The sequence below is a fragment of the Streptomyces sp. NPDC059582 genome (assembly GCF_042735715.1).
GTDB lineage: Bacteria > Actinomycetota > Actinomycetes > Streptomycetales > Streptomycetaceae > Streptomyces.
The window spans coordinates 112,089-167,441 of the sequence record NZ_JBHWCC010000003.1; the positions used below are offsets into that span (position 1 = coordinate 112,089).

Genomic DNA, 55,353 nt, shown 5'->3' on the forward strand with positions numbered 1-55,353 from the left:
CCTGGAGTTCCGGCTGTCGCCCGACACCGGGAAGACCTCCGCCAGGGGGTCCGCGGCCGCGGCCTGCACCGCCGGGGGGCGTACAGCCTGAACCGGCCGGGGGGACCGGAGGGCGCGGCAAAACTGTCGCCCATGCCAATTGACAGTCCTGCCAGTTTCGGGTTGTGTCAGCCCTGCCACTTCCGCGGTGGCGGCCCTGTCGCGCCCTACTGGAGGCCCGGTGTCCTCTCCTTCCTCCTCTCCCCCCGCACCTCCGTCTCCCGCTCCTCCCGCATCTCCTTCTCCCACCCCCCGCACCCTGCGCCCGTCCGCGCCGCACCGCACCGGCGCCTTCTGCGCCCGGCACCCGCTGTGGGTGATCGCCGCCTGGCTCCTGGTGCTGGCCGCCGCGCTCCTGGGCCAGCACACGGTCGGGGCGACGTACAGCGACGAGGTGAATCTGCCCGGCAGCCGGACCCAGACCGGCGCCGACCTGCTGAAGGCGTCCGACCCGGCGCTCGCCGACCCCAACGGGAAGGTCGTCTTCCATGTCGGCTCCGGCAAGCTGTCCGCCGGCACGGACGGGCTCGCCACCTCACTCGAGCGGCTGCGGGACCTGCCGCACGTCACCGCCGTCTCGACGCCGGTGACCAGCACGGACGGCGCCACCGCCTACGCGACGGTCTCCTTCGACCAGGACCTCAAGGCGCTCGGCCTCGAGTACACCGACCAGCTCGACGAGGCGACGGCACCCGCCAGGGCCGCGGGCATCGACGTCGGCTACGGCGGCGACCTGCACACCATCGCGCGTACCCCCGCCAACGACCTCGCCGCCGAGCTCACGGGCCTCGCCGCCGCACTGCTCGTCCTGCTGCTCGCGTTCGGCAGCATCGCCGCCGCCGTCATGCCGCTGGTGACCGCGATCATCAGCGTCGGCGTCGGACTGGGTGTCGTCGGCATCGTCGCCGGCGCCCTCACCTTCGCCACCTCGGCGCCGACGCTGGCCACGATGCTCGGGCTCGGCGTCGGCATCGACTACGCCCTCTTCCTGATCACCCGGTTCCGCCAGGACCTGATCGACGGGTACGACACCGAGACGGCCGTCGGCCGCACCACCGCCGGCAGCGGCAAGGCCGTCCTCGTCGCGGCCCTCACCGTCTCGGTGGCCCTGCTCAGCCTGTACGCCAGTGGCCTGAGCCTGATCGGCCGGCTGGGGATCGCCGCCACCACTGCCGTCCTCGTCACCGCCCTCGCGGCGCTCACCCTGGTACCCGCCGCCATGGGGCTGGTGGGACACCGGGTCGACAGGCTGCGTGTGCGGCGCCCGGTCGCCGAGACCTCGGGCGACCACGACGGCTGGCACCGCTACGCGCGCCTGGTCGCCCGTCACCCCGGGAAGTTCCTCACCGCCGGGCTCGTCGTCGTGGGACTCTGCGCGATCCCGCTGTTCTCCATGCGCCTGGGACACATCGACGCCGGCGCCGACCCGGCCGGCAGCACCACCCGCACCGCCTACGACTGGATCGCCCAGGCCGACGGACCCGGCTACGGCCCGGGTGCCGACGGCCCGTTCACCGTCGTGGTCGACCTCCGGCACGCGACCCAACCCGCCGAACGGACAGCCCGTGCGCTGACCGACGGCCTGGAGAAGACGTACGGCGTCGCCCGCGTCACCCCGCCGCACCTCACCGAGGACGGCAGGATCCTCGTCACCACGCTCACTCCCACCACCGGCCCCCGGTCCGCGAAGACCGGCACCCTGTTCGACACCCTGACCGACCGCACGCTGCCCGGGACACTGAAGGGCACCGGCGCGACGGCCTACCTGACCGGCAGCACCGCCGGTACGTTCGAGTTCCGTGACACCGTCACCGAACGCCTGCCCCTGATCATCGGTATCGTCCTGGTCTGCGCGTTCCTGCTGCTGATGGTGGCCTTCCGCAGCCTGGTGATCCCGCTCAAGGCGGTCGTCCTCAACCTCCTGACCACCGGCGCCTCGTACGGCGTCCTCGTCGCGGTCTTCCAGTGGGGGTGGGGCGACCGCCTGCTCGGCCTGAGCGAACCCGTGCCGATCGAGTCCTACGTGCCCATGATGATGTTCGCCATCGTCTTCGGCCTGTCCATGGACTACGAGGTCTTCCTGCTCTCCCGTATCGCCGAGGAGTGGCACGCCACGCACGACAACGAACGGTCCGTCGGCACGGGCCTGTCGGTGACCGGACGGGTGATCAGCTGCGCCGCGATGATCATGACGGTCGTGTTCCTGTCCTTCACCGGGTCGCCGACCGTCGTGGTGAAGATGCTGGCACTCGGCCTCGCCATCAGCGTCATCCTCGACGCCACCGTCGTCCGTCTCGTGCTGGTGCCGTCCCTGATGTTCCTGCTGGGGCGCGGCAACTGGTGGCTCCCCGGGTGGCTGGACCGACGGCTGCCGCACCTCGCCGTCTGACCCCTCGGGACTCCGCCCCAAGGTGGTGGAATATTGAACTACCTTGCTCCGTTGTCGCCCCCGAAGGAGGTCACGAGTGGACACGACGTACTACGACCACGGAACGACGGCGGAGCGCTGGGAGCGAGCCGGGATGTTCTTCGACGCCAAGGAATACGCCGCCGCCGCGCGCGTACTGGGCGGGCTGGTCGAGGAGGTGCCGGAGCAGACCGCCCCGCGGCTGCTGCTGGCCCGCGCCTACTACCACTCGGCCCAACTGCGCCGCGCGGAGACCGAGTTGCGCGTCATCGTGGAGCGCGACCCGGTCGAGCACTACGCCCGGCTGATGCTGGGCCGCACCCTGGAGCGCCAGGGCCGCCACGAGGAGGCCGCCTCGCACCTGCGGATCGCCTCGGCGCTCGCGGGCGACTTCGAGCAGGTCTGAGAACGGACCCGCCACAGCTCCTGGTCCTGCACGCCGCGACAACGGCGTCGCCACGTGCAGGACCAGGAAACACCGGGCGCGCCGACCCGCCCCCGGCCACCTCACCTCACTCGGCCGCCGCCCCGCTCGCGGAGGTCCGCCGCGCCCGCCGGTGCGCGATCTCGCCGAGGACCACGTCGGCGACGACGAAACAGGCCAGCGGAATGCCGAGCAGCGGCACGAGGTAGCCGAGGACGGCGACCGCCGCCAGCCCCGGGACCAGGACGTACGGCGGCACCTGCTGCCAGGCGCCACGCGGGACGGGCCGACCGAAGGCCGAGCCGCGGCCGCGCTGCCACCACATGCGGTAGCCCCACACGATCAGCAGCACCAGCGACAGCGCGAGCAGCATCAGCACGATCTGGTTGGCCAGTCCGAACAGGCTGCCGGAGTGCAGGTCGATGCCCCAGCGGGTCAGCTTGGCGAGCACCGGGTAGTCCGCGAACCGCAGGATGTCCGTGACCTCGCCGGTGGCCGGGTCGACCGCGACCGCGTCCTGCTTCGTGGGCCAGCCGCGCTGTATCTGCTTGACCACGTACGCGGAAGAGGCGTCCGCGGGCGGGACGATCTCCACCGGGTCGCTCAGCCCTTCGGCGCGCGCGGCGGCGAGGATCCGGTCGAGGCCGACGCCGTGCCCGGCGTCCCCGCCGGAGGCGGCGGCCGCGTCGTGCCCGGCGTGCTCGCCGCCGCCGGCCGCCGCGGACACCGACGGGGTGGCCTGGCCGAGCGAGGTGCGCAGTTCGTCGATGTTCGCCCCGGCGTACGTCGACCAGGTCAGGCCGGTCGCCGAGAGGAACACGAAACCGGCCGCGGCCCACACGCCGACGCTGCCGTGCAGGCTCAGCGTGCGGCGCCGCCCGCTGGTGCCGCGCACCTTGCGCAGGGCGCGGCGGCGCGAGAACCACAGCACCAGGCCGCCCAGCGCGACGACCCACAGCCAGCTCGCGGCGAGCTCGCTGTAGAGGCGGCCGCTCTCGCCGAGGTGCAGGTTGCGGTGGAGTTCGCTGATCCAGGTGCGCAGCGGCAACGCGCCGGACGAGCCGTACTGTTCGAGGGCGCCGCGCACCTTGCCGGTGTACGGGTCGACGAACACCGCGTAGGAGTGGCCGGCGTCGACACCCTCGACGCCGGAGAGCAGCACCCTGGTGGTCGCGTCCGGCTCCGGGGAGGGCCGTACGGCCGTGACGGTGCCCTCGGGGTGCGCCGTGCGGGCGGCGGCCACCTGCTCGGAGATGGGGAGCTCGGTGTCACCGACGGGCACGGTCAACTCGTGGGCGTAGACGAGCTTCTCGGCCTGATAGGAGCCGGCGTACAGCAGGCCGGTGACCGCGGCGACGAGCAGGAAGGGCGCGACCAGCACGCCCGCGTAGAAGTGCAGACGCAGGATCAGCGGGCGCAGGGGGGCTGCCCAGCCGCGCGGGGACGGGGCGGGCGCGGCGGGTTTCGGGACCTCGTCCGTGGTGGTCGAGGGAGCGGTGGTCATCGGCGGCTTCTCCGGCGGTCGGGGACGTGGGCTGCCATGACGGTGATCGTGGCGGTCCAGTAGTCGGAGCGGAACGCGGCCGAGTTCCCGGCATATCGAGTGGTGTGCGTCACACAGCGGTGCCGGTGGACGCGGAGCGCCGTGGCATGCTGGCTCGATGGCATCTCCGAGCGCGCGCACACCCCTTGTCGAACTGGTCGAGGAACTCCTCGTCACCGACGGCCCGTTGCCCATCGTCGCGGCGGGCGACCCGGTGCTGCGGCGCGGCACCGAGCGCTACGACGGCGAGCTGGACCCCGCGCTGCTGGCCCGTTTCGTCGAGGCGCTGCGCGTCACCATGCGCGCGGCGCCGGGGGTCGGCCTCGCGGCACCGCAGGTGGGCGTGCCGCTGCGGATCGCGGTCGTCGAGGACCCGGCGCCGGTGCCCGAGGAGGTGCGGCTGGCCCGTGGCCGCGTGCCGCAGCCGTTCCGGGTGCTGGTCAATCCGTCGTACGAGCCGGTCGGCACCGCCCGCGCCGCGTTCTTCGAGGGCTGCCTGAGCGTGCCCGGCTGGCAAGCTGTGGTGGCGCGGCCGGCCGAGGTGCGGCTGACCGGCGAGGACGAGCACGGCCGGGCACTGGACGAGGTGTTCACCGGCTGGCCCGCCCGGATCGTGCAGCACGAGACGGACCACCTGGACGGCATGCTCTACCTCGACCGGGCGGAGCCGCGTTCACTGTCCTCGAACCAGGCGATGCTGGAGCGCTGGGCGGCTGCGACGCCCGAGGAGGCCGCGAAGGCCCTGGGGTTCGAGCTGCCGGGCTGACCGGGTCCGCGGGCGCCCGGGGCGACTCCGCGGGCGACCGACCGTGGTCGACGCCCGCGAGACCCCTGCTCCCCATTCTCCGGCCGGATCAGCCCCGGTACGCCTCCAACAGCCGCAGCCACACCTCGCTGATCGTCGGATACGACGGAACCGCGTGCCAGAGCCTGCCGATCGGCACCTCTCCGGCGACGGCGACGGTCGCCGAGTGGATCAGCTCGCCGACGCCGGGGCCGACGAAGGTGACACCGAGAAGCACCTCACGGTCGAGGTCGACGACCATCCGGGCGCGACCGCGGTAACCGTGGCCGAAGAGCCCGGCGCCCGCCACGGAGGACATGTCCACGTCTACGGCGCGCACCCGGTGGCCGGCCTGTTCGGCTTCCACCAGGGACAGGCCTACCGCCGCCGCCTCCGGGTCGGTGAAGACCACCTGGGGGACGGCGCCGTGGTCGGCCGTCGCGGAGTGCGCGCCCCAGGGGTCCGTCTCCAGGACGGGCACCCCGGCCGCGCGGGCGGCGATCGCGGCGCCCGCGATGCGGGCCTGGTACTTGCCCTGGTGGGTGAGCAGGGCGCGGTGGTTGACGTCGCCGACCGCGTACAGCCACTCGCTGCCGGACACCCGCAGGCTGTCGTCGACCGGGAGCCAGGAGCCGGGCTCCAGGCCGATCGTGTCGAGGCCGATGTCGTCGGTGTGCGGGACGCGGCCGGTGGCGAACAGGATCTCGTCGGCCTCGATACGGTCGCCGGTGCCGGTGACGACCACGACCGTGCCGTTCTCCCGGGTCACCGACTCCACGGACGTGCCGGTACGGACGTCGACGCCCGCCTCGGTGAGTCCCTCGGCGACCAGTTCGCCGGCGAACGGCTCCATGCGGGGCAGCAGGCCCTTGCCGCGGACGAGGACGGTGACCTGCGAGCCGAGGGCCCGCCAGGCGGTGGCCATCTCGGTGGCGACCACACCGCCGCCCACCACCACGAGCCGTCCGGGCACCGCCTGCGCGCTGGTGGCCTCCCGGCTGGTCCAGGGCCGCACGTCGGCGAGGCCCGGCAGCGGGGGCAGCTGGGCGCGGGTGCCGGTGCACACGGCGACGGCGTGCCGGGCGGTGAGGACGTGCCGCTCGCCGTCGGGGCCGGTCACGGTCACCGTGCGGGGTCCCGCGAGGCGCCCGTGACCGCGGTGGAGGACGGCGCCGATGCCGTCCAGCCACCGCACCTGGCCGTCGTCCTTCCAGTGGGAGGTGTAGTAGTCGCGGTGGGCGAGGACCGCGGCCGCGTCGAGGGGGCCCTGCACCGCCTGGCGCAGGCCCGGCACACGGCGGGCGTCGGCGCGGGCGATGACCGGGCGCAGCAGGGCCTTGCTGGGCATGCAGGCCCAGTAGGAACATTCGCCGCCGACCAGTTCGCTCTCCACGACCGCGGTGGACAGGCCGGCCGCGCGGGTGCGGTCGGCCACGTTCTCCCCCACGGGCCCGGCCCCGAGCACCACGACGTCGTACGCGATGGATTCCGTTTCCGTCATGGGCACAGTCTGCTGGGTGGTGTGCCCGGAGGCCACACGGGTACGTGCGCCGCATACCCAGCGGAATACCTCCCCGTCCGGCCGTGTTGTGCGGACGGTTTCGCCCCCACACCAGAAAGAGGGATGTACGCATGAGCAGCACCGTGGAGCTGACCAAGGAGAACTTCGACCAGACGGTGACGGAGAACGAGTTCGTCCTCATCGACTTCTGGGCTGCCTGGTGCGGGCCGTGCCGTCAGTTCGCGCCGGTCTACGAGAAGGCCGCCGAGGCGAACCCGGACCTGGTCTTCGGCAAGATCGACACCGAGGCGCAGCCGGAGCTGGCCGCGGCCTTCGGTATCCAGTCCATTCCGACGCTGATGATCGTCCGCGACCAGGTGGCCGTGTTCGCCCAGCCCGGAGCGCTGCCCGAGCCCGCTCTCACGGACGTCATCGGCCAGGCCCGGAAGCTGGACATGGACGAGGTCCGCAAGAGCATCGCCGAACAGCAGGAGCAGGCGCAGGCGCAGGGCGAGTAGGGGCGAGCAGTTCCCGGCGGGGTCCCTGGGAAGAATCCCCGGGCGGGGAGGGGACGAGTCCCTAGAAGGGGTAGGGCGCCACGTCCGGGCGCACCGTCGTCCAGCGCACGTCGGTGAAGGCCTCCAGATTGGCCTCGCCGCCGAAGCGGGCGCCGGTGCCGGACGCGGCGACGCCCCCGAAGGGCGCCACGGCCTCGTCGTTCACCGTCTGGTCGTTGATGTGGACGATGCCGGTCGGGATCCGCTCGGCGAGGTCGAGGCCGCGGGCGGTGTCGCGGGTGACGATGCCCAGGGAGAGGCCGTAGGGTCCCTCGGCGGCCAGTGCCGCGGCCTCCTGCGGGGTGGCGAAGGAGCGCACGGGCGCGACCGGGCCGAAGACCTCCTGCGCGTAGGCGGGGGTGCGGTCGTCGGCGTCCGCGAGGACGGTCGGCCGGTAGAACAGTTCCTCGTGGGTGCCGCCCGCGGCGAGCTTGGCTCCCTGGGCGATGCTGGCCTCGACCAGGCCGTGCACCTTGGCGAGCTGGGTGGCGTCGATCAGCGGGCCGAGGTCGACCCGCGCGCGGTGCGGGTCGCCGACCGCGAGGGCGTCGGCCTTGGCGGCGAGCCGCGCGACGTACTCCGCGTACAGGGACCGGTGCACCAGGTGGCGGCCGGTCGTCATGCAGATCTGGCCCTGGTGGAAGAACGAGCCCCAGGCGGCCGTGGAGATCACCGCGTCGAGATCGGCGTCCTCCAGCACGATCAGGGCGGAATTGCCGCCCAGCTCCAGATGTGCCCGCTTCAGGTGCCGTCCGGCCGCCTCCCCGACGGCGCGTCCCGCCGCGGTGGAGCCGGTGAAGGACACGACGGGCACCTGCGGGTCGGCGACCAGCGCCTGCCCGGCCTCGGGCCCGCCGGGCAGCACGTGGAGCAGGCCCTCGGGCAGGCCCGCCGCCGCGAACACCGCGGCCAGGGCGAGGCCGCCGCAGACCGCCGTGCGCGGGTCGGGCTTCAGGACGACCGCGTTGCCGAGGGCGAGGGCCGGGGCGACCGAGCGGATGGACAGGATCAGCGGGGCGTTGAACGGGGCGATCACACCCACCACACCGACCGGGACGCGCCGGGTGTACGACAGCCGGGGCGCCTCGCTGGGCAGGACCTGTCCGGCCGGGCGGGAGGCCAGGGCGGCGGCCTCATAGCACTCCTGGGCCGCGACGTGCAGTTCGAAGTCGGCCTTGCCGGGGACGGACCCCGCCTCACGGACGATCCACTCGCGCAGTTCGTCGGCGTGCGCCGCGAACAGGTCGCCGGCCCTGCGCAGCACCCCGGCACGGACGAAGTGCGGCAGGCGCGCCCACTCCCCTTGGGCGGCGTGGGCGTCGGCCGCGGCCGTACGGACGTCCTCGGCTGCGGCCAGGGTGACCGTGCCCAGGGTGTCGCCGGTGGCGGGCTCGGTGACGGCGTACTCCGGCCCGGTGGTTGTCCGGGACTGCCAGGTCTTGGGGTCGAGCAACGGCATGGCGGCTCTCCGTTCGTGACCGGCGGGACTCGGTGCGGGAGTCCCGTGTGGTGCGCGGCCGGTTCGGCGGCCGCGCGGCGGGACACGGTGATCCGGCGCAGCCGTGCGAGCCGCATCCGGTGGTCGAACGCATCCCGATCTGGTTGAGCGCGCAACATCCTAGTCAGGGTCGTACGAAAAGAGTGCCGCCTGTCACACACGGACGAGAAGCGGCCGGCCTGTCCCACACGGGCCGGGACACGACCCGGAGCCGGCACCGGGCAGCCGCCGGGAGTCGGTGCGGCGCCACTCGGCGAGCGCGGCGTCCGGGCCAGGACGCGTACGTCGGAGACTGCCAGGTCGAGCCCCTTGGCGCCGGTCGGCGGCACGTGTGGGCGGCCTCCCCGGGCTCGATGCGGGGAGGGCGGACCGGGGAACGAACGGGGGGGCGAGCCCAGGGACGAACAGGCGGCGGACCCAGGGACGAACAGGCGGCGGACCCAGGGACGAACAGGCGGCGGGCCCGGGAATGACGTGGCCGGCGTCCCCGGTGAGCGACAGCGGCCGACGGCGGCGAGCCGGGGGCGCACCAAGTCCGCGCGCCATCGGTCGCGTCAGCTGGAGTCGCGGTGCACCACCGAGGCTCCCAGGACGCGGTGTGTCTCGGGCTCGGCGCCGGGGTCGCGCACCGCGCGGTCGACCAGTTCGGCGAGGTCGCGGCCGGACGGCAGCTCGATGTGGACCGTGCTCAGCCGGGGCCGCAGCAGCCGGCCGAGCATGAGGTCGTCGGCGCCGATGACGGCCGTCTCGCCGGGGATCCGGACGCCCTCGTCCTGCAGGGCGCGCATCAGCAGCATCGCGTACTCGTCGTTGTACGCGAACACCGCGTCGAGGCCGAGCTCACGCCAGCGGGCGGCGAGCCGGGCGGCGGACTCCTCCTCGTAGTCGAGGGGCAGCTCGACGACCGTGGCGTCGGTGCCGGCCAGCGCGTCGCGCACCCCGGCGAGGCGGGGCCGGGAGAAACCCTCCAAGCCGGTTTCGGTGGGGACGACGACACCCACCCGGCGGCGGCCGCGGGCGTACAGGTGGGCGGCGGCGGCTCGGCCGACGCCCTCGTGGTCCATGAGCAGGGCGTGCGCGCCCTCGACGGACTCGGGGCCGAGGGTGACCACCGCGCGGGCGCCGGAGCGCTTGAGCACGGCCACGCCCTGCGGGCCGAGACCGGCACCGGGGACGAGGACGGCGACCGGGCGGAGTTCGGCCCAGGCGCGGGCGGCCTCGTCACCGTGCACCCCGACGGTGCCGTACTGCACGACCGTGTAGTCGAACCGGCCGAGCGCCCACTGGAGTTCGTTGAGGAACTGGCTGTAGAGCGGACCGGCCTGGACGGCCGGCGCGGGCATGAGCACCATGCGGCTGTGCCCGGCGCGCAGACTGCGGGCCGCCGCGTGCGGGACGTAGCCCAGTTCCTTCGCGGCCTGATGGACGCGGCGGCGGGTGGGCTCGCTGATCCGTACGGCGCTGGTGTTGTTGAGGACGTAGGAGACGGTCGCGCGCGAGACGCCGGCCACTCGGGCCACATCGGCGCTCGTGGGGACGGCGCGCGGCGCGGGCGACGAGGGCGGGGGCGATTTCGGTATCTCCACCATGACGTACCGCATCTTGGCAGAAGCCCGGACGGGGATCCCGGGCGGGGGAAGGCCGTTGACGATGCAACCAACGGCGCGAGGGTGGGGCGCCTCGCGGGCACTCGATCCACGAAAAGCGCGAGGCGGACCTGTTCGTGGCCGGCGTACGTCACCCGGTCGGCGCGGAGGTCCTCGGGGGCGGCACGCTCTTCGCGCTCGGCGCGGGCCTGCTCGGGCACCGCCGCCCACGGCTGAGACCGGCTCAGCGGGGCGGCTCGGTACAGGTGACGCGGGCGACCATGTCCGTCCAGCCCGCCTCGAGACGCTCCAGGGGCATGCCACGCTGCTTGGTCAGATGGTGGATCAGCACCGGGTTGAGCTGCGCCATCAGCGTGTGGGCGAGCAGCTCGCAGTCCGCGTCCGGAACGGCCAGCCGCAGCAGCATGACGACATGCGCGTGTTGCACCTGGCGGGCCGGTACGGCGTAGCGGCGCTCCGGGGTCGACTCCGCCGCCAGCTGCAGGTCCAGTTCGTCAACGAAGCGGCGCAGCAGTGCCCAGCCGAACGCCCGCAGCCGCTCCACCGGCGGCGCTCCGGGCCCCAGCGGCGGCGGCCCGCCGAGGAACGCGGCCTGGAACTTCCGCTCGGAATGGTCGAGCAGCGCCGTGAGCAGGCCGGTGCGGTCGCCGAAGCGGCGGAAGACCGTCCCCTTGCCCACGCAGGCCTGCGCGGCCACCGCCTCCATCGTGACGCCCGCGGCGCCGTGCTCCGCGATCAGCCGAGCGGCGGCGTCCAGCAGCCGGGCCCGGTTGCGCGCGGCGTCGGCGCGCAGGCACGGCTCGTCCTCCATGACGCCCAGCTGCAACAACTCGGGCTCTTCGACCGGCCGTTCCGGTGTCGTGAAGGGCGGCAGCTGTGTGGACATGAACACAGCGTAAAGCATGCGGATGAAACTGGACCGCGGTCCGGTTACAGTGATACAGATTTAAACGGACCTCGGTCCGGATCGTGTCAGCAATGTTTCAGCATCTTGGGAGCCCCCACATGTCCGTTCGTATCCTCGCGCTCGTCGGTAGCCTCCGCGCCGGTTCGCACAACCGCCAGCTCGCCGAAGCCGCCGTCAAGCTCGCCCCCGCCGGCGCCGAGGTCGAGGTGTTCGAGGGCCTGGCCGACATCCCGTTCTACAACGAGGACATCGACGTGGAGGGCGACGTCCCGGCCGCCGCCGCGAAGCTGCGCGCCGCCGCCGGCGCCTCCGACGCCTTCCTGCTCTTCTCGCCCGAGTACAACGGCACCATCCCGGCCGTCCTGAAGAACGCCATCGACTGGCTGTCCCGTCCGTACGGCGCCGGCGCCTTCACGGGCAAGCCCGTCGCCGTGGCGGGCACCGCCTACGGCCAGTTCGGCGGCGTGTGGGCGCAGGACGAGACCCGCAAGGCCGTGGGCATCGCCGGCGGCACGGTGCTCGAGGACGTCAAGCTGTCCATCCCGGGGTCCGTCGTCCGCTTCGCGGAGACCCACCCGGTCGACGACGCCGAGGTCGCCGCCCAGCTGACCGAGGTCGTCGCCCGTCTGCACAGCCACGCCGCGGACGTCGCCGCCGCCTGACCGTCGTCACCGCTGCCGCGGGGGCCGGAGCCTTCGGGACCCGGTCCCCGCACGCGTGTCAGTCGAGCTCGGCCAGGAGCGGCACGACCGGGGCCACGAAGCGCTCGATCCAGGCGGCGGGCTCGCCCAGGCGCGGGGCGAGGATCACGGTGTCGATGCCGAGGCCCGCGTAGCCGTCGATGTCCCGCAGGAAGGTCTCGGTGTCGCCGGTGGTCGCGGGTTCGCCGGTGTACGCGATCGTCTTGCGGATCGAGTCGTAGGCGCGCCCCTCGTTCTCGCAGTGCCCGCGCAGCACGCCGAGCTTGTGCCGGATCTCCTCGGGCGAGGCGGCGATCAGGTTGCAGGCGTCCGCGTACCGCGCGACCAGCCGCAGCGTCTTCCGCTCGCCACCGCCGCCGATCATGATCTCGGGGTGCGGCACGCTGAGCGGCGCAGGCACGCACAGGGTCTCGGCGAGCTGGTAGTACTTGCCCTCGAACGGGCCGTCGTCCTGCGGGTCCCACATCTGCAAGCAGATCCGCAGCGTCTCCTCCAGCCGCTCGAAACGCTCCGCGACCGGCGGGAACGACACACCGAGCCCGTCGTGCTCCCGGTCGTACCAGGCCGCCCCGATGCCCAGCGTGGCCCGGCCACCGGAGACCACGTCCAGCGTGGTGGCGATCTTGGCGAGCAGTCCGGGATGCCGGTAGGTCACCCCGGTCACGAGCGCCCCCAGCCGCACGGTGGAGGTGTGTCCGGCGAGGTAGGCGAGGGTCGTGTAGGCCTCCAGCATCGGAGCCTCGGCACCGCCGTTGAACTCCATCTGGAAGTAGTGGTCCATGACCGACAGCCGGCTGACACCCGCCGCCTCGGCCGCGACGCCCGCCGCGGCGAGCTCGGCACCGAGCGCGGGCGCGCCCCCGGCGTGGTCGAACCGGTTGATGTGCACACCCACACGCATGTCCGTCTCCGCTCTCCCGGATCGTGTCCGACCCTTGTGACGCTAGGGCTTCGAGCGCTCTCGAAGTCAAGCGGAACCTGTCGGGCGGACGCAGGCGGAGCAGAGCCGGGCCGGGCCGGGCGAAGGCGACGGACATCGTTCACCGGGTAGTCAAATCTCATTCATAGGGGCGACGGCCGACCGTCTCGTCTGCAAGGGTGAAGCGATGCAGACCGCTTACCGAAGACTGCTCAAGTTGATGCCCCGACTGGGCTTGCAGGTGACCGATCTCGGCCCCGGTGCCGCTGTGGTCTCGCGGCGCGGCGGGCGGGTCCGGATCCCGTTGGGACCGGGTGCCGACGTGCTGGCCCGGGACGACGGCCGGTACACGGTGGCCGGGGCCGGTGAGGACACCTGGGTGGTCCGGCGCCGCAGGACCCGCGCCCAGCGGGAGGAGGGCGTCGCGCAGGCGACCTCCGTCCGCCTCGGCGACAGCGGAGCGCGGCTGCTCCTCGACCCGGCGGCCGGCAACGACGAGCGCAAGCTGCAACTCGCGGCGGCCGAGTACCTCTGCCCGCAGCACGTGGCCGCGATGCTGGAGCTCTACGGCGTGAACTGCGTCTTCGACGTCGGGGCCAACCGGGGCCAGTACGCCCGGCGGCTGCGCCGGTTCGGCTACACCGGCCGGATCGTCTCCTTCGAGCCCACGTCTGAGCACTTCGCCGTACTGGAGAAGGCCGCCGCGGACGACCCGGACTGGTGGGTGTACCGGTACGGCCTCGGCCGTGAGGACACCGCCAGCACCATCCACACGGGCTGGAACACGATGAACTCCCTGCTCCCGCCCAGCGAGTACGGCAAGGACCGCTATCTCCGGTTCGCGAAGAGCGACAGCGAGGAGATCGAGATCCGGCGGCTGGACTCGATGATGGAGAAGGCCCTCGACGGCATCGACGAGCCCCGCCCGTTCCTCAAGATGGACACCCAGGGCTACGACCTCGAGGTGTTCGCCGGTGGCGGGGACCGGGTCGCGGAGTTCGTCGGCCTGCAGTCGGAGGTCGCCGTGCTGCGGCTGTACGAGGGCAGCCCGCCGATGACCGAGGCGATCGGTGTGTACGAGGCCGGCGGCTTCGGGATCACGGGGATGTACCCGGTGACCCGGGAGGCACAGACCGGGCGCGTGATCGAGTTCGACTGCGTGATGATGCGCGCGGACGCGGTCCCCGGGACGGACTGAGCCGACCCCACCGCCGCGCTTCCCCCGGCGCCGTGGCTTCGCCAGGGCGGCCGGGGGTCAGCCGTGCGCGGGTGCGGCGAGCGCGGCGGCACGCTGCGCGAGCAGCCGGACGGCCAGCTCGCCCCACCGGACGTTGGCGCGTTCGAGGGCGAGGCCCGCCTGCAGGGTGAGGTAGGGGCCGATGCGCTCGCCGGTCGCGCAGTACTCGTCCTCGGAACGTCCGGCCAGGAGGCGCTCGCGGCCGCGTTCGTACCGGGCGAGCTTGGCGGCGGACCGCTCCGTGCGCCGGACGATCTCGGCGCGGACGACCTCGAGGTCGCCGAGGTCGACGCACTGCACCTTGACCAGCAGCTCGTCACGGATGGCGAGCGGCTTCGCCGGGTCCTCGGCGAGGAAGGCGCGAACGGCGTCGAGCCCGGCCTCGGTGAGCGAGAAGAGCCGCTTGTCGGGCCGACGCTCCTGCCGCACCATGCGCGCGGCGACGAGCCCCTCGCCCGCCATGCGTTCCAGCTCCCGGTAGATCTGCTGCGGGGTGGCCATCCAGAAGTTGGCGACCGAGGCCTCGAATCCCTTCGCAAGGTCGTACCCGGACGCCTCACCCTCCAGAAGGGCGGCCATCACCGCGTTACGCAGAGCCATGCGGCCCAAACTAACACCCGCTGATCAGCCGACGTCCGGGCCGAGCCGAGCCGCTCAGCGGACCGGCTCGCCGATGCCCAGCAGGTTCCCCTCGCTGTCCCGGAACCAGGCGCCGCGCTCGCCCCGGGCGCCCTTGCTCGGGTAGTTGCCCTCGACCTCGGCGATCCCGTCCCTGGTCCGCATCCCGGGTACGTCGACCTCTTCGAACACCACACCGCGCCGCCGGAGCTCCACGACGACCCTTTCGAGGTCGTCGACCGTCCACGCCATCTGCGTGAAGGTGCCGGGCGAGGCTCCCGTCGACCGGAAGAGCACGAACTCCGTGCCCCCGCACCGGTACAGCAGCCCGCCGGGCCGTTCGTCGACGGGCTCCAGACCGAGCTGTGCGGAGTAGAAGCGCCGCGCCCGGTCCAGGTCCTGGGCCGGGAGCCTGGTCGCCACGTGCACCGCCCGGCCCAGGCCCCCGCTGTCGTCAGCCGCGTTCATGTCCACCACTGTGCCGTGCCCGGCGACCGGGCGCCGGGAGGCCGGGACGGACCGCGCGTCGGTCAGGCCGCGAGGCGCTCCACGACCTCCTTGGCCTTGACGACCGCGTCCTGGTGGGCGCGCTCACGCGAGGCCTCGAACAGCGGGACGAGCTCGGACATCGCCGGGTTGTGCGGGGCCATCGTGAGCTCGGGGACGATGAAGTCGAGGTCCAGGGCGAGGGTGTCGCGCAGGACGGCCTCCAGGTAGTTCTGTACGTATTCGAAGCCCTCGCGCGGGGTGCCGGGGGCGTAGGAGCCGCCGCGGCTGGCGATCACAGTGACCGGGGTGCCCTTGATCCTGGACTCCTCCGTCATGGCGGTGCGACCCATCAGGATCACGTTGTCCAGCCACGCCTTGAGGGTCGACGGGATCGTGAAGTTGTACATCGGGGCGCCGATGACCACCGCGTCCGCCCGTTCCAGCTCCTCCACCAGCCGCACCCGCTCGGCGAAGGCCGCGGCCTGCTCGGGCGTGTGTGTGGCGGGGTCGGCGAAGCCGGCCGTGTGGGCGTCCGCGGTCAGGTGCGGGACGGGGTTCGTGGCGAGGTCGCGGTAGATCACCGTGCCCTGTGGGTGCTGCTCCTGCCAGGTCTTGCGGAAGGCGTCCGTGACGGAACGGGACGCGGACGCCCCGTGGGGGAACACGGACGAGTCGATGTGCAGCAACGTGGCCATGGGTGTCTCCAGACATACGGTGCCCACCGGGGGAGGTGGGCTGAGGTTTCGTACCTAGCTATAGATAACACAGGTACTTACTATTTTTCATCCCCGAATTTTCAGGCGGTATCCTGGGCGCATGGCGATCGACGGGGTCCGGAGCGAAGCGACCCACAGCCCAGCGGCGTGCTCACAGGTGGACGGCGGTATCACGCGCGTCTTCGGCCTGCTGGGCAAGAGGTGGACGGGTCCGATCGTGGCCGTCCTGCTCGGGGGGCCGGCGTACTTCGCCGACCTGCGCCGGGCCGTGCCCGGCATCAGCGAGCGCATGCTGTCGGATCGGCTGACGGAGCTCGGCACGGCCAAACTGGTGGTGCGCGAGGTCGACGAGGGTCCGCCACTGCGGGTCTCCTACGAGCTGACCGCGTCGGGGCGCGCGCTGGCGCCCGCCCTGGAGGAACTCCGACGGTGGGCCGAGACGCATCTGCCGGACAGCGAACCCTGCGGGGAGACGGCGGCGAACTGACCCGGTGGCCGTCCGGGCGTGAGGGGGGTCTGGTCACGTTGCGGCTTCCCCTCGGGCTCACCTGTTCGAGAATCCGAACGAGGTTCGGAGATTCGATCAGGGAGTAGGGGGTCCCCAGCAGCGTCAACGGTTCGCGCACGACCCGCTGAGCCCGGTGCGAAGCCTGTGGCGGTGACTGTGACCCGCCAACTCCCCGCCTCCGCGTGGGACGTTCCCTCACCGGTACGCCAGACGTTACCGTGCGGTAGAACTCGCAGTCCCGCAGGAGTCCCGGAGCCGTCCCGGAGGAGTCCCGTATGACGCTCGACCGTTCCGCCGGCCTGGCGGAGACCGCCCGCGCGCTGGCCTCCGGGGAGGTGACGTCCCAGTCCCTCGTCGAGGACGCGCTGGCCCGGATCGAGGCCACTCAGAGCACGCTCAACGCCTTCCGGATCGTCCGGACGCGGGCCGCGCTCGCCGAGGCCGCGGCGGCGGACGAGCGGCTGGCCGCGGGAGCGCGGCGCCCGCTGCTCGGGGTGCCCGTGGCCGTCAAGGACGACATGGACGTCGCGGGCGAGCCGACCGCGTTCGGCTGTCCGGGCGAGTTCCCGCCGGTCGCGGAGGACGGCGAGGCGGTACGGCGGCTGCGCGCGGCCGGCGCCGTCGTCGTCGGCAAGACCAACACCTGCGAGCTCGGGCAGTGGCCCTTCACCGAGGGGCCCGCCTTCGGCGCGACCCGCAACCCGTGGAACACCCAGCACACCCCGGGCGGATCGTCAGGGGGCTCCGCCGCCGCGGTCGCCGCCGGCCTCGTACCGGCCGCGCTCGGCTCGGACGGCGCCGGTTCGGTGCGCATCCCGGCCGCCTGGACCCACCTCGTCGGTATCAAGCCGCAGCGCGGACGCATCTCGACCTGGCCGCTCGGCGAGTCCTTCCAGGGCATCACGGTCAACGGCACCCTGGCCCGTACGGTCGCGGACGCCGCCCTGCTGCTGGACGCGGCGAGCGGCAACCACGCCCTCGACCCGCACCGGCCGCCCGAGCTCGACATCTCGACGGCGGTGGGCCGCGACCCCGGGCGGCTGCGCATCGCACTCGCCCTGAAGCCGCCGTTCACCGCGGCTCCCGCGCACCTGCACCCCGAGGTTCGCGCCCGCGTGGTCGAACTCGCCGAGCGGCTCGCCGCGTCGGGGCACTCGGTCGAGGAGGCCGATCCGCCGTACGGCCGGATCGGACTGACGTTCGTACCACGCGCCACGGCCGGGATCGCCGAGCGGGTCGCCACGGTTCCCTCCCCCGAACTGCTCGACCCCCGCACCCACGGCTCCGCACGGCTCGGCAGGCTGCTCGCCGGGGCGCCGCTGCGGGCCGCCCGGCGCGCCGAGGCGGTCCTGCACCGCCGGATCGGCGGCTTCTTCGACACGTACGACGTGGTCCTGGCGCCGACGACCGCCGCGCCCCCGCCCCGTGTCGGCGCCATGGCCGATCTCAGCGGTCTGGCCACCGACCGTGCCATCATCGCCGCCTGCCCCTACGCCTGGCCGTGGAACGTCCTGGGCTGGCCCGGCGTCAACGTCCCCGCCGGTTTCGTCGACGGAGGCCTGCCGGTGGGGGCTCAGCTGCTCGGCCCGGCGCACAGCGAGCCGCTGCTGGTGTCGCTCGCCGCCCAACTGGAGGCGGAACTGCGCTGGCACGAGCGGTGGCCGCGCACGGCCGCCCTGGACTCACCGGCGGCTTGAGGGCGTTGCGCCCGTACCCTGTGCCCATGGACGACGCGTCGATGGTGGGTCTGATGGGGCGGGTCAGCGGCACGGTCGGGCCCGGGCTGGTCGGCGAAGTGATCGTCCGGGTGCGCGGCGGGGCCGAACACTTCCTGGCGTACGCCGCCACCCGGACGGACCGGATCGAGCGGGGCACGGTGGTGATGGTGGTGGAGTACCTGCCGCCGCGCACGGTCTACGTCACGGCCGCGTACGACAGTTGAGCCCGCACCGCCGCAGGTGAGGGCCTTGTGTGTCAAGGTTGCGACAAGGATCCGTCAGCGTCTTCTCCCCGGGCTTGCGCAGGAGCACACTCCCTTCGTTCGGTGCCGAAAGGGCACCATCCAAAGGGGGCGTATGCCGATGGTCGTCGGCGTCGTTGCGGGGGTGGCGGTAGCCGCCGTCCTCGTTCTGATCGGTGTGTTCAAGATGATGTGGCGGGTCGCAGAACCCAACGAGGCACTCATCATCTCCGGGTCCACGCACAGGACCGAGGGGCTCGAGGCGGGCATGGGATTCCGTATCGTCACGGGGCGCGGCACCCTGGTGCTGCCCGGCGTGCAGGCGGTGCGCAAGCTCTCCCTCGACCTGAACGAGACCGAGTTGCACGTGGACTGCGTGACCCACCAGGGCATTCCGCTCAAGGTGCGGGGCGTGGTCATCTTCAAGGTGGGCGACGACTTCGTGTCGATCGCCAACGCCGGGCGGCGCTTCCTCGACCAGCAGAAGCTGATGTCGGAGCGCGTGCACAACGTCTTCGCCGGTCATCTGCGGTCCATCGTGGGCGGGTTGACGGTCGAGGACATGATCCGGGACCGGGAGAAGCTCACCGGGCAGACCCGGGCCGCCTGCGGTACGGAGATGGAGAAGCTCGGACTGATCGTCGACTCGCTCCAGATCCACGAGATCGAGGACCCGACCGGGTACATCCAGAACCTGGCGATGCCGCACGCCGCGGCCGTCCAGCGGGACGCGCGCATCGCACAGGCGGAGGCGAACCGTCTCGCCACCGAGGCCGAGCAGCAGTCGTTCGCGCGGATGGCGGAGGCCACCCGGGACAGCGAGATCCTCCAGGCCGGCTACCAGGCCGAACGCGACCATGCGGCGGCCAAGGCCCGGCAGTCCGGTCCGCTCGCCGACGCCGCCGCCCGCCAGCAGGTGGTCGTCCAGGAGACCCGGGTGGCGGAGTTGGAGGCCAACCGCCGGGAACAGCAGCTCCAGGCGGACGTCCGCAAGCCCGCGGACGCCAAGGCCTACGAGAAGCGCACCCTGGCCGAGGCCGAGCGCGACGCGCGCATCTCCGCGGCCCAGGCCAAGGCGAAGGAGACGGAGCTGGCCGCGGCGGCCGAGGCGACCCGGGTCAAGGCGGCCGCGAGCGCCGAGGCCCAGGCGACCGAGGCACGGGGTGCGGCGGCCGCCACGGCGACCCGGGCCACCGGTGAGGCCGAGGCCGCCTCGGCCCAGGCCAAGGGTCTGGCGGAGGCGGAGGCGACCAGGGCCCGGGGCCTCGCCGAGGCGGAGGCCATCAAGGCCCGAGCCGCCGCGCTCGCCGAGAACCAGGAGGCGGTCGTCGCCCAGCAACTCGCCGAGAACTGGCCGGAGATCGTCAGGGCCGGCGCGTCCGCCTTCGGCAACGTGGACAACATGGTGCTGCTCAACGGCGCCGACGGCATGGCCGAGTTGTTCGCCAAGGCGCTCACCATGGGCGGGACGGGACTGGGGCTGGCCCGCCAGCTGCTGGCTTCCATGAACCAGAACGGGTCGAGTCCGAAAGGGACTTCGCCGCTGAACGGGATCGCGAACCCGCCGGCGCAGAAGGTGCCGGTGGAGGAGGTCTGACGCCCGGGGCGTACGGCGGTCGGTCGCCGTACGCCCACGTCCCGTACGGTACGCCTCGTGACTGCGTCTACCGATGAGAACGTCCCGGGCCGTCAGGGCCCCACCGCGACCACCGAGGCCGACCCCCGCGAGGTCGGCGGGGTGCGCACCGAGTACGCGCCCGCGCACGACGGCGACCCCGATCCCGGGGAGATCGTGTGGACCTGGGTGCCCTTCGAGGAGAACGACGGCCGGGGCAAGGACCGTCCGGTGCTCGTCGTCGCCCGCGAGGCCGCGGGGACGCTGCTCGCGGTCCAGCTCTCCAGCAAGCGGCACGACGGCGACCGGGAGTGGGTGCCGATAGGCAGCGGGCCGTGGGACCGGTCGGGCCGCGACTCGTGGGTCGACGTGGACCGGGTGCTGCGGCTGCACGAGGAAGGCATGCGCCGGGAGGCGTGCGCACTGGACCGCATGCGCTTCAACCTGGTCAGGCACCGACTGCAGGAACGCTACGGCTGGAGCTGAGGGGCCCGAACCCCTTCCCGGCCACAGCTGAGCTGACGGGCCCGAACCCGTTCCTGGCCACAGCTGGAGCCCGCGTCCGGCGCCCCGTACCCGCCACGGCATTCGCCGCCGGCCCGGCGCTCCGTACGCGCTACGGCTGGAGCCGGCGGGTCGGGAACGCCCGCACGAAGGCCGTCCGGGTCGTCGCGCCCGGTGTGCGGTCCAGTACGCCGAACACCACGCGCTCGAAGGTCCCGGCGAACCGCCTGCCGGGGCCGAGCAGCGCCCGGAAGGCGCCCGCGACCTGCGCCGGGTCGTTGCGGAACACGCCGCATCCCCAGGCGCCCAGCACGAGTCTGCGGTAGCCGTGGGCCGCGGCCGTCTCCAGGACCCGTTCGGCCCGTACCGCCAGGGCGTGCGGCAGCTCGGACGCGCGCTCCGGTGCCGTGCGCAGCACGACGCCCCCGTTCGGCGCCGCCGCGGTCAGGAATCCGGCGACGAAGGTCTCGTCCAGCAGCCGCCCCCGGTCGTCCCGGAAGACCGGTACGGCCGGGGAGTGGATAACCCGGTCGGTGTAGAACGGGTCACGGTGGGCGCGGTGGTGGTCGTAGAACTCCCGGACCCCGAGCAGGCACGTGTACAGCGCGGAGGCGCGGCACAGGGCCTCCTCCTGGGCCTGGGCGCCGTTGAGGTAGCCGCCGCCCGGGTTGCGGGCCGAGGAGAAGTTCAGCACCGCGACCGGTCCGGCGAGCCGGCGGGCGGCCTCCAGGCTGCTCTCGCCGGTGACCTCGAAGACCGTGTCCACGGGCGAAGCGGCTGGTGGCACCCGCACCGGACCCGGACCGTACATCCGTGTGCCCTCGCGTGCGGCCTCGACCGCCGCAGCGATCGACACCTCGTGCCCGGCGGGCGCGCGATACGCCCCGGTGGCGACGATCTCCTGCGTGTCCCGGGCGATGCCGCGCAGGCGCGCGCTCATGGCGCGACCCCCGTACCCGCCACGAACGCGGCCTGCGCGATCTCCCCCGTGGACTCCCCCGTGGACTCCCCCGTCGTGCTCATGAACGCATCGTGAGCGATGCTGGTCCTGCCGTGCAACAGAGTTTCCCGGCCCCGAGAACATGCCGGGAGGGAAGGTTGCGTGCCCTGAAAGTGACGATGCGTACCCTTGTGCGATTCGACTCGACGGTCTTGGGTAGGACGAGCGCTGGCGCCGTCCCGTCGACCCGGGACCGGCGGACCGGTGGAATCTCAGGAGGATCCTGACATGTCCGATTCAATATGTGGCGGTGCGGAAGGCGACTGTACGCAGTCCCGGACCACCCTCACCGAACCCGAGGTGGAAGCCCTGGTCCGGGGCATCTGCTTCAAGACGGGACCACCCCGCACCCTCGGGGTCGAAGTGGAATGGCTCGTCCACGAGCTGCGCAGGCCGCAGCTCCCCGTCACACCCGAACGACTCGACGCGGCCTACGCCGCGCTGCGGACCGTGCCTCTGAGGTCGGCGCTCACCACTGAGCCCGGCGGCCAGCTGGAGCTGAGCTCGCCGCCCGCCGCCTCCCTGACGGAGTGCATCGACATCGTCTCCGCCGACCTCGACGCCGTCCGCGCGGTGCTCCACGAGGACGGTCTCGGCCTCGCGGGCATCGGTATCGATCCCTGGCGAACACCCAGCCGCTTCCTGCGCGAACCGCGCTACGACGCCATGGAGGCCTGCCTGGACCGTACGGGTCCGGCCGGTCGCGCCATGATGTGCAGCTCGGCCTCGGTGCAGGTGTGCCTCGACGCCGGGTACGAGGAACCGGGCGTCCTCGGGCACGGGAGACGCTGGCGGCTGGCGCACACCCTGGGCCCGGTCCTGGTGGCCGCCTTCGCCAACTCCCCCGTGGCCGCGGGCAAGCCCACCGGCTGGCTGTCCACCCGGCAGCTGATCTGGATGGAGATCGGCGCGGGCCGCGCGGGCGCGCCCCCGCTGGACGCCGAGCCGCGCTCCGCGTGGGCCCGGCACGTCCTGGACGCGCCGGTGATGTGCGTACGCCGGGACAGCGGCCCGTGGGACGTACCCGAACGGCTGACCTTCCGGGAGTGGATCAGGTCCGGGACGCCGAGGCCGCCGACCCGCGCGGACCTCGACTACCACCTCACGACCCTGTTCCCGCCGGTCAGGCCGCGTGGCCATCTGGAGCTGCGGATGATCGACGCGCAGCCCGGCGACGACGGGTGGATCGTGCCGCTCGCCGTGACCACGGCCCTGTTCGACGACCCGGAGGCCGCCGAGGTCGCCTACCGGACCGTGAAGCCGCTGGCCGAACGAGCCGTGGGCCTGCCCGCGCCGCACAACCCGCTCTGGGTCGACGCGGCCCGGTACGGGCTGGGCGACCCGGAGTTGCACGAGGCCGCCGTCACGTGTTTCGCGGCGGCCCTGGAGGCCCTGCCCCGGCTCGGCGCCGGCAACCGGGTCGTCGAGGCCGTGGCCGCGTTCACGGAGCGTTACGTGACCCGGGGCCGCTGCCCCGCCGACGATCTGCTCGACCGACTGCGCGACACGACGGACCGTCGCGCGCACGGGAAGGACATCCGCACATGACCGAGCCCGCCCTCGACGCCGAGAACCTCCGCGAGCGCGCGCTGACGTCGCTGATCACCGCCCGGGAGCGCACGACCCTGCTCACCGACTGCGTCGACGAGCCCGATCTGACCGCCCAGCACTCCCCGTTGATGTCGCCCCTGGTCTGGGACCTGGCGCACATCGGCAACCAGGAGGAGCAGTGGCTGCTGCGCACGGTCGCCGGCCGGGAGGCCATGCGGCCCGAGATCGACAACCTCTACGACGCCTTCGAGCACCCGCGCTCCGAACGGCCCACGCTGCCCCTGCTGCCGCCCGCCGAGGCCCGCGCCTACGCGGCGGAGGTGCGCGGCCGGGCCCTGGACGTGCTGGAGAGCACCGCGTTCCACGGGAACCGGCTGACGGAGGCGGGCTTCGCCTTCGGGATGATCGCGCAGCACGAACAGCAGCACGACGAAACGATGCTGATAACCCATCAGCTGCGCTCCGGCCCGCAGGCCCTGACCGCACCGGACCCGGAGCCCGCCCCGCTGGTCACGGGACCCGCCGAAGTCCTGGTCCCCGGCGGCCCGTTCACGATGGGAACCTCCACCGAGCCTTGGGCGCTGGACAACGAACGCCCGGCGCACCGGCGTGAGGTGGCCGGGTTCCACATCGACACCGCCCCGGTGACGAACGCCGCATATCTGGCGTTCATCGAGGACGGCGGTTACGACACCCGGCGCTGGTGGGCGCCGGAGGGCTGGGCGCACATCCGCAAACACGGCATCACCGCCCCGCTGTTCTGGCACAGCGACGGCAGGCAGTGGCTGCGCCGGCACTTCGGCGTCACCGAGGTGGTGCCGCCCGACGAGCCGGTGCTGCACGTCAGCTGGTACGAGGCCGACGCCTACGCCCGCTGGGCCGGGCGGCGGCTGCCCACCGAGGCCGAGTGGGAGAAGGCGGCCCGCCACGACCCGGCGGGCGAGCGCTCCACCCGCTACCCGTGGGGCGACGCCGACCCCACGCCGGACCACGCCAACCTGGGCCAGCGGCATCTGCGGCCGGCCCCCGCCGGCAGCTATCCGGCGGGCGAGTCGCCGCTCGGGGTACGCCAGCTGATCGGTGACGTGTGGGAGTGGACGGCGAGCGACTTCCAGCCGTACCCGGGGTTCCGGGCGTTCCCGTACAAGGAGTACTCGGAGGTGTTCTTCGGCTCCGAGCACAAGGTGCTGCGCGGCGGTTCGTTCGCCGTGGACTCGGTGGCCTGCCGGGGCACGTTCCGCAACTGGGACTACCCGATCCGGCGGCAGATCTTCTCCGGGTTCCGCACCGCCCGCTCGGAGGCCGTCTGATGTGCCGGCATGTGGCCTACCTGGGGGCGCCCGAGCCGCTCGGCCGCCTGCTGGTGGAGCCCCCGCACGCCTTGTACCGCCAGTCGTGGGCGCCCCGGCGGCAGCGGTACGGAACGGTCAACGCCGACGGTTTCGGGGTGGGTTGGTACGCGGAGGGGGACCCCGTGCCGGCCCGGTACCGCCGGGCCGGGCCCATCTGGGCCGACCTGTCCTTCGCCGACCTGGCCCGGGTCGTACGGGCCCCCGCGCTGCTCGCCGCGGTCCGCGACGCGACCCTGTCGGGCGCCGACGCGGAGGCCGCCGCGGCACCGTTCGGGACGGGCCCCTGGCTGTTCAGCCACAACGGCGCCGTGACCGGCTGGCCGCACTCGCTGGCCGCCGTCTCCCGGAGCCTGCCGCCCGAGGACCTGCTGTCGCTGGAGGCGCGCAACGACTCGGCGCTCGTCTGGGCGCTGGTCCTGCACCGGCTGCGCGCCGGTGACGAGGCGGGCCGGGCACTGTCCGGCACGGTCGTCGAGGTGGCGGCCGCGGCGCCGGGGTCCCGCCTCAACCTGCTGCTGACCGACGGCGAGACCATCACCGCGACCGCCTGGGGCGACACCCTCTGGTACCTGTCGCAACCCGGCCTCCGCACCGTCGTGGCCTCCGAGCCCTACGACGACGATCCGCACTGGCTTCAGGTCCCCGACCGCACGCTGCTCGCGGCGAGCCGCACGGAGGTGCTGCTCACCCCGCTCAAGGAGCCGAGCGCCGAGGCGGCACCCGCATCCCTGAAGGAGCCCTGTTCGTGAGCCCGTTCCAGATCACCCGCACCCTTCCCGAGGACGCCACGGACGCCGCCCTGCGCGCCGACGTCCTGCTCGGCCTCACCTCCGACCCCAAGACACTGCCGCCGAAGTGGTTCTACGACGCCCGCGGCAGCGATCTGTTCGAGCAGATCACCGAGCTGGACGAGTACTACCCCACGCGCGCCGAGCGCGAGATCCTGGCCACCCGGGCCGGCGAGATCGCGGCGGCGACCGGGGCCCGCACCCTGGTCGAACTCGGTTCCGGGTCCTCCGAGAAGACCCGGTACCTGATCGACGCCCTGACCGACCTGCGCACCTACGTGCCCGTGGACGTCAGCGAGAGCGCGCTCGACCAGGCCGGCCGGGCGCTGGCCGCCGAGCGGCCGGGGCTCGACGTGCACGCGCTGATCGCCGACTTCACCGGCGCGCTGACCCTGCCGGACACGCCGGGTCCCCGGCTGGTGGCGTTCCTCGGCGGCACGATCGGCAATCTGCTGCCGGCCGAGCGCGCCGGCTTCCTGGCGTCCGTACGGGCCATGCTCTCGCCCGGTGACGCCCTGCTGCTCGGCACGGACCTGGTCAAGGACGAACAGGTGCTGGTCCGGGCGTACGACGACGCGGCCGGAGTGACGGCGGAGTTCGACAAGAACGTGCTGGCCGTCGTCAACCGTGAGCTGGGGGCCGACTTCGAGCTCGACGCGTTCGACCATGTGGCCCTGTGGGACGCGCGGCACGAGTGGATCGAGATGCGGCTGCGCGCGCGGACCGAGCAGACCGTGAAGATTCCCGCCCTGGATCTCGCCGTCGACTTCAAGGCCGGCGAGGAGTTGCGCACGGAGGTGTCGGCGAAGTTCCGTCAGACCGGCGTCCGTACCGAACTCGCGTCCGCCGGGATGGAGTTGGCCCACTGGTGGACGGACGCGGAGGGCCGCTTCGCGCTGTCGCTGAGCACCGCGCGCTGAGCGCGGACCGCCGCCCGAGGGGGTCCGTCGGCGCCGGCCGGCCCGGCGTACCCCCTCGGCGGAAGGCAGGCCCGACGCCTCGCGGTCCGGCGCGGCGTGGGGCACCGTGGAGTGATCCGTGACATGTCCGTCACGGCGGAGAGGAGTACCCGCATGTCGAACCACACCTACCGGGTCACGGAGATCGTCGGCACCTCGCCCGAGGGCGTCGACCAAGCCGTCCGCAACGGCATCTCCCGCGCCTCGCAGACCCTGCGCAATCTGGACTGGTTCGAGGTGACACAGGTCCGCGGCCAGATCGACAACGGCACCATCGAGCACTGGCAGGTCTGCATGAAGGTCGGCTTCCGCATCGACGAGACGGACTGACACCGCCGTACCCGCGCGCCATCGCGGGTGTCAGGTCCGCCCCTCGTGCTCCTGGGCGGCCTCCAGCGCCGCCGACGGGACGCTCCAGCGCGCCCGGACGACGGTGAATCCCGCACGCTCGGCGTCGTCGCACACGAGTTCGTCGTCGTCCACGAGCACGCTGACCTCCCGGGTGCGCGCGAGACGCCGCAGGATCTCCAGTTTGGTGCGCCGGGCGGGCCTGCGGTCGTCGTTGCGCCTCATGTACACCCGCCCCTCGGGCAGCCCCTGCGCCGCGAGCCAGTCGAGCGTGTCGGGACGGCACCGCTCGGGCCGCCCGGTGAGATAGACGACCTCGCACTCCCGCGCGCTCGCCACGGCCAGGGCCACGCCCTCGGCGATCGGCGGGTCCTGCGGGGCGGCCGCGAAGAAGGCCTCCCAGTCGCGCGGGCTGCGCTCCAGGAACCGCTGCCGGTGCGCGGTGGAGGCGAGGGTGTTGTCCAGGTCGAACACCGCGAGGGGTCGTTTGCCGCTGTCTGTCACCCCGCCACCCTAGACACCCCACGTCGAACCGCACGGGCCGGATGGATCATCCTGCTCGCATGCCTTCCGTGCCCCCCGCCACCCGTACGTCCCTGACCGGCGCCGCCGGCCGACGCCCCTGCGCCCTGGTCGTCTGCCGGGGCTGCTGCTGCGGCGACCCGCGCAAGCACCCCGGCACGGACCACGTCCGGCAGCTGGAGCGGCTGCGCGCGGCGGCGGCCGAGCACGGCTTCCCGGTCCGTACGACCGACTGCCTCGGCCCGTGCGACCAGGCCGACGTCAACGTCGTACAGCCCTCGGCAGCGGGCCGGCCGGCGGGCGGGCGGCCCACCTGGATCGGGTTCGCCATGGACGACGACCGTACGGAGGAGGTCGTGGCGTGGGCCGCCGCGGGCGGCCCCGGCGTTCGCCGCGCCACCGGCCACGCTGGAGCCGCAGTTCGTCCGGCCCCCGCGCGACGCCCGGGTGCGCTCGCGCCGCTGGCCTCCGGGCCGGGGAATCCCGAGGGCCGCCCGGTGTTGAACCCGGTATGAGTTCCGTGATCGCCTCGGCCCGCTTCTCCGTCCTCGACCGCTCCCGCACCCGGGAGGGCCGGCCGGCCGCCGAGGCGCTGCGTGACACCGTGCGGCTGGCGCGGGAGGTGGAACGGCTCGGCTACCACCGGTTCTGGGTGTCGGAGCACCACGGCGTACCCGGGGTGGCCGGTTCCGCGCCGACCGTGCTGGCCGCCGCCGTGGCCGGCGCGACCCACACGCTCCGGGTCGGCACCGGCGGGGTGATGCTGCCCAACCACCGGCCGCTGGTCGTGGCCGAGCAGTTCGGCGTGCTGGAGTCGCTCTTCCCCGGGCGCATCGACATGGGACTGGGCCGGTCCGTGGGATTCACCGACGGGGTGCGCCGGGCACTGGGGCACGACAAGGACGACGCCGAGGAGTTCGCGGCCCAGCTCGACGAGTTGCTCGGCTGGTTTCGCGGCACCTCGCCGACGGGGGTGCACGCGCGGCCCTCGGAGGGCCTGACCGTGCCACCGTTCGTGCTGGCCATGGGCGAGGGCGCGGACATCGCGGCCCGCGCGGGCCTGCCGATGGTGATCGGCGATCTGCGCGACCGCGAGAAGATGCGGCGCGGCATCGACCACTACCGCGCCCGCTTCCGGCCCTCCCCGTGGGCTGCGGAGCCGTACGTCGTCGTCTCCGGCTCGATCGCGGTCGCCGCGACCCCGGAGGCGGCCCGGCGGCTGCTGGTCCCGGAGGCGTGGTCCATGGCGTACTCGCGCACGCACGGCAGTTTCCCGCCGCTGCCCGCGGCCGAGGCCGTCGAGTCCCGCACGATGACCGCGAAGGAACGCGGCTTCTACGAGTCCGGTCTCAGCGGGCACATCGCCGGCACCGAGGAGCAGGTCGCGCGGGAGCTGGAGACGGTTCTGAAGGAGACGGACGCGCAGGAGGTGCTCGTCACCACCAGCACGTACGACCGCGAGGCCCTGTTCGACTCCTACCGGCGGCTCGCGGGCATCGTGCGCCCGGGTGCGGCCGCCGGGTGACGGCGGCCGCGGGGCGCTCGGGGTCCTCGGCCGTCACACCTCGGCCGGCTTGTCCGCCTTGATCACGATGGCGCCGTCCGACGCGTCAACCACCGCCCGGTCGCCCGCCTCCAGCTCGCCCGCGAGCAGCATGTCGGCGAGCCGGTCGTCCACCTCGCGCTGGATGGTGCGGCGCAGCGGACGGGCGCCGAACTCGGGCTGGTGACCGATGTTCGCCAGCAGGTCGGCGGCCGCGTCCGTGACCTCCATGTCGACGTCCTGGGCGCTCAGGCGGCGCCTGGTGTGCTCCAGCAGCAGGTCCACGATCTCGCGCAACTGGGCGCGGTCCAGGCCGCGGAAGACGATGATCTCGTCGATGCGGTTGAGGAACTCCGGCCGGAAGTGCTGGTGGAGGATCGGCATGACCGTCTCGCGCAGCTGGGCGTAGTCCTCGACCCCGGCGGCGAGGATGCGGTCCGCACCGATGTTGGACGTCATGATGACGACCGTGTTCTTGAAGTCGACCGTGCGGCCCTGGGAGTCGGTCAGCCGTCCGTCGTCGAGGAGTTGCAGCAGGGTGTTGAAGACGTCGGGGTGCGCCTTCTCCACCTCGTCGAGGAGCAGCACCGCGTACGGCTGGCGGCGGACCGCCTCGGTGAGCTGACCGGCCTCCTCGTGACCGACGTATCCGGGCGGGGCGCCGACCAGGCGGGAGACGGTGTGCCGCTCCTGGAACTCACTCATGTCCAGGCGGATCATGCGGTTCTCGTCGCCGAAGAGGGCGGCGGCGAGGGCGCGGGCCAGCTCGGTCTTGCCGACGCCGGTGGGGCCGAGGAAGAGGAAACTGCCGACGGGGCGGTTGGGGTCGCTCATGCCGGCCCGGGCGCGGCGCACGGCTCGGGCGACGGCCGTGATGGCCTCGTCCTGGCCGACCACCCGCTCATGGAGGTGCTCCTCCAGCTTCATCAGCCGCTCGCGCTCCTCCTCGGTGAGCTGCGCGACGGGGATGCCGGTGGTGCGGGAGACGACCTCGGCGATGTCGTCGGCGGTGACCTTGGGTGTCTGCTCCTCCGCCCGGCCCACCTCGGCGAGCCGTCCCTCCGCCTCCTTGATCCGGTCGCGGAGCTCCTTGGCCCGCTCGTACTCCTCGTCGGCGACGGCCTGGTCCTTCTCCCGGTTCAGGGCGGCGACGCTGTCCTCGATCTCGCGAGTGTCGGCGAGCGGGGTCTTGGCGCGCAGCCGCACCCGGGCGGCGGCCTGGTCCATCAGGTCGATCGCCTTGTCGGGCAGGAAGCGCGAGGTGATGTAGCGGTCGGACAGCTCGGCCGCGGCGACGACCGCCTCGTCGGTGATCCGGACCTGGTGGTGGGCCTCATAGCGGTCGCGCAGGCCGCGCAGGATCTCGATGGTGTCGTCGACGGACGGCTCGCCCACCAGGATCGGGGCGAAGCGCCGCTCCAGGGCGGCGTCCTTCTCGATGTGCTTGCGGTACTCGTCGACGGTGGTGGCGCCGATCAGGTGCAGCTCGCCGCGGGCCAGGGCGGGCTTGAGCATGTTGCCCGCGTCCATGGCGCCCTCGCCGCCGCCGCCCGCGCCGACGACCGTGTGCATCTCGTCGAGGAACAGGACGAGTCCGTCGGAGTGCTCGCTCACCTCGTCGAGCAGCTTCTTCAGCCGCTCCTCGAACTCGCCGCGGTACTTGGTCCCGGCGACCATGCCGGCCAGGTCGAGCGAGACGAGCCGCTTGCCGGCGAGGGTCTTCGGCACGTCGTCGGCCACGATGCGCTGGGCGATGCCCTCGACGATGGCGGTCTTGCCGACGCCGGGGTCGCCGATGAGGACGGGGTTGTTCTTGCTGCGCCGGGAGAGGATCTCGATGGTCTGTTCGACCTCGTCATCGCGCCCGATCACCGGGTCGAGACGCCCGGCCCTGGCGTCCTCGGTGAGGTCACGGCCGAACTCGTCGATGGTCGGCGTGCTGCTGGGCCCCTTGGCTCGCTCGCCCACGGTCTCGGTCGGCAGCTTGGTGGGCTCCCAGCCGCTCTCGGCGAGGGCCCGCCCGGCCGTCGACTCGGGGTTGGCGGCGAGGGCGCGCAGCAGATGTTCGGGGCCGATGTAGGAGGAGTCCTCGGCGCGGGAGATCTGGTAGGCGTCCAGCAGCGCCCGCTTGGCCGCCGGGGTGAGGGTGGACGGCGCGCTCTTCTCGCCGGCGGTCCTGCCGGTGACGAGCCGCTCCCTGATCCGGTCGGGATCCGCGCCCGCCTCCGCGATCAGCCGCCGGGTCGAGTCGTGCGTGGTGGCGGCCGCCAGCAGGTGCCGCGCGTCGAGCTCCTCGCCGCCCTCCTCGGCGGCGAGGTCCCGGGCCTCGGCGACCAGCTCACGAGCCCGCTCCGACAGCAGACTGCCGATGTCGATGGACTGCACCCGCCGGGAGGGCGTGGCCTGTCCCGAACCGCCGAAGAACCGGGACATCAGCTCATCGAATTCCTCGAAGGGGCTGCGTCCGAAACCGAAACCGGGAGTACTCATCCGCACGGGCCTTCCATTGCGCCGACAACAGGCATCCGAGAGTTCCAAACTGGCACAAGCCGGGCACCCCCGCATCTGCGCCGGCCACCGGGAACCGCCCGCCGTGCTCGCATAGAATCGCGGGGTTTGTCCCACCACAGCCGAAGAGCGGCCGAAGAGCACTCGCCGCGCTGTCGAAGCGCAGTCGAAGATCCGTTACGGAGCCCCCGCATGCACAGCCCACACGACCCCTACGTCCGGGTCCGCGGCGCCCGTGAGCACAACCTCAGGGGCGTGGACGTCGACATCCCGAGGGACGTCGTGGCCGTGTTCACCGGGGTGTCCGGCTCCGGGAAGTCGTCGCTGGCGTTCGGAACGATCTACGCCGAGGCCCAGCGCCGCTATTTCGAGTCGGTCGCGCCGTACGCGCGCAGACTGATCCACCAGGTGGGGGCGCCGAAGGTCGCGGAGATCACCGGCCTGCCGCCCGCGATCTCCCTGGAACAGCGCCGTTCCGCCCCCACCTCGCGCTCCTCCGTCGGCACGGTCACCAACCTGTCCAACTCGCTGCGGATGCTGTTCTCCCGGGCCGGCACCTATCCGCCGGGCGCCGAACGCCTCGACTCCGACTCCTTCTCCCCCAACACGGCCGCGGGCGCCTGCCCGCGGTGCCACGGTCTCGGCCGGGTCCACGGGACGGCCGAGGAGCTGCTGGTCCCCGATCCGGCGCTGTCGGTCCGCGAGGGCGCGATCGCCGCCTGGCCGGGTGCCTGGCAGGGCAAGAACCTGCGCGACATCCTCGACACGCTCGGCTACGACGTCGACCGGCCGTGGCGCGAGCTGCCCGCCGAGCAGCGGCAGTGGATCCTGTTCACGGACGAGCAGCCGGTGGTGACGGTCCACCCGGTCCGCGACGCCGACCGCATCCAACGCCCCTACCAGGGGACGTACATGAGCGCCCGGCGCTATGTGCTGAAGACGTTCTCCGACTCCCGGAGCGCGACACTGCGGGCGAAGGCGGAACGCTTCCTGACCAGCTCGCCCTGCCCGGCGTGCGGCGGCAGCCGGCTGCGTCCGGAGGCGCTGGCGGTGACGTTCGCGGACCGCACGATCGCCGAGCTGGCCGCGCTGCCGCTGGCGGAGCTGGCCGGCACGCTCGACGGCACCTCCGCGGCCGCCCGGGTCCTGACCGAGGACCTCACGTCCCGTATCGCACCGGTCCTCGAGCTCGGCCTCGGCTATCTCAGCCTGGACCGCGCCACCCCGACCCTCTCGGCCGGCGAACTGCAACGACTGCGGCTCGCCACTCAGCTGCGCTCGGGCCTGTTCGGCGTGGTCTACGTCCTCGACGAGCCGTCCGCCGGTCTGCATCCCGCGGACACGGCGGCGCTGCTCACGGTGCTCCAGCGGCTGAAGAGGGCCGGGAACTCGGTGTTCGTGGTGGAACACCACCTCGACGTGGTGCGTGCCGCCGACTGGCTGGTGGACGTCGGCCCACGAGCCGGCGAGCACGGCGGACGGGTGCTGCACAGTGGCCCGGTGGCGGAGCTGGCCGGCACCGAGGAGTCGGCGACGGCGCGTTTCCTCTTCGACCGCTCCCCCGCCCCCGAACGCGAAGTCCGCGCCCCGCGCGGCCGGTTGACGGTGGGGCCGGTGACCCGTCACAACCTGCGCGCGGTGACGGCCGACTTCCCGCTCGGCGTGTTCACGGCCGTCACCGGGGTGTCCGGCTCCGGCAAGTCCACGCTCATCGGTGAACTCACCGGGGACCTGCCGGGCGTGAGCCGCCTGGTCGCGGTCGACCAGAAGCCGATCGGCCGCACCCCGCGGTCCAACCTCGCCACCTACACCGGCCTGTTCGACGTCGTCCGCAAGGAGTTCGCCGCGACCGACCTGGCCCGCGAGCGCGGTCACGGCGTCGGCCGGTTCTCCTTCAACGTGCCGGGCGGGCGCTGCGAGACCTGCCAGGGCGAGGGGTTCGTCGGCGTGGAGCTGCTGTTCCTGCCGAGCACCTACGCGCCCTGCCCGGACTGCGGCGGGGCGCGCTACAACCCCGAGACGCTCGAAGTGACGTACCGGGGGCGGAACATCGCGCAGGTGCTGGACCTCACCGTGGAGGCGGCTGCGGACTTCTTCGCGGACACCCCGTCCATCGCCCGCAGCCTGCGCACCCTGCTGGACGTGGGCCTCGGCTATCTGCGGCTGGGCCAGCCGGCGACGGAGCTCTCCGGCGGCGAGGCCCAGCGCATCAAGCTGGCGAGCGAGCTCCAGCGCGGCCGCCGCGGGCACACCCTCTACCTCCTGGACGAGCCGACGACCGGCCTGCACCCGGCCGACGTCGAGGTGCTGATGCGCCAGCTGCACGGGCTGGTGGACGCCGGGAACACGGTCGTCGTGGTCGAGCACGACATGTCCGTCGTCGCGGGCGCGGACTGGGTGATCGACCTGGGGCCGGGGGGCGGCGACGCGGGCGGCCGGATCGTGACGGCGGGCACGCCACGGGCGGTGGCGCGGGCGGAGGGCAGCGCCACGGCGCCGTATCTGGCGCGGGAGTGGTCCGGCCGCGCCTGATCCCTCCGCCCGCCGCGGGTCAGGGATGGGCGGCGGACCGCAGGCCCAGGCGGTGCTGCGCCGCGCGGGCCAGGGCCCGCCGGTCGTGGGCGGCGTCACCGCGCAGGACGGCGCAGGCCTCCACCTCGGCGACCAGCCCGCGTGCCGACACCACGCGCCACACGGAGGCGAGCAGCGAGTCGTCGCCGACGAACGCGGGGGCCGTGCTGTCCGCTCCGCCGGCGAGCCGGTAGCGGATGCGCACCGGCTGGACGGCCGCCCCCGCGTCGAGCGCGGCCTGGAAGGCGGCCCGGCGGAAGTCGCCCTGGGCGCGGCCGCACCAGGTGCTGCCCTCGGGGAAGACCGCGACGGCCCTGCCCTCCCGCAGCAGGTCCGCCATGCGCGCGACGGTGCCGGGGAGGGCGCGCAGCCGGTCGCGGTCGATGAACAGGACCCCGGCGGAGGCCGCCAGCGGGCCCGCCACCGGCCACCGCCGGATCTCGGCCTTGGCCAGCATCCGCGCCGGTCGCACGGCGGCGAGCAGCGGGATGTCGAGCCAGGAGATGTGGTTGGCCACAAGGAGCAGCCCACCGGTGGGCGCCGGGCTCCCGGTGACCCGGATCCGGACGCCCGCGGCCCGCACGATCACCCGGGACCACCGGCGCACCAGCTCCGCGGGGATCCACCGGCCGAGCGGCACCAGCGCGATGCCGGCCAGGAGGAGCACGACCATCGCCGTCAGCCGCAGCACGGCCCGCGGCACGGCGATGGCGGACCCCGCCGGCTCCACGCACGCCCCGGGGGTGCAGGGCGCGCTGGGCAGCCAGACGCTCATCAGGCCGGGACGAGCGAGAGGAAGTGCCGCAGATAACGCTGGTTGACCCGGCGCATCGACAGCAGCACGTACAGGTCGGCGACCCCGAAGTCGGGGTCGTGCGCGGGCTCGCCGCACACCCAGGCACCCAGACGGAGGTAGCCGCGCAGCAGGGCGGGCAGCTCGGTGCGCGGGGGCAGCGTCAGGTCCGTCCGCGGGGTCCAGGGCCGCAGCGGGCGGACCCGGAACTCCTCGGGCGCCAGGTGCTTCTCGCGCACCCGGTCCCAGGTGGCCGCCGCCGTGAGGCCGCCGTCGGCCAGCGGGATGGAGCAGCAGCCGGCCAGCCACTCGTGACCGCGGTCCACCATGTAGCGGGCGATCCCGGCCCAGATGAGGCCGATGACCGCGCCGTCACGGTGGTCGGGGTGCACGCAGGAGCGGCCGACCTCGACCAGGCCGGGGCGGATCGCGTCCAGCGGGGAGAGGTCGAACTCGCCCTCGGAGTAGAGGCGTCCGGCGATCGCGGCCCGCTCCGGCGGGAGCAGCCGGTAGGTGCCGACTACCTCCCCGGTGGCCTTGTCGCGTATGAGAAGGTGATCGCAGTAGGCGTCGAAGGCGTCCACGTCGAGACCCGGCTCGGGGCCGTCGAGGCGGGCGCCCAGCTCCCCGGCGAACACCAGGTGCCGCAGGCGCTGCGCGGCCCGGACGTCGTCCTGGTCGCGAGCGAGCGAGACCAGATAGCCGGATCCTCCGGCCGGGGCGGCCAGTGCGGGGGGCGAGGCGGGCATGGCGGTCATGACGGTCTCCTGTGCCGAGCGGAAGCATGAAAGAGGCGTGAGGAAATCTGCACCTCACTTCTTCCGCCCCCGGCTGGCCTCGACGTGTCCTGCGCGGGACCCGTGGATGTGCGGCTGCTGAATGCCGGGTTCGGCCACCGTCCGGCGCTCCCCGGCCGCACCGTCGCGCACAGGGTCGGACCGTCGGGACATTCCACGCCTACTGCCCCACAACGGTCGCCGTCGGGCCTGGTACACGGGTCACGACGGTCTGTCGGTGCCTGGCGGGACCGGGGATGAGCACCACTCCCGGCCCCGCCCGTCCGCACCTCGCCGGCGAACGTTTCCTGATCGCACCGCTGGTTTCCGGCCACGTCGCGGACACACGACCGCTGAGCGGGCCGACCGGAGTTCGTCGCGCCACCCCCACCGCCCGAGGGGCGCGGGGAACTGCGCGAGCGACCACCGACGACCCGCAGGAACCACACCTGCCCGCGGACTCCGCACCGCTCCTCCGCCGAACGGCACAGCGCTCAGCGTTCCGTGCTCAGCGTTCCGCGTTCCGCGTTCAGCGCTTGGCGGCCTTGCGGGTCGCGCGCAGCCACTCCTTGTTCATGCCGGTGATGGACATCAGCGGGATGCCCTTGGGGCAGGCGGTGGCGCACTCTCCGGTGAGGGTGCAGCCGCCGAAGCCCTCCTCGTCCATCTGCGCCACCATGTCGAGGACGCGGGTCTCGCGCTCGGGCGCGCCCTGCGGCAGCACGTTCAGGTGGTTGACCTTGGCGGAGGTGAACAGCATCGCCGCGCCGTTGGGGCAGGCCGCCACGCAGGCGCCGCAGCCGATGCACTCGGCGTGCTCGAAGGCGAAGTCGGCGTCCGGCTTCGGTACGGGCGTGGCGTGGGCCTCGGGCGCGGCGCCGGTCGGGGCGGTGACGTAGCCGCCGGCCTGGATGATCCGGTCGAGGGCCGAGCGGTCCACGACCAGGTCCTTGACGACCGGGAAGGCCGAGGCCCGCCAGGGCTCGACGTCGATGGTGTCGCCGTCGTGGAAGGACCGCATGTGCAGCTGGCAGGTGGTGGTGCGCTCGGGGCCGTGCGCGTCGCCGTTGATCACCAGGCTGCACGCGCCGCAGATGCCCTCGCGGCAGTCGTGGTCGAAGGCGACGGGATCCTCACCCTTGAGGATGAGCTCCTCGTTGAGCGTGTCGAGCATCTCCAGGAAGGACATGTCGGAGGAGATCCCGTCCACTTCGTACGTGGACATGGCGCCTTCGGCGTCGGCGTTCCGCTGCCGCCAGACGCGCAGGGTGAGCTTCATGCGTAGCTCCGCTGGGTGGGGTGGACGTACTCGAAGACCAGGTCTTCCTTGTGGAGGGTCGGGGCCTCGCCCGTTCCCGTGAACTCCCAGGCGGCCGCGTACCCGAACTCCTCGTCCCTGCGGGCCGCCTCTCCGTCGGGAGTCTGGGACTCCTCGCGGAAGTGGCCGCCGCAGGACTCGGCGCGGTGCAGCGCGTCGAGGCACATGAGCTCGGCGAGCTCCAGGTAGTCGACGATGCGGTTGGCCTTCTCCAGGGACTGGTTGAACTCCTCGCCGGTGCCGGGGACCTTGATGCGCCGCCAGAATTCCTCGCGGATCTGCGGGATGCGTTCGAGGGCCTTGCGCAGCCCGGCGTCCGTGCGGGCCATGCCGCAGAACTCCCACATGAGTTCGCCGACTTCGCGGTGGAAGGAGTCGGGGGTGCGGTCGCCGTCGACGGACAGGAGCAGGCCCAGCCGGTCCTGGGTCTCGGCCAGCACCTCCTGGACGACGGGGTGTTCGTCGGTCACCGGGTCGTCGGTGGCCAGCCGCGGGTTGCGGGCGAGGTAGTCGTTGATGGTGGCGGGCAGGACGAAGTAGCCGTCGGCCAGGCCCTGCATCAGCGCGGACGCGCCGAGCCGGTTGGCGCCGTGGTCGGAGAAGTTGGCCTCACCGATCGCGAACAGGCCGGGGACGGTGGTCTGGAGGTCGTAGTCGACCCAGAGACCGCCCATCGTGTAGTGCACGGCCGGGTAGATCCGCATCGGCACCTCGTACGGATCCTCGTCGGTGATCCGCTGGTACATGTCGAAGAGGTTGCCGTACTTGGCCTCGACGGCCTTGCGGCCCATCCGCCGTACGGCGTCCGCGAAGTCGAGGTAGACGCCCTGTCCGCCGGGGCCCACGCCCCGACCCTCGTCGCAGACGTTCTTCGCGGCGCGGGAGGCGATGTCGCGCGGGACCAGGTTGCCGAACGAGGGATAGATGCGCTCCAGGTAGTAGTCGCGCTCGTCCTCGGGAATCCTGTTCGGCGGCCGGTCGTCACCCCTGGCCTTCGGCACCCAGATCCGGCCGTCGTTGCGCAGCGACTCGCTCATCAGCGTCAGCTTGGACTGGTGGTCGCCGGTGCGCGGGATGCAGGTGGGGTGGATCTGGGTGAAACAGGGGTTGGCGAAGTGGGCGCCGCGCCGGTGCGCCCGCCACACGGCGGTCGCGTTGGAGTTCATGGCGTTGGTGGACAGGTAGAAGACGTTGCCGTAGCCGCCGGAGGCGAGGACGACGGCGTCCGCGAAGTAGGTGTCGATCCGGCCGGTGACGAGGTCGCGGGCCACGATGCCGCGGGCCCGCCCGTCGACGACGATCAGATCGAGCATCTCGGTGCGCGGATGCATCTCCACGTTCCCGGCCGCGATCTGCCGGGACAGCGCCTGGTAGGCGCCGAGCAGGAGCTGCTGGCCCGTCTGGCCGCGGGCGTAGAACGTACGGGACACCTGGACGCCGCCGAAGGAGCGGGTGTCGAGGAGGCCGCCGTACTCGCGGGCGAAGGGCACGCCCTGCGCCACGCACTGGTCGATGATCTCGACCGAGATCTGGGCGAGGCGGTGGACGTTGGACTCACGGGCCCGGAAGTCGCCGCCCTTGACGGTGTCGTAGAACAGCCGGTGGATCGAGTCGCCGTCGTTGCGGTAGTTCTTCGCGGCGTTGATGCCGCCCTGGGCCGCGATGGAGTGGGCCCGGCGCGGGGAGTCCTGGTAGCAGAACTGGACCACGTGGTAGCCCTGTTCGGCGAGGGTGGCACCGGCGGAGCCGCCGGCGAGGCCGGTGCCCACGACGATGACCGTGTGCTTGCGGCGGTTGGCCGGGTTGACCAGCTTGGCCTCGAAGCGGCGCTTGTCCCAGCGCTCCGCGACGGGCCCGGACGGGGCCTTGTCGTCCACGAGCGGCTCGCCCGTCGTGTAGTCCACGTAGGTGCTCATGTGTCAGCTCACCACTCCGGTCATGACGCCCACCGGTACGGCGATGAAGCCGGCCGTGAGCAGCAGTGCGAGAACGTCGGCGACGCTCTTCAGGGCGCGGTCGCGGGTGCGGCTGCCGACGCCGAGGGTCTGGGCGGCGCTCCAGAAGCCGTGCCGGATGTGCAGGCCCAGCGCGAGCATCGCGACGATGTAGATGACGTTGCCGTACCAGGTGGAGAAGGTGTCCACGACGTTCTCGTACGGGCGCCCCTCCTGGAAGCCGCCCGAGTGCACGGTGCCGGTGGTCAGGTCCAGCAGGTGCCAGACGATGAACAGGCCGAGGATGATCCCGCCCCAGCGCATGGTGCGGGTCGCGTAGCTCGCCCGCGGCTTGGCGTGCACGTACTTGGTGGGCCGTGCCCTGATGTCACGGCGGCTGAGCTGGTACGCGGAGACGGCGTGCGCGATCACGGCGGCGACGAGGGCGACGCGGATGAGCCACAGCGTCCACTCGTAGTGCATGAAGGGCTCGCCGACGGTGCGCAGCCAGTGGGCGTAGTGGTTGAACTCGCCCGCCCCGAAGTAGATCTTCAGATTGCCGATCATGTGGGCGACCAGGTACAGCAGCATGATCAGGCCGCTGACGGCCATCACCGACTTCTTGCCGACGGAGGAGTCCCACACGGTGCGTGCCATGGACGGCCGTCGGTCCGTCCGCGTTGCCAGAGCCATGGAACGAGACGCTACGGCCGGGGAGCCCGATCGGTCCAAGACATGGTCCGGCTTGATTCAATAGGACACATCTATCGTGCGGGTTATCCTGGAGCCATGCAGTTCCAGCAGCTCCAGTATTTCGTGGCGGTCGCCGAGACCCGGCACTTCACCCGGGCCGCGGAGACGGTCCATGTGGCGCAGCCCTCGCTGTCGCAGCAGATCAGGGCGCTGGAGCGGGAGCTCGGGGCGGATCTGTTCCTGCGCGCCCGGGGCAACATCACGCTCACCGACGCGGGCGAGGCGCTGCTGCCGCTGGCCCGGCGCATCCTCGCCGACGCGGACACCGCGCGCCACGAGGTGGGGGAACTGGTGCAGCTGCGCAGCGGCCGGGTGCGGCTGGGCGCGACCCCGAGCCTGTGCACCGGTCTGCTGCCGGACGTGCTGCGCGCCTTCCACGACCGCTATCCGGGGATCCGGCTGCTCATCGAGGAGGGCGGCTCGCACGACCTGGTACGGGAGCTGGCCCGCGGCGCCCTTGACCTGGCCCTGGTGGTCCTGCCGCTGCCCACCCCGTCACCCGCGCTGACCACGGTGGAGCTGCTGCGCGAGGACCTGGTGGTGGTGTCGTCGGCGGAGGCGCCCCGGCCCGGCGGCGGGCGGCGGACGGTACGCGTCGCCGACCTGGAGGGCGAGCGGCTGGTGATGTTCCGGCACGGCTACGACCTCAGGGAGCTGACCGTGGCCGCGTGCCGCGCCGAGGGGTTCGAGCCGGTCTTCGCCGTGGAGGGCGGCGAGATGGACGCGGTGCTGGGGTTCGTCCGAGCGGGGCTGGGCGTCGCCGTCGTGCCGCGCATGGTGGCGGCCCGCTCCGGGCTCGGGCTGCGGGTGACCCCGCTGGCCCGTCCCGGCCTGGACCGGAGGATCGGCCTGGCCCACCGCAGTGACGTGGCACCGCCGCGGGCGGCCCGTGAGCTGCAACGGATGCTGCTGGAACGCTGAGCCGGGCCGCCGCGGCACCGCGTCACCGACCTCCCCGGACAGCACACCTGGTGCCGTGGCAGGCAACGTTCACCCGTGAAGGAGCGGCGTCCGGTGCGTGCTCCCGACGTGCCGGCCGCAAGTCCTCGTACCGGGCGTACTCGGGCTTTCGGCCGGTGCGGCGAGAGGGCGTGCCGGGCGTCGCGACGGGGCGAACGTCGCCTGTTGCGGCACTAGTCGGCCCCGGGCGGCACCGGAGTGCCCTGGTGGTAGTACATGCGCCAGCCCGTCTCCGCGTCCCGCCTGCGCCACAGGGAGCTGCGCCGGGCCCGGCGGCCGTCGAAGACGGTCTCGTACGTGAGGTGCACCAGGCCCGGGGCCAGCAGCACGCCCGTGAACGCCGACGGCTCGTAGCGCGGACCGTCCGCCGAACTGCCCGGCTGGTCAGGGAGCCCGGCGACGGTCTCCTCGTACGTGTAGTGCCGGCCGGAAGCGCCGACCTCGACGAACTCGGGGTCGAACAGGCGCAGCGCCTCGTCGCGGGAGGACCGGACGGCGGGGTCCAGCAGCCGCAGTTCGCCCTCGATCGCTTCGTTCACATCGTCTGCCTCATGGGTCACCCACGTATCGTCGCGCGCGACCCCGGTCCCCCCGCAACCGGATTACGGCCGTCAGCCCGTCGCGTCCACCAGCGCCAGCTCGTGCAGCCGCTCCGGCGGGCCCGGTCGGGCGTAGTACCAGCCCTGGGCCGTGTCGCAGCCCAGTATCCGCAGCTGCTCGGCCTGGGCGCCGGTCTCGACGCCCTCGACCGTCACCGCGAGGTCCAGGCTGTGGGCGAGCGACACGATCCCCTCGACGATCTTGAGGTCGACGGGGTCCGCGGGAAACTGCTGCATGCTCTGGGTGAAGGACCGGTCCAGCTTGAGGATGCTCACCGGCAGCCGGCGCAGGTTGGCGAGGTTGGAGTAGCCGGTGCCGAAGTCGTCCAGGGCGATGTCGACTCCCATCTCGGCCAGTCGGCGCAGCGGCTTGAGCAGGTCGTCGTCGGCACCGATCAGCGCCGACTCCGTCACCTCGAGGCAGAGCGCGTCCGGCGCGACCCCGGTGCGCTCCAGGATCTCCACGGTGTCCTGCACCAGGCCGGGGTGGGTGAGCTGGCAGGGCGAGAGGTTGACGTTGATGCGCAACGGGCCGTCGTCGGCGAGGCGTTCTCGCCACTCACGGGCCTGACGGACCGACTGTTCCAGGACCCAGCGGCCCAACGGGACGATGAGGCCGGTGTGTTCGGCGAGCGGGATGAACCGGTCGGGGCCTAGGACGCCGTGCTGCGGGTGCAGCCAGCGCACCAGGGCCTCGGCGCCGTGCACGCTGCCGTCACCGAGGCGGACCAGCGGCTGGTACTCGATGAAGAACTCGCCCCGCTCCAGGGCCGTCGGCAGCGCCGTGGTGAGCCCGTGCCGGGTGATGGCGCGGGCGTCGGCCTCCGGGTCGGCGAGCTCGAAGCGGTTGCCTCCCGCCGACTTGGCCCGGTACATCGTGATGTCCGCGCTGCGCAGCACCTCGGCCGCGTTGCGCTCCTGCGCCGCGCCCTCGACGACGCCGATGCTGCCGCGCACGGTCAACTCCCGGCCGTCGACGCTGATCGGCGCGATCAGGGCGTTCATGATGCGCGCGACGAGGTCGTCGACCTCCCGCTGGGTGTCCGGTCCGGTGGTCAGCGCCACGAACTCGTCCCCGCCGAGCCGAGCGACCATCTCGCCGGGCGCGGTGGCGCAGGACTGGAGCCGGTCGGCGACCTCGACGAGCAGCCGGTCGCCGGCCGCGTGGCCGAGGCTGTCGTTGATGGTCTTGAAGCCGTCCAGGTCGAGGTAGCACAGCCCGAACCGCTGACCCGCGCCGGCGCCCAACGCCTTCTCCAGGCGTTCGAAGAACAGGGTGCGGTTGGGCAGACCCGTGAGCGCGTCGTGCGTGGCCTCGTAGCGCAGCCGGAGGTTGAGCAGGCGGCGCTCGGTGGTGTCCTCCATCAGCGCCAGCTGGTACTGCGGTGCGCCGTCGGCGTCGCGCAGCAGGGAGACCGTCAGGTTGGTCCACAGGACCGTTCCGTCCGGGCGGTAGAAGGCCTTCTCCACGTGGTAGTGCTCGCGGTCGCCGCGCACCAGCTCCTCGTACAGCCGCCAGACCTGCGGCGCGTCCTCGGCGTGCGTCCACTCCCGGACGTTGCGGCCGCGCACCGTCTGCTCGGAGCCGCCGAACATGCGCAGCATCGCCCCGTTGACCTCCAGGACGTTGCCGTCGAGGTCGGCGATGCTGATGCCTATGGCCGCGCCTTCGAACACCGCGCGGAAGCGTGCCTCGCTGGCGTGCAGGGCCTGCGCGACCACGCCCTGGGCCTGGAGCGCGGCCCGGGCGATCGCCTCCTGTTCGGCGAGCGTCCGCTCGCGCAGCGCCTGCGCGTACCCGGCGGCCATGGCGTGCTGGAGCCGGGAGGAGCGGGTGCGCAGGTCCTCCTGCGGGCCGTTCTCGCCGCAGTAGAGCACGAGGTAGGCGTCGACGCAGTCCAGCGCGCAGCTGAGCGCGTCGGGGTCCGTGCAGTGCGTGGCGACGAGGGCGGCGCCGACCGCCTTGCCCGCGTCCGCGTCGAAGTGCCGGGCCCGCAGCGCCTCACTCAACCGCCTTGCCAGCGGGAGCAGTTGTGCCTCGAACTCCGACCGGGTCAGTGACGTCGAGGTGACCGGGAACACCGCCCGGCTCCAGATCGTGGCGAAGCGGCGCAGTCTGTCCTCCGGGCCGTCCGGCTCCGCGGTCACGCCGAACGCCCCACGCCCGCGAACCCGGAGAAGGCGTAGGGGTCCTCGTCCTCCGGCGCTGTGTCCGGCCGCCAGCGCGGCATCGGCACCAGTCCCGGTTCCACCATGTCGTACCCTTCGAAGAACCGCTCGATCTCGTTCCGAGAGCGCATGATGAGCGGGTTGCGAATGTCCTTGTATACGTCCACCGCGCCCTCGGCCCGCTCCGCCGACAGGGGAATTCCCTCGTACGAGGCATGCGTGAGGATCAGCAGGCTGCCGGGCGCGAGCGCCGCGCGCAGCTCGGCCACCGCTCCGTAGGGGTCGTCCGCGTCTTCCACGAAGTGAAGTATGGCAACGAGAAGCAGCGCCACTGGCCGATTCAGGTCGATCGTGCGCTGGACCTGCGGGCTGGACAGGATTTCCCGGGGCTTGCGCAGGTCGGCCGCGACGACGTCCGCGCCGTCGTTGCCCGTGAGCACCGCCTGGCTGTGCGCGACGGCCACCGGGTCATGGTCGACGTACATGACCCGCGCGCCCGGGGTCACGGCCTGGGCGATCTCGTGGACGTTGCCGAAGGTGGGGATGCCGGAGCCGATGTCGAGGAACTGGGTGATGCCCTCGGCGGCCGCGAAACGCACGGCGCGGCGCATGAACGCCCGGTTCGCCTGCATGATCTTGGGGAGTCCCGGCAGGAACTCCATGGCCTTGCGGGCCGCTTCCCGGTCGACCTCGAAGTTGTGCGAACCGCCCAGGTAGTAGTCGTAGATTCGCGAAACGCTCGGCACCGAGATGTCGATGCTCCGTGGGGCCCAAGCGGGACGCTCCATCCATCACTCCAAGGCGTAGGCGATCCGGTGTTCGAGCAGAGGCTACTGATCGCCTGCCAACGGGGCGAGCAGAAACGGAAATTGACCATCCGTTCCCGGTCACTGCCTGCGGCACGTGCCACGTCGAGTCCCGGCACCTGCTCCACGGGAAGTACCCGAGGTGGTCCGGCGAGTTTCGAAGACATGTGAAGGCTGATTCGCCGTCAGGAAAATTTCAGGTGAACGCAACACAGCGGTCCGCCCCCTCCGTGCGGTGCGAAGGGGGCGGACCGAGGGTCGTGCGCGCTGCGGGCAAGGATGATCAACCCTGGGGAGGCGATCTCTACTCCTTGGGCGCGCCGACCGGCTTTCCGTCGGGGGCCACGGCGTACCACGTGCCGCCGACGCCCTGGCCGTTGATGTCCCCGGGAGTCTTGTCACCGGAGAAGGTGTAGATCGGCCAGCAGTTGACCGTCTGCTGCTTGACGCCGTCGGGCCGGGTGAAGCTCATCAGGCCCTTCTTCACGACGCCCTTGGTGTCGTTCGTCGCGACGGGCCCGACCGCCGGCCACTTCTCCAGACAGGCACCGGTGCAGGCGGAGACCGGCTTCGGCCACGCCTTGTCCTTCAGGAAGCGGTAGACCGTCATGCCGTCCTTGTCGACGACGATCTCACCCAGGTTGGCGTCCTTGCGGGTGGACAGTCCGGCCAGGTCGGCCGACTTGGCCTTCTTGCCGTCGGGGGCCAGCGAGAACCACTTGCCGCCCACGCCCTGGCCGGTGGTGTCACCGGCCTTGGTGTCCTTGGCGTAGCGGTACGCCGGCCAGCCGCCGACGGTCAGCTGCTTCGTACCGTCGGTACGGGTGACCTCGCCGAGCAGCGCCTTGTCGATGCCGGCGCCGGCCGTGGCGTCGTCCGCGGGAACGGGCGGCCAGGCCGTGGCACAGTCGCCGTCGCAGTTCGACTTGGGCGGCTCCGCGGTGTCCTGGTCGAAGCGGTACAGGGTGAGACCGGTGCTGTCGGTGAGCACCTTCCCGAGTTCCGCGTTGTCGGAGACGGCCAGTTCACCGGCGGTGGAGGTCTGCGCCGCGGGGGCCTGCGTGCCGGCTGCGGCACCGTTGCCCAGGCCGGTGCTGCCGGCGCTTCCGTAGCTGCCGGCCGCGGCCGTGGCCCCAACGTTCTGACTCGCCGCCGGCGTGCCGCTTTCCTGGCCGCACGCCGTCGTCAGCGCCAGCACGGACACAGCGCTCGCCACGAGAGAGGCGCTCCGCCAGGAGGTCTTCATCGTCAACTCCCCGATCGTCACAAAATGTTGCAACCCCCTCTGGGTCGCCGCACGACCATGGGTACGCAGCCGGGCAGGGGTTGTGTTCAGCCGCACCACAAATTTCTTTCCGGAACCTGTGACACGCGGTGTGCCGCCTCGTACGCGCGTGCGTGCCGCCGGACCCGCCGGGGTGCGCCGCTCAAACCGCCGTACGAGGTCTGTCCCCCCTTCGGGGCATTCCTCGGGCGCTGCGGCGTGTAGGGCCCCGACAGGGCGAATGATCTCCGTCGTGCATGGACCCGAACGCGCCCGATCCGCCCTCGCCACAAGGGTGTTGGCCCTCCTCACGCTGGCCTGGATCCTCGTGGGCGCACCGGCCGGGACGGCGGCGGCCGATGCCTGCGCGTGGGCCTCGACCGGCCCTGACGGCACGGACGCGGTGGCCGTCGCGGGAAGCGGCGCCTGGCCCACTCCCCCGTCGTGCCCGGCGCCGTCGCCGACCCCCGAGCCCACACCGACTCCGACGCCGAAGCCGCCACCGAAACCGCCGCCGAAACCGACCCCGAAACCGACCCCCACACCGACGCCGACGCCGACTCCGACCCCGCCTCCGAAGCCCCGGCCCGAACCGCCGCCTCCCCCGCCCCCACCGGCGCCGCAGCCCGCGGCACCCCGCCCGCGTCCGGTCCCCGTCCCGCCGCCGGCCCCCACGCCGCCGAAGCCGACGCCCAAACCGTCCCCCAAGCCCACTCCGCGCCCGTCCGCGACGCCGGTGAGCTATCCGCAGTACCGCACCGTGCCGCCCCGGCGGCGCACGCACGGCGCCACGTCGCCCGTCGTCTACGTCCTGCTCATCACGGTGCCCGCGGTGGTCGCCGTCGCCGCGCTGCGCCCGCGCTGATCCCTGGAGGTACCTCTTGCCGGAATGGCTTGTTCTCACCCTCGCCATGGCGGCCGCGTGCGCCGTGGTGATCGTCATCACCCTCGTACGGCATCGCCGGGCGGCCGAGGACGAGGACCCCGACGAGACCCCCGACGTCATCGAGTACATGACGATGTGGATCGGCGTGGTCTACGCGATCGTCCTGGGCCTGGCCATCGCGGGCGTCTGGGAGGCGCGCAGCGTCGCCCAGGACCACGTCCAGGCGGAGGCCCAGGCACTGCACGAGATCTCGGAACGGGTCCGGGTGTATCCGCCCGAGGTACGTGACCGCATTCGGGGGGATGTCAACGCCTATGTCGGACACGTCGTGACCACCGAGTGGAAGGCGATGGCCGACCACGGGGATGTCACGAACCGGGGCACCGAACTGCTCCAGCAGGTCCGTGCGGACGTCACGGACTACCAGCCGAAGTCGGACTTCGAGGCCCAGGCCTATCAGCCGCTCCTCGACCAGGTCGCCGCCGCGGACCAGGCGCGCAACGCCCGCGCCGACTCCACCGGGGCCACCATGCCCGGCGTGGTGTGGTTCGGACTGCTCATCGGAGCCGCCATCACCATCGGGATGGTCTTCGCCCTCCAGATCCGGCGTACGGCCAGGGAACTGATCCTGGCCGGGCTGTTCTCGGCGCTGATCGCCTTCCTGCTCTTCCTGATCTGGGACTTCGACTCGCCCTACAGCCGGGGCATCACCGCGTCGGCGGAGCCGTTCCTGAAGCTCTTCCCGCACGTGGGCGGCTGACCGGGGGCTTGCCGGGGGACGTCCGCGACACGCCTCGCCGTCCCCCGCACGCGGGACGGAAAGTCCCCCGTGCGGCCCACCCGGCTAACCCGTTCGCACGACAGCGATCGCGGGGACGCACTCGCGTTCCTAGCGTTTGGGTCATCGAGGCGCATTCTCGGCGCGGGTGGAAAGAGGCCCGCGGCTGCTCCTCGGAGACCGGAGGATGCCCCATGCCCGCGATACGCGTCGTCTCGGCCGCTCTGCTGGGCCTCGGCGCCCTGGCCGTCTCCGCGTCGGCCGTCGTCCCGAGCGGCGACGACGATCACGACGTCACGCCGTTCGGCTTCGGCCTGCTGCCCCACAGCGTCGCGGCGGGCGAACAGGTCACCTTGCAGATCGACCGCGGCGACGACGGCTGCGAGGGTGACGCCACGGTCACCTCCGGGATCTTCGACACGGTGCGTATCGCCTCGGACCAGGAGTCGGCCACCACGACGATCGACCGGGACGTACGGGCCGGCGCCGCGTACCAGGTGACGTTCACCTGCGACGGCGCGAGCGGGTCCACCCAGCTGAACGTCACCGACGGTGGCCCGGAAGACGCCACGCCTTCGCCGACGCAGCAGGCGCCCGGGGCGGTCGAGGCCGGTGAGGGCGGCACCCTCGGCGGGTTCGATATCAAGGAGATCGGTCTGGGCACCGCGCTCGTCGCGGGCTCGATCGGTGCGGCCTACCACCTCTCGCGCCGCCGCGGCGAGGAGGACGGCACCTGAGGGTGGCGCCCGATGGCACCGGGCGCCACGGGGTACGCGCCCCGGACCCTGCTTCCAGGATCCGGGGCGAAAAGGCCCCTCGATGTGCGGGAGAGGGATCAGGCGCGCTTCTCGGCGCGGCGGCGCAGCCAGAACACCCCGCTTCCGAGGAAGGCCGAGCCGACGAGCCCGCCGCCGATGGCCATGTCGGTCGGCGTCGCCCCGGTGGAGCTGCTGCCGCCGAGACCGCCGTTCACGCCGCCGATGACGGTGAAGGCACCCTGGCTGGTCTGGGTACGGCCGTTGCAGTTGACCGTGATGTTGTACCAGCCGGGGACGGCGTTGTCGTCGATGGTCGCGGTGCCCCTGGAGGTGTCGTTGCCTCCTTCGGGTCGCAGCGAGACGGTGGGGAAGGCACCCGACGACGCGGTGCCGCCGTTGCGGCAGCCCTGCACGGTGATGGTGAGTTTGCCGCCCCTGGCGATCACGCTGGGCTGGGCGATGATGCTGGTCGGCCCGAACCCGTTGTTGAAGCAGTTGTTGTTGTCGAACCCGTTGTTGAAGCCGTTGTTGTTGCCGTTGTTGTTGCCGTTGTTGAAACCGTTGTTGTTGCCGTTGTTGAAGCCGTTGTTGCCGTTGTTGCCGTTGTTGCCCCACCCGTTGTTGAAGCAGTTGTTGCGCGGCCCGCCACCGTTGTTGCCGAAGCCGCCGCCCCAGTTGTTGCCCGGCCCGATCACAATGGCTCCCGGCCCCACGCCGGGGACACCCGGCCCGACACCGCCGACGACACCCCCGACGCCGGGGACGCCCGGCCCGACCCCAGGGACGGCGGCACCGCCGGTAACGCCCCCGCTGCCCATCCCGTCCGCGACGGCCGCGGGGGCGGCGAGCCCGAGGACGGTGACCACTGAGGCCGCGGCCGCCAGGGCACGTGAGTTTCGCATGTCATCCTCCGCGGAAGACGCCCCGGGACCCGTCCCCGGTCGATCGGCGAGAAAGCGTCTCCCGATATGACCCTCAGATGCCGTGCACGCGGGCGCATTTCGGGAATGGTCCGTCCTGGTGAGAGGACACGCCGAAGGAAATCCCACAATCTGATATTGCCGCAGGTCACGGACCGTCAGAAATTTCCTGGTCGGGGCCGACTCGGATGGCGCACCGCGCGACACGGGGCCACCCGTTCGCCTGCACCCCGTCGCCGGTTCCGTCCCCGGGACTTAGTTTTGACGCATGCGCGAAATGACGCGGCGACGGCCGTGTCGAGAGGGGATGGCGAATGTCTTTGTACGGGCTGTCCGAGGTGGCGGAAGAGGAGGAGCGGCAGCGGAAGCGCGCACCGTGGGGCGTGATAGCGCTTGTCCTGCTGACCGGTCTCGCGCTCATCCGCAATGGTTCGGGCGAGTTCGACATCGGACCGCCGCAGCCCGCGGCCGCGGCGGCCACGGACAGCCGCAGCGCCCAGAGCACCTTCGCCGGGACCCCCGCCTCGATGCCGTACTCCGCGGTCGACCGGGTCAGGATCCCCGCGATCCAGGTCGACGCGCCCGTGACCCCGGTCGGACTGGACGCGAACGGCTGGGTCGACGCGCCGCCGCCGGAGGACCCGAACCTGGCCGGCTGGTTCACCGGCGCCGTCTCGCCCGGTGAGAAGGGCACGGCCGTGATCGTCGGTCATGTGGACAACACGAAGGGCCCCGCCGTGTTCTACGGTCTCGGGGCCCTGAAGAAGGGAAACCGCGTCGAGGTCCAGCGCAAGGACGCGAAGACGGCCGTCTTCGAGATCTACGGCGTCGAGGTCTTCGACAAGACCAACTTCCCCGGCGACCGCGTCTACGCCTCCAAGGGAACCCCCGAACTCCGGGTCATCACCTGCGGCGGCGGTTTCACCAAGCAGAACGGCTACGACGGGAACGTCGTCGTCTTCGCCCGCCTGGTCGAGGTCCGCTGAGCGTTCCCCGACCGGGCGGGCGCCGGCCCGTCACGCGTACTGCCGGCGAGGGACCGTGATGTGGTAGCCGGAGTCCAGCAGTTGCGGCAGGTAGTCGCGCAGCGCCCGCACGCTCTGGGAGCGGTCGCCCCCGGCGTCGTGCGAGAGGATCACGACGCCGGGGGCGGCTCCGCTCTCCACCCGGTCGACGATGGTGCCGGTGCCGGGCGTGGTCCAGTCGAGGGAGTCGACGGTCCAGGCCAGGGAGTCCATGCCGAGTTCGGCGCCGAGCTGGAAGGCGGCCCGGTTCCAGGCGCCGTAGGGGGCCCGGAACCACTTCGGGCGCTCGCCGTACGCGTCCTCGATGACATCGCAGGTGCGCTCCATCTCGGAGCGGATCCGGGAGCGGCTGAGCTGGGTCAGCAGGGGGTGGGTCCAGGTGTGGTTGCCGACGACGTGCCCCTCGTCCGCCATCCGCGCCAGCAGGTTCTTGTTCTCGGCGGCCATCTCCCCGCACACGAAGAACATGGCGCGGACGTCGTACTCGCGCAGGGTGCTCAGGATGCCGGGCGTGTAGCGCGGGTCGGGGCCGTCGTCGAAGGTCAGCACCATGGTGCGGCCGCGCCCTGACACCTTCAGCAGCGGTTCGTGCCGGACCAGGGTCCGGCCGGGCGAGGCGCGCGGGGGCCCGTATCCGGTCAGAGGCTCGAGGCGATAGGCGGAGGACTTCGACGGCAGGCGGCGTGCCGGGGCGCCCGCGGCCGAGATCGCGGCCCTGACCGGCTCGTCACCCGTGTCGAGCGCGAGCAGGCCGGCGGCCCCGGCAGCGCTCAGGGCGGCGGCGCTCGCGAGCAACGCCCGGCGCCGCGTGAGGAACTGATCACTCTTCATGACTCATGAGTCGCCCGTCGCGGGCCCGGCGCACCACAACGACACCGCAGCGGCGGCAGAATTCCACCCGCCCGGCCCAGCGATCGGGGTCAGCGGCGGCGCACGAGGGGGAACGGCAGCGTCTCGCGGATGGTTCGACCGGTGAGGAACATGACGAGCCGGTCGACGCCGATGCCGAGTCCGCCGGTGGGCGGCATCGCGTACTCCAGGGCGTCGAGGAAGTCCTCGTCCAGCTCCATCGCCTCGGGGTCTCCCCCGGCGGCGAGCAGGGACTGTTCGGTCAGGCGGCGGCGCTGCTCGACGGGATCGGTCAGTTCGGAGTAGGCGGTGCCGAGTTCGGTGCCGAAGGCGACGAGGTCCCAGCGTTCGGCGAGGCGCGGGTCGGTGCGGTGCTGCCGGGTGAGCGGGGACACGTCGGTCGGGAAGTCCTTGTAGAAGGTGGGCAGTCCGGTCCTCTCCTCGACCAGCCGTTCGTACATCTCCAGGACGACATCGCCCCGGCCGTCGTCGGCGGTGTAGGGCACGTGCGCGCGGTCGCACAGCCGGTGCAGGGCGGGCAGGTCCGTGTCGGCGTCGACCGTCTCCCCCAGCGCCTCGGAGATCGCGCCGTGGACGGTCTTGACGGGCCAGCTCCCGGAGATGTCGTACTCCGTGCCGTCCTTGTGGGCTACGGGACTGCCGAAGGCGGCGGTCGCGGCGCCCTGGATCAACTCACGGGCGAGGTCGAGCATCACGTCGTAGTCGGCGAAGGCCTGGTAGGCCTCCAGCATCGTGAACTCGGGGTTGTGCTTGTAGGAGACACCCTCGTTGCGGAAGGTGCGGCCCAGCTCGAAGACCTTCTCCAGGCCGCCGACGCACAGCCGTTTCAGATACAGCTCGGGGGCGATGCGCAGGTAGAGGTCGAGGTCGTAGGCGTTGATGTGGGTGGTGAAGGGGCGGGCGTTGGCGCCGCCGTGGATCTGCTGGAGCATCGGCGTCTCGACCTCGAGGTAGCCGCGGTCGAGAAGCCCCTGGCGCAGGGCCTGTACGGCGGTGGAGCGGGCGCGGACCATGTCGCGGGCGGCGGGGCTGGTCGCCAGGTCTAGGTAGCGCATCCGGACCTTGGCCTCGGGGTCGGTGAGGCCGCGGTGCTTGTCGGGCAGCGGGCGCAGGCACTTGCCGGTGAGCTGCCAGGAGGTGACGAAGACGGTGGGCTCGCCGCTGTCGCTGGCGCCCGCGCGGCCGGTGACGGTGATGAGGTCTCCGATGTCGGTGCCGGCGGTGAACCGGGCGAGGTCGGGGCCGCAGCCCGCGCGGGTGAAGGCGATCTGGCGGTCGCCCGACCAGTCGCGCAGCACGGCGAAGACGATGCCGCCGAAGTCACGCACCAGCAGGACGCGGCCGGCGACGGTGACTTCGCCGTCCTGGGGGACGCCCGCCAGCGTATGGGTGCGGGGCGGGACGCCGACCGGGTAGGGGTCGACGCCGGCGGCGCGCAGCCGGTCCAGCGTGCGGTGGCGGACGCGGGGGGGGGGCGGGGCGGGGGCGGCGGCGGCGCGCCCCCCCCCGCGCCCCCCCCCCCCCCCGCCGGCGGGCGGCCCCCGCCCCCCCCCCCGCGGGGCCCGGGTGGGGGGGCGGCCGGGGACCGGCGCGGGCGGGCCCGCGTCCGGGCCGGCTCCCCCGGCCTCGCCCCCTCCGTCGAGGCCGGGTGCCGGCAGCGACGGCAGCCCCTGGGTGATCGCGGGCTGCCGCGCGCCCTTGGGGTGCCCCTTTCCCCAGAGTGTGCGCAGCGAGGGTACGGAGACGAAGCCCTCGGCGATGCCGGAGGCGAGGCCGATGCGGGCCAGGGCGGCGGCGTCGCCGTAGCAGAGGAAGCGCGGGTACCACTCGGGGTGGTACTTGGCGTTGGCGCGGTAGAGGGCCTCCAGCTGCCACCAGCGGGAGAAGAACAGCAGCAGGCGGCGCCAGACGCGCAGCACGGGTCCGGCGCCGATGCGGGCGCCCTCCTCGAAGGCCGAGCGGAACACGGCGAAGTTGAGGGAGATGCGGCGCACGCCCAGTTTCGGGGCGGCGGCGCACAGTTCGGCGGCCATGAACTCCATCACGCCGTTCGGGGCGGTACGGTCACGGCGCATCAGGTCCAGGGAGACGCCGTCCCTGCCCCAGGGCACGAAGGAGAGCAGGGCGAGCAGTCGGCCGTCCTCGCTGAGCGCCTCCACGAGGAGGCAGTCGCCGTCGGCGGGGTCGCCTAGGCGGTCCAGGGCCATCGAGAAGCCGCGTTCGGTCTCGGTGTCGCGCCAGGTGTCGGCCTTGTCGACGATCTCCTCCATCTCCGCCTCGGTGAGGGTGCGGTGGCGGCGGATGCGGCAGGTGGCGCCGGAGCGGCGGACGCGGTGGACGGCCTGGCGGGTGACCCGCATCTCGCGGCCGCCGAGGTCGAAGGCGGCCGGGTGCACGATGGCCTCGTCGCCCAGTTGGAGGGCGCCGAGGCCGGCCCGCGCGTACGCTCTGGCGCCGTCCTCGGAGGCGCCCATCACGGCGGGTGCCCAGGCGTGGTGGCGGGCCACGTCGAGCCAGGCGGTGACGGCGTGCGGCCAGGCCTCCCGGTCCCCGACGGGGTCGCCGCTGGCGAGGCAGACGCCGGCTTCGACGCGGTAGGTGACGGCGGCCTTGCCGCTGGGCGAAAAGACAACGGCCTTGTCGCGGCGGGTGGCGAAGTAGCCGAGGGAGTCCTGCTCGCCGTAGCGCGCCAGCAGGGTGCGGATGCGCAGCTCCTCGTCGTCGTGCAGGGCGGCTTCCAGGCGCTGGGAGCGGAACAGCGTGGCGGCGGCGTTCAGCAGGGCGAGGGCTCCGAACAGGCCGAGCAAGAAGTACAGGGCGCGGGGCGGACGGCCGTCGAAGGAGCTGGCCGAGACCAGACCGCCGACGACCCGGGCGGCGGCCCAGGCCAGGTGCTGGCTCTGAGGGAGGGTGCCGGGGAAGAGCGACACCAGGCCCCAGCCGGCCAGGATCGCCACGACGAGTCCGGCGATCAGCACGGCGAGCGCCCGGCGTACGGCGCCGCGGCGGGAGGCGGCGTAGAACTCCCCGCGGGCCACGACGAGCAGGATCAGGGCCAGGCCGCACACCACGAGGGAGGGCAGTGACTCGGCGTAGAGGCCGACGGCCACGCCGATGGCGTCGGTCAGGACCAGCAGGCCGAGATAGACCACGACCAGCCACCAGGCGATCCGTTTGCGGGCGGCGGTCGCGCCCGCCAGCAGGAACAGGAAGACGGCGTAGGCGAGGTTGCCGCTGACGGGGACGGTGAGCAGTTCGAGGAAGCGGACGGCCGGGCGCAGCGGGGCGCGCAGCGGCGGGATCAGGGACAGCAGTGCGCACAGCAGGCCGAGGGCGCCGAAGAAGGCCGCGAAGGCCCCCGGCACCCTGCCGAGGATGCCACCGCCGGGCGGCCGTATCGGGCCCGGGGCGTCCTTGGCCACGGCGGGCTCCACGGTGGCACTCATGTTCCGACTGTAGGAAGACCACGGCCGGTCCGCCCGTCGAGCGGTCCCGCGCGGCGACCGGACCGGAAGGCTCCGATAGCCTCGGTGTGTGACGGAACAGCATGCTTCGCGGTTCGAGCGAGGCACGGACGGCCCCAAGGTCATCGTGGTCGGAGTGGACGGCTCCGACTCCTCGCTGCGGGCCGCGGCATATGCCGGTGGCCTGGCCCGGCGGCAGCGGGCGTTGCTCGCCGTGGTCTACGTACAGCCGGTGATGGCGGCGGGCGCGGCCCTGGGGGCGCCGGTGGCCGAGACCACCGACGAGATCGCCGAGGAACTGATCGAGCAGATCCGGGACGCCGCCGAGCGGGTCAAGGGGATATTCGAGGTGCGCTGGGAGTTCCACACGTTCCGCGGCGACCCCTTCGGCGGCCTGGTCAAGGCGGCGGACGAACTCAAGGCGGACGCGGTGGTGGTCGGCGCCTCCGAACAGGCCGGCCACCGCATCATCGGCTCCGTCGCCATCCGCCTGGTGAAGGCGGGCCGCTGGCCGGTGACGGTGGTGCCCTAGGTGTGCGGTCCGGGGGTCACTCGCCCATCACCAGGCCGTCCTTCGCCGCGCCGCGACTGAGGACCACCTCGCGGATCCGGTCGCGTACGCCCTCGACGTCGGCGCCCTGGGTGAGCGCCTGGTTGAGGTCGAGCAGGCGGCCGGCGTCGACGTCGAACAGTTGCGGGACGAACTCGGCCTTGGTCACCTCCCAGCGGTCGCCGGGCCTGGTGGGCGAGGTGAAGGTGAAGCGGCCGAGCGTGGACTGGTTGCCGCGCGGGTCCCGCACGCCCTGGTGGTCGAACATCTCGCCGGCGATCTGGTCGCCCATCCCGTAGATCACCCAGGTGCCGTTGACCTTCTCGTACGCCTGCGGGACATGCGCGTGGGTGCCGACGATGAGGTCGACGTCCGGACGGCCGTCGGTGCGCGAGGCGGTGAGCCGCTGGGCGAGGGTCTGCTGCCGCGCGTCCGGCTCGTCCTGCCACTCGGTGCCCCAGTGCACGGAGAGCACGACCACGTCGGCGCCCGCCTTCCGGGCGGCCCGGGCGTCGGCGAGCATGCGGTTCTCGTCGATCAGGTTGACGGCCCACGGCTGGTCGGCAGGCAGCGCATTGCCGTTGGTGTCGAACGTGTACGCGAGGTGGGCGACCGTCGCGGACCCGGTGCGCAGCATCGTGACGGTGCGCGCCTCCTCCTCGGTGCGGGCCGTCCCGGCGTGCGCCACCCCGAAGGCGTCGAGCGCGTCGAGGGTGCGCCGGATGCCGGGGGCGCCGTCGTCGAGGCTGTGGTTGGACGCGGTCGAGCAGGCGTCGTAGCCGGTGGCGGCGAGGCCCTCGGCCACTTCGGGCGGCGACTTGAAGTCGGGGTAGCCGGTGTAGTCGCCTTCGGTGCCGTACACCGTCTCCATATGACACAGCGCCAGATCCGCGCGGGAGACGACCGGTTCGATGCCGGCGAGCATCGGCCGGAAGTCGTAACCCTTACCGCCCGCGTCGAAGCGGGCCCGGTCGATGATCGAGGTGTGCGGGAGTACGTCGCCGGAGGCGACGAGGGTGAAACTGCGGGCCCCGGTCGGGGCGGGCCGGCCCAC

Annotated in this window: 49 protein-coding genes and 2 pseudogenes (2 of these 51 running past the window's edge); 26 read left to right on the forward strand and 25 right to left on the reverse strand. The window is 72.5% G+C overall.

The genetic code is table 11. The features are described 5' to 3' along the window. The 3 genes from ACFV0T_RS04120 to ACFV0T_RS04130 all read left to right on the forward strand — a co-directional run. Positions 1-91, forward strand: the final stretch of a protein-coding gene (locus ACFV0T_RS04120; RefSeq protein ID WP_385774184.1) for a hypothetical protein. Its footprint begins 653 nt before the window's first position; only the last 91 of its 744 coding nucleotides appear in the window; the start codon falls outside the window, past its left edge; it ends in the stop codon at positions 89-91. 264 nt (positions 92-355) lie between these two features. Then, entirely contained in the window at positions 356-2,428 is a 2,073-nt protein-coding gene (locus tag ACFV0T_RS04125) for an MMPL family transporter (RefSeq protein ID WP_385774186.1), read from the forward strand. A gap of 76 nt (positions 2,429-2,504) precedes the next feature. After that, positions 2,505-2,852, forward strand: coding sequence for a tetratricopeptide repeat protein (locus tag ACFV0T_RS04130; protein ID WP_385774188.1), 348 nt, complete (start codon positions 2,505-2,507; stop codon positions 2,850-2,852). A gap of 106 nt (positions 2,853-2,958) precedes the next feature. Here the strand turns inward: ACFV0T_RS04130 and ACFV0T_RS04135 are convergent, their stop codons facing one another. Next, positions 2,959-4,374: a PepSY-associated TM helix domain-containing protein gene (locus ACFV0T_RS04135; RefSeq protein ID WP_385774190.1), complete on the reverse strand. Its 1,416-nt coding sequence runs from the start codon at positions 4,372-4,374 to the stop codon at positions 2,959-2,961. Between the two features lie 157 nt (positions 4,375-4,531). Here ACFV0T_RS04135 and ACFV0T_RS04140 point away from each other — a divergent pair, with 157 nt between their 5' ends. Further along, positions 4,532-5,179, forward strand: coding sequence for a peptide deformylase (locus ACFV0T_RS04140; protein WP_385774192.1), 648 nt, complete (start codon positions 4,532-4,534; stop codon positions 5,177-5,179). 88 nt (positions 5,180-5,267) lie between these two features. On the opposite strand, the gene ACFV0T_RS04145 is transcribed toward ACFV0T_RS04140, so the two are convergent. Next, positions 5,268-6,698: a dihydrolipoyl dehydrogenase family protein gene (locus ACFV0T_RS04145; RefSeq protein WP_385774194.1), complete on the reverse strand. Its 1,431-nt coding sequence runs from the start codon at positions 6,696-6,698 to the stop codon at positions 5,268-5,270. A 131-nt stretch (positions 6,699-6,829) separates the two neighbouring features. Here ACFV0T_RS04145 and trxA point away from each other — a divergent pair, with 131 nt between their 5' ends. Next, positions 6,830-7,216 (forward strand): thioredoxin, encoded by a 387-nt coding sequence (gene trxA, locus ACFV0T_RS04150; protein WP_385774196.1) that lies wholly within the window; start codon positions 6,830-6,832, stop codon positions 7,214-7,216. A gap of 61 nt (positions 7,217-7,277) precedes the next feature. Here the strand turns inward: trxA and ACFV0T_RS04155 are convergent, their stop codons facing one another. The 3 genes from ACFV0T_RS04155 to ACFV0T_RS04165 all read right to left on the reverse strand — a co-directional run bounded on the left by ACFV0T_RS04155 (position 7,278) and on the right by ACFV0T_RS04165 (position 11,264). Continuing rightward, entirely contained in the window at positions 7,278-8,714 is a 1,437-nt protein-coding gene (locus tag ACFV0T_RS04155; protein WP_385774198.1) for an aldehyde dehydrogenase family protein, read from the reverse strand. 593 nt (positions 8,715-9,307) lie between these two features. Continuing rightward, entirely contained in the window at positions 9,308-10,342 is a 1,035-nt protein-coding gene (locus ACFV0T_RS04160) for a LacI family DNA-binding transcriptional regulator (protein WP_385774200.1), read from the reverse strand. 241 nt (positions 10,343-10,583) lie between these two features. Beyond that, positions 10,584-11,264, reverse strand: a complete 681-nt coding sequence (locus tag ACFV0T_RS04165) for a TetR/AcrR family transcriptional regulator (protein WP_385774202.1) — start codon at positions 11,262-11,264, stop codon at positions 10,584-10,586. A gap of 101 nt (positions 11,265-11,365) precedes the next feature. Here ACFV0T_RS04165 and ACFV0T_RS04170 point away from each other — a divergent pair, with 101 nt between their 5' ends. Continuing rightward, entirely contained in the window at positions 11,366-11,929 is a 564-nt protein-coding gene (locus tag ACFV0T_RS04170) for an NAD(P)H-dependent oxidoreductase (protein WP_385774204.1), read from the forward strand. A 58-nt stretch (positions 11,930-11,987) separates the two neighbouring features. Here the strand turns inward: ACFV0T_RS04170 and ACFV0T_RS04175 are convergent, their stop codons facing one another. Further along, entirely contained in the window at positions 11,988-12,869 is an 882-nt protein-coding gene (locus ACFV0T_RS04175; RefSeq protein WP_385774206.1) for an LLM class F420-dependent oxidoreductase, read from the reverse strand. Positions 12,870-13,074: 205 nt separating this feature from the next. Between ACFV0T_RS04175 and ACFV0T_RS04180 the strand changes: the two genes are divergently transcribed. After that, positions 13,075-14,085: an FkbM family methyltransferase gene (locus ACFV0T_RS04180; protein WP_385774208.1), complete on the forward strand. Its 1,011-nt coding sequence runs from the start codon at positions 13,075-13,077 to the stop codon at positions 14,083-14,085. Positions 14,086-14,142: 57 nt separating this feature from the next. On the opposite strand, the gene ACFV0T_RS04185 is transcribed toward ACFV0T_RS04180, so the two are convergent. The 3 genes from ACFV0T_RS04185 to ACFV0T_RS04195 form a co-directional block, all read right to left on the reverse strand. After that, on the reverse strand, positions 14,143-14,724 hold the full coding sequence (locus ACFV0T_RS04185; protein ID WP_385774210.1) for a PadR family transcriptional regulator: 582 nt from the start codon (positions 14,722-14,724) through the stop codon (positions 14,143-14,145). 54 nt (positions 14,725-14,778) lie between these two features. Continuing rightward, positions 14,779-15,210 carry a VOC family protein gene (locus ACFV0T_RS04190; protein ID WP_385774211.1) on the reverse strand — a complete coding sequence of 144 codons (432 nt, stop codon included), beginning with the start codon at positions 15,208-15,210 and terminating at the stop codon, positions 14,779-14,781. A gap of 62 nt (positions 15,211-15,272) precedes the next feature. Continuing rightward, on the reverse strand, positions 15,273-15,926 hold the full coding sequence (locus ACFV0T_RS04195) for an FMN-dependent NADH-azoreductase (RefSeq protein WP_385774213.1): 654 nt from the start codon (positions 15,924-15,926) through the stop codon (positions 15,273-15,275). A 121-nt stretch (positions 15,927-16,047) separates the two neighbouring features. On the opposite strand from ACFV0T_RS04195, the gene ACFV0T_RS04200 reads away from it, so the two are divergent. The 5 genes from ACFV0T_RS04200 to ACFV0T_RS04220 all read left to right on the forward strand — a co-directional run bounded on the left by ACFV0T_RS04200 (position 16,048) and on the right by ACFV0T_RS04220 (position 20,516). Beyond that, entirely contained in the window at positions 16,048-16,434 is a 387-nt protein-coding gene (locus ACFV0T_RS04200) for a winged helix-turn-helix transcriptional regulator (protein ID WP_385774215.1), read from the forward strand. A 296-nt stretch (positions 16,435-16,730) separates the two neighbouring features. Further along, positions 16,731-18,152: an amidase gene (locus ACFV0T_RS04205; RefSeq protein WP_385774217.1), complete on the forward strand. Its 1,422-nt coding sequence runs from the start codon at positions 16,731-16,733 to the stop codon at positions 18,150-18,152. A 26-nt stretch (positions 18,153-18,178) separates the two neighbouring features. Then, entirely contained in the window at positions 18,179-18,397 is a 219-nt protein-coding gene (locus ACFV0T_RS04210) for a hypothetical protein (protein WP_385774219.1), read from the forward strand. Positions 18,398-18,530: 133 nt separating this feature from the next. Beyond that, positions 18,531-20,012: an SPFH domain-containing protein gene (locus ACFV0T_RS04215; protein ID WP_385774221.1), complete on the forward strand. Its 1,482-nt coding sequence runs from the start codon at positions 18,531-18,533 to the stop codon at positions 20,010-20,012. A gap of 57 nt (positions 20,013-20,069) precedes the next feature. Continuing rightward, a complete protein-coding gene (locus tag ACFV0T_RS04220) occupies positions 20,070-20,516 on the forward strand; it encodes a type II toxin-antitoxin system PemK/MazF family toxin (protein ID WP_385774223.1) in 447 nt (148 codons plus the stop codon). A gap of 130 nt (positions 20,517-20,646) precedes the next feature. On the opposite strand, the gene ACFV0T_RS04225 is transcribed toward ACFV0T_RS04220, so the two are convergent. After that, positions 20,647-21,474, reverse strand: a complete 828-nt coding sequence (locus ACFV0T_RS04225) for a TIGR02452 family protein (protein ID WP_385774225.1) — start codon at positions 21,472-21,474, stop codon at positions 20,647-20,649. Between the two features lie 288 nt (positions 21,475-21,762). Between ACFV0T_RS04225 and egtA the strand changes: the two genes are divergently transcribed. The 5 genes from egtA to ACFV0T_RS04250 all read left to right on the forward strand — a co-directional run bounded on the left by egtA (position 21,763) and on the right by ACFV0T_RS04250 (position 26,514). After that, positions 21,763-23,082 carry an ergothioneine biosynthesis glutamate--cysteine ligase EgtA gene (gene egtA / locus ACFV0T_RS04230; RefSeq protein WP_385774227.1) on the forward strand — a complete coding sequence of 440 codons (1,320 nt, stop codon included), beginning with the start codon at positions 21,763-21,765 and terminating at the stop codon, positions 23,080-23,082. Beyond that, the gene (egtB, locus tag ACFV0T_RS04235) at positions 23,079-24,395 is read left to right on the forward strand and encodes an ergothioneine biosynthesis protein EgtB (protein WP_385774229.1); all 1,317 of its coding nucleotides are present in this window, start codon (positions 23,079-23,081) and stop codon (positions 24,393-24,395) included. Before egtA ends, egtB begins: the two co-directional genes overlap by 4 nt. Next, entirely contained in the window at positions 24,395-25,186 is a 792-nt protein-coding gene (gene egtC / locus ACFV0T_RS04240; protein ID WP_385774231.1) for an ergothioneine biosynthesis protein EgtC, read from the forward strand. Before egtB ends, egtC begins: the two co-directional genes overlap by 1 nt. Next, entirely contained in the window at positions 25,183-26,145 is a 963-nt protein-coding gene (gene egtD / locus ACFV0T_RS04245; RefSeq protein WP_385774233.1) for an L-histidine N(alpha)-methyltransferase, read from the forward strand. The genes egtC and egtD overlap by 4 nt, the downstream gene beginning before the upstream one ends. A gap of 153 nt (positions 26,146-26,298) precedes the next feature. Then, a complete protein-coding gene (locus tag ACFV0T_RS04250; RefSeq protein WP_385774235.1) occupies positions 26,299-26,514 on the forward strand; it encodes a dodecin in 216 nt (71 codons plus the stop codon). A gap of 30 nt (positions 26,515-26,544) precedes the next feature. Here the strand turns inward: ACFV0T_RS04250 and ACFV0T_RS04255 are convergent, their stop codons facing one another. Beyond that, the gene (locus tag ACFV0T_RS04255) at positions 26,545-27,036 is read right to left on the reverse strand and encodes a hypothetical protein (protein WP_385774237.1); all 492 of its coding nucleotides are present in this window, start codon (positions 27,034-27,036) and stop codon (positions 26,545-26,547) included. Positions 27,037-27,095: 59 nt separating this feature from the next. Here ACFV0T_RS04255 and ACFV0T_RS04260 point away from each other — a divergent pair. After that, positions 27,096-27,558 (forward strand): annotated as a pseudogene (locus ACFV0T_RS04260) ((2Fe-2S) ferredoxin domain-containing protein). Positions 27,559-27,565: 7 nt separating this feature from the next. After that, positions 27,566-28,579: an LLM class flavin-dependent oxidoreductase gene (locus ACFV0T_RS04265; protein WP_385774239.1), complete on the forward strand. Its 1,014-nt coding sequence runs from the start codon at positions 27,566-27,568 to the stop codon at positions 28,577-28,579. Positions 28,580-28,612: 33 nt separating this feature from the next. On the opposite strand, the gene ACFV0T_RS04270 is transcribed toward ACFV0T_RS04265, so the two are convergent. Then, on the reverse strand, positions 28,613-31,087 hold the full coding sequence (locus tag ACFV0T_RS04270; protein ID WP_385774241.1) for an ATP-dependent Clp protease ATP-binding subunit: 2,475 nt from the start codon (positions 31,085-31,087) through the stop codon (positions 28,613-28,615). Between the two features lie 210 nt (positions 31,088-31,297). On the opposite strand from ACFV0T_RS04270, the gene ACFV0T_RS04275 reads away from it, so the two are divergent. Next, complete coding sequence (locus tag ACFV0T_RS04275; protein ID WP_385774243.1) at positions 31,298-33,637, forward strand: ATP-binding cassette domain-containing protein; 2,340 nt, start codon at positions 31,298-31,300, stop codon at positions 33,635-33,637. A gap of 19 nt (positions 33,638-33,656) precedes the next feature. Here ACFV0T_RS04275 and ACFV0T_RS04280 read toward each other — a convergent pair whose 3' ends face one another. From ACFV0T_RS04280 to ACFV0T_RS04300, 5 genes are all read right to left on the reverse strand, one after another. Continuing rightward, complete coding sequence (locus tag ACFV0T_RS04280) at positions 33,657-34,451, reverse strand: lysophospholipid acyltransferase family protein (protein ID WP_385774245.1); 795 nt, start codon at positions 34,449-34,451, stop codon at positions 33,657-33,659. Continuing rightward, positions 34,451-35,227 carry a GNAT family N-acetyltransferase gene (locus tag ACFV0T_RS04285; RefSeq protein ID WP_385774247.1) on the reverse strand — a complete coding sequence of 259 codons (777 nt, stop codon included), beginning with the start codon at positions 35,225-35,227 and terminating at the stop codon, positions 34,451-34,453. The genes ACFV0T_RS04280 and ACFV0T_RS04285 overlap by 1 nt, the downstream gene beginning before the upstream one ends. A 547-nt stretch (positions 35,228-35,774) precedes the next feature. Then, positions 35,775-36,524 (reverse strand): succinate dehydrogenase/fumarate reductase iron-sulfur subunit, encoded by a 750-nt coding sequence (locus ACFV0T_RS04290; protein WP_385774249.1) that lies wholly within the window; start codon positions 36,522-36,524, stop codon positions 35,775-35,777. Beyond that, a complete protein-coding gene (locus ACFV0T_RS04295; protein ID WP_385774251.1) occupies positions 36,521-38,479 on the reverse strand; it encodes a fumarate reductase/succinate dehydrogenase flavoprotein subunit in 1,959 nt (652 codons plus the stop codon). The genes ACFV0T_RS04290 and ACFV0T_RS04295 overlap by 4 nt, the downstream gene beginning before the upstream one ends. 3 nt (positions 38,480-38,482) lie before the next feature. Then, positions 38,483-39,154: a succinate dehydrogenase gene (locus ACFV0T_RS04300; protein WP_385774253.1), complete on the reverse strand. Its 672-nt coding sequence runs from the start codon at positions 39,152-39,154 to the stop codon at positions 38,483-38,485. A gap of 132 nt (positions 39,155-39,286) precedes the next feature. Here ACFV0T_RS04300 and ACFV0T_RS04305 point away from each other — a divergent pair, with 132 nt between their 5' ends. After that, a complete protein-coding gene (locus ACFV0T_RS04305; RefSeq protein ID WP_385774255.1) occupies positions 39,287-40,171 on the forward strand; it encodes a LysR family transcriptional regulator in 885 nt (294 codons plus the stop codon). A gap of 212 nt (positions 40,172-40,383) precedes the next feature. On the opposite strand, the gene ACFV0T_RS04310 is transcribed toward ACFV0T_RS04305, so the two are convergent. The 4 genes from ACFV0T_RS04310 to ACFV0T_RS04325 all read right to left on the reverse strand — a co-directional run bounded on the left by ACFV0T_RS04310 (position 40,384) and on the right by ACFV0T_RS04325 (position 45,030). Continuing rightward, positions 40,384-40,770, reverse strand: a complete 387-nt coding sequence (locus ACFV0T_RS04310; protein WP_385774257.1) for a DUF4440 domain-containing protein — start codon at positions 40,768-40,770, stop codon at positions 40,384-40,386. Between the two features lie 51 nt (positions 40,771-40,821). Continuing rightward, positions 40,822-42,957: a putative bifunctional diguanylate cyclase/phosphodiesterase gene (locus ACFV0T_RS04315; protein WP_385774259.1), complete on the reverse strand. Its 2,136-nt coding sequence runs from the start codon at positions 42,955-42,957 to the stop codon at positions 40,822-40,824. Continuing rightward, positions 42,954-43,766, reverse strand: coding sequence for an SAM-dependent methyltransferase (locus tag ACFV0T_RS04320; protein WP_385774261.1), 813 nt, complete (start codon positions 43,764-43,766; stop codon positions 42,954-42,956). Before ACFV0T_RS04320 ends, ACFV0T_RS04315 begins: the two co-directional genes overlap by 4 nt. Positions 43,767-44,088: 322 nt before the next feature. After that, positions 44,089-45,030, reverse strand: coding sequence for an SCO0930 family lipoprotein (locus tag ACFV0T_RS04325; RefSeq protein ID WP_385774263.1), 942 nt, complete (start codon positions 45,028-45,030; stop codon positions 44,089-44,091). A gap of 754 nt (positions 45,031-45,784) precedes the next feature. Here ACFV0T_RS04325 and ACFV0T_RS04330 point away from each other — a divergent pair. From ACFV0T_RS04330 to ACFV0T_RS04340, 3 genes are all read left to right on the forward strand, one after another. After that, a complete protein-coding gene (locus ACFV0T_RS04330; protein ID WP_385774265.1) occupies positions 45,785-45,913 on the forward strand; it encodes a hypothetical protein in 129 nt (42 codons plus the stop codon). 16 nt (positions 45,914-45,929) lie between these two features. Beyond that, positions 45,930-46,694: a hypothetical protein gene (locus ACFV0T_RS04335; protein ID WP_385774267.1), complete on the forward strand. Its 765-nt coding sequence runs from the start codon at positions 45,930-45,932 to the stop codon at positions 46,692-46,694. Between the two features lie 212 nt (positions 46,695-46,906). Further along, positions 46,907-47,449 (forward strand): hypothetical protein, encoded by a 543-nt coding sequence (locus ACFV0T_RS04340; RefSeq protein ID WP_385774269.1) that lies wholly within the window; start codon positions 46,907-46,909, stop codon positions 47,447-47,449. 98 nt (positions 47,450-47,547) lie between these two features. On the opposite strand, the pseudogene ACFV0T_RS04345 reads toward ACFV0T_RS04340, so the two are convergent. Next, a pseudogene (locus ACFV0T_RS04345) lies at positions 47,548-47,943 on the reverse strand (hypothetical protein); the annotation flags it as partial. A gap of 761 nt (positions 47,944-48,704) precedes the next feature. Here ACFV0T_RS04345 and ACFV0T_RS04350 point away from each other — a divergent pair. Continuing rightward, positions 48,705-49,376 carry a class F sortase gene (locus ACFV0T_RS04350; protein ID WP_385774271.1) on the forward strand — a complete coding sequence of 224 codons (672 nt, stop codon included), beginning with the start codon at positions 48,705-48,707 and terminating at the stop codon, positions 49,374-49,376. Between the two features lie 30 nt (positions 49,377-49,406). Here the strand turns inward: ACFV0T_RS04350 and ACFV0T_RS04355 are convergent, their stop codons facing one another. Next, complete coding sequence (locus ACFV0T_RS04355; protein ID WP_385774272.1) at positions 49,407-50,246, reverse strand: polysaccharide deacetylase family protein; 840 nt, start codon at positions 50,244-50,246, stop codon at positions 49,407-49,409. Positions 50,247-50,335: 89 nt separating this feature from the next. Further along, positions 50,336-53,731 carry a bifunctional lysylphosphatidylglycerol synthetase/lysine--tRNA ligase LysX gene (lysX, locus tag ACFV0T_RS04360; protein ID WP_385774274.1) on the reverse strand — a complete coding sequence of 1,132 codons (3,396 nt, stop codon included), beginning with the start codon at positions 53,729-53,731 and terminating at the stop codon, positions 50,336-50,338. Between the two features lie 88 nt (positions 53,732-53,819). Here lysX and ACFV0T_RS04365 point away from each other — a divergent pair, with 88 nt between their 5' ends. Beyond that, positions 53,820-54,281: a universal stress protein gene (locus tag ACFV0T_RS04365; RefSeq protein ID WP_385774276.1), complete on the forward strand. Its 462-nt coding sequence runs from the start codon at positions 53,820-53,822 to the stop codon at positions 54,279-54,281. A 16-nt stretch (positions 54,282-54,297) separates the two neighbouring features. On the opposite strand, the gene ACFV0T_RS04370 is transcribed toward ACFV0T_RS04365, so the two are convergent. Further along, positions 54,298-55,353, reverse strand: partial view of a CapA family protein gene (locus tag ACFV0T_RS04370; RefSeq protein ID WP_385774277.1) — the 3' portion only. 93 nt of this gene lie beyond the right edge of the window; only the last 1,056 of its 1,149 coding nucleotides appear in the window; its start codon lies beyond the right edge, outside the window — the gene reads right to left on this strand; its stop codon occupies positions 54,298-54,300.

What these genes read in the sequence shown, in the direction of transcription:
- ACFV0T_RS04195 (WP_385774213.1), bottom strand. Translation starts at nt 15,926, where the DNA reads ATGGCCACGTTGCTGCACATCGACTCGTCCGTGTTCCCCCACGGGGCG.
- ACFV0T_RS04140 (WP_385774192.1), top strand. Translation starts at nt 4,532, where the DNA reads ATGGCATCTCCGAGCGCGCGCACACCCCTTGTCGAACTGGTCGAGGAA.
- ACFV0T_RS04275 (WP_385774243.1), top strand. Translation starts at nt 31,298, where the DNA reads ATGCACAGCCCACACGACCCCTACGTCCGGGTCCGCGGCGCCCGTGAG.
- ACFV0T_RS04180 (WP_385774208.1), top strand. Translation starts at nt 13,075, where the DNA reads ATGCAGACCGCTTACCGAAGACTGCTCAAGTTGATGCCCCGACTGGGC.
- ACFV0T_RS04190 (WP_385774211.1), bottom strand. Translation starts at nt 15,210, where the DNA reads ATGAACGCGGCTGACGACAGCGGGGGCCTGGGCCGGGCGGTGCACGTG.
- ACFV0T_RS04145 (WP_385774194.1), bottom strand. Translation starts at nt 6,698, where the DNA reads ATGACGGAAACGGAATCCATCGCGTACGACGTCGTGGTGCTCGGGGCC.
- ACFV0T_RS04170 (WP_385774204.1), top strand. Translation starts at nt 11,366, where the DNA reads ATGTCCGTTCGTATCCTCGCGCTCGTCGGTAGCCTCCGCGCCGGTTCG.
- ACFV0T_RS04270 (WP_385774241.1), bottom strand. Translation starts at nt 31,087, where the DNA reads ATGAGTACTCCCGGTTTCGGTTTCGGACGCAGCCCCTTCGAGGAATTC.
- ACFV0T_RS04155 (WP_385774198.1), bottom strand. Translation starts at nt 8,714, where the DNA reads ATGCCGTTGCTCGACCCCAAGACCTGGCAGTCCCGGACAACCACCGGG.
- ACFV0T_RS04135 (WP_385774190.1), bottom strand. Translation starts at nt 4,374, where the DNA reads ATGACCACCGCTCCCTCGACCACCACGGACGAGGTCCCGAAACCCGCC.
- ACFV0T_RS04295 (WP_385774251.1), bottom strand. Translation starts at nt 38,479, where the DNA reads ATGAGCACCTACGTGGACTACACGACGGGCGAGCCGCTCGTGGACGAC.
- ACFV0T_RS04175 (WP_385774206.1), bottom strand. Translation starts at nt 12,869, where the DNA reads ATGCGTGTGGGTGTGCACATCAACCGGTTCGACCACGCCGGGGGCGCG.
- ACFV0T_RS04285 (WP_385774247.1), bottom strand. Translation starts at nt 35,227, where the DNA reads ATGACCGCCATGCCCGCCTCGCCCCCCGCACTGGCCGCCCCGGCCGGA.
- egtC (WP_385774231.1), top strand. Translation starts at nt 24,395, where the DNA reads ATGTGCCGGCATGTGGCCTACCTGGGGGCGCCCGAGCCGCTCGGCCGC.
- trxA (WP_385774196.1), top strand. Translation starts at nt 6,830, where the DNA reads ATGAGCAGCACCGTGGAGCTGACCAAGGAGAACTTCGACCAGACGGTG.
- ACFV0T_RS04280 (WP_385774245.1), bottom strand. Translation starts at nt 34,451, where the DNA reads ATGAGCGTCTGGCTGCCCAGCGCGCCCTGCACCCCCGGGGCGTGCGTG.
- ACFV0T_RS04325 (WP_385774263.1), bottom strand. Translation starts at nt 45,030, where the DNA reads ATGAAGACCTCCTGGCGGAGCGCCTCTCTCGTGGCGAGCGCTGTGTCC.
- ACFV0T_RS04265 (WP_385774239.1), top strand. Translation starts at nt 27,566, where the DNA reads ATGAGTTCCGTGATCGCCTCGGCCCGCTTCTCCGTCCTCGACCGCTCC.
- ACFV0T_RS04320 (WP_385774261.1), bottom strand. Translation starts at nt 43,766, where the DNA reads ATGGAGCGTCCCGCTTGGGCCCCACGGAGCATCGACATCTCGGTGCCG.
- ACFV0T_RS04305 (WP_385774255.1), top strand. Translation starts at nt 39,287, where the DNA reads ATGCAGTTCCAGCAGCTCCAGTATTTCGTGGCGGTCGCCGAGACCCGG.
- ACFV0T_RS04165 (WP_385774202.1), bottom strand. Translation starts at nt 11,264, where the DNA reads ATGCTTTACGCTGTGTTCATGTCCACACAGCTGCCGCCCTTCACGACA.
- egtA (WP_385774227.1), top strand. Translation starts at nt 21,763, where the DNA reads ATGTCCGATTCAATATGTGGCGGTGCGGAAGGCGACTGTACGCAGTCC.
- ACFV0T_RS04340 (WP_385774269.1), top strand. Translation starts at nt 46,907, where the DNA reads ATGCCCGCGATACGCGTCGTCTCGGCCGCTCTGCTGGGCCTCGGCGCC.
- ACFV0T_RS04350 (WP_385774271.1), top strand. Translation starts at nt 48,705, where the DNA reads ATGTCTTTGTACGGGCTGTCCGAGGTGGCGGAAGAGGAGGAGCGGCAG.
- ACFV0T_RS04160 (WP_385774200.1), bottom strand. Translation starts at nt 10,342, where the DNA reads ATGGTGGAGATACCGAAATCGCCCCCGCCCTCGTCGCCCGCGCCGCGC.
- ACFV0T_RS04215 (WP_385774221.1), top strand. Translation starts at nt 18,531, where the DNA reads ATGCCGATGGTCGTCGGCGTCGTTGCGGGGGTGGCGGTAGCCGCCGTC.
- ACFV0T_RS04225 (WP_385774225.1), bottom strand. Translation starts at nt 21,474, where the DNA reads ATGAGCGCGCGCCTGCGCGGCATCGCCCGGGACACGCAGGAGATCGTC.
- ACFV0T_RS04290 (WP_385774249.1), bottom strand. Translation starts at nt 36,524, where the DNA reads ATGAAGCTCACCCTGCGCGTCTGGCGGCAGCGGAACGCCGACGCCGAA.
- ACFV0T_RS04210 (WP_385774219.1), top strand. Translation starts at nt 18,179, where the DNA reads ATGGACGACGCGTCGATGGTGGGTCTGATGGGGCGGGTCAGCGGCACG.
- lysX (WP_385774274.1), bottom strand. Translation starts at nt 53,731, where the DNA reads ATGAGTGCCACCGTGGAGCCCGCCGTGGCCAAGGACGCCCCGGGCCCG.
- ACFV0T_RS04205 (WP_385774217.1), top strand. Translation starts at nt 16,731, where the DNA reads ATGACGCTCGACCGTTCCGCCGGCCTGGCGGAGACCGCCCGCGCGCTG.
- ACFV0T_RS04200 (WP_385774215.1), top strand. Translation starts at nt 16,048, where the DNA reads ATGGCGATCGACGGGGTCCGGAGCGAAGCGACCCACAGCCCAGCGGCG.
- ACFV0T_RS04355 (WP_385774272.1), bottom strand. Translation starts at nt 50,246, where the DNA reads ATGAAGAGTGATCAGTTCCTCACGCGGCGCCGGGCGTTGCTCGCGAGC.
- ACFV0T_RS04185 (WP_385774210.1), bottom strand. Translation starts at nt 14,724, where the DNA reads ATGGCTCTGCGTAACGCGGTGATGGCCGCCCTTCTGGAGGGTGAGGCG.
- ACFV0T_RS04250 (WP_385774235.1), top strand. Translation starts at nt 26,299, where the DNA reads ATGTCGAACCACACCTACCGGGTCACGGAGATCGTCGGCACCTCGCCC.
- egtB (WP_385774229.1), top strand. Translation starts at nt 23,079, where the DNA reads ATGACCGAGCCCGCCCTCGACGCCGAGAACCTCCGCGAGCGCGCGCTG.
- ACFV0T_RS04300 (WP_385774253.1), bottom strand. Translation starts at nt 39,154, where the DNA reads ATGGCACGCACCGTGTGGGACTCCTCCGTCGGCAAGAAGTCGGTGATG.